At 72.2% G+C, this 46,905-nt stretch carries 36 protein-coding genes; 22 read left to right on the top strand and 14 right to left on the bottom strand.

All coding sequences use genetic code 11. The features are described 5' to 3' along the window. Positions 1-376: 376 nt before the first annotated feature. The 11 genes from BFF77_RS01590 to BFF77_RS01540 all read left to right on the top strand — a co-directional run bounded on the left by BFF77_RS01590 (position 377) and on the right by BFF77_RS01540 (position 13,848). A complete protein-coding gene (locus BFF77_RS01590; RefSeq protein WP_066942980.1) occupies positions 377-901 on the top strand; it encodes a DUF6234 family protein in 525 nt (174 codons plus the stop codon). A gap of 304 nt (positions 902-1,205) precedes the next feature. Next, a complete protein-coding gene (locus BFF77_RS01585) occupies positions 1,206-1,502 on the top strand; it encodes a hypothetical protein (RefSeq protein ID WP_066942978.1) in 297 nt (98 codons plus the stop codon). Positions 1,503-1,851: 349 nt separating this feature from the next. Continuing rightward, positions 1,852-3,339: a Y4yA family PLP-dependent enzyme gene (locus BFF77_RS01580; protein ID WP_066942976.1), complete on the top strand. Its 1,488-nt coding sequence runs from the start codon at positions 1,852-1,854 to the stop codon at positions 3,337-3,339. After that, entirely contained in the window at positions 3,336-4,664 is a 1,329-nt protein-coding gene (locus tag BFF77_RS01575) for a pyridoxal-phosphate dependent enzyme (protein WP_066942974.1), read from the top strand. Before BFF77_RS01580 ends, BFF77_RS01575 begins: the two co-directional genes overlap by 4 nt. A gap of 4 nt (positions 4,665-4,668) precedes the next feature. Further along, positions 4,669-5,889 (top strand): aminotransferase class V-fold PLP-dependent enzyme, encoded by a 1,221-nt coding sequence (locus tag BFF77_RS01570; protein WP_066942972.1) that lies wholly within the window; start codon positions 4,669-4,671, stop codon positions 5,887-5,889. A 101-nt stretch (positions 5,890-5,990) separates the two neighbouring features. Then, a complete protein-coding gene (locus tag BFF77_RS01565) occupies positions 5,991-6,746 on the top strand; it encodes a class I SAM-dependent methyltransferase (RefSeq protein ID WP_066942970.1) in 756 nt (251 codons plus the stop codon). Positions 6,747-7,369: 623 nt separating this feature from the next. Continuing rightward, positions 7,370-8,773, top strand: a complete 1,404-nt coding sequence (locus BFF77_RS01560) for an aldehyde dehydrogenase family protein (protein WP_066942968.1) — start codon at positions 7,370-7,372, stop codon at positions 8,771-8,773. After that, on the top strand, positions 8,770-10,341 hold the full coding sequence (locus BFF77_RS01555) for a sugar ABC transporter ATP-binding protein (protein WP_066942966.1): 1,572 nt from the start codon (positions 8,770-8,772) through the stop codon (positions 10,339-10,341). The genes BFF77_RS01560 and BFF77_RS01555 overlap by 4 nt, the downstream gene beginning before the upstream one ends. Further along, positions 10,338-11,420 carry an ABC transporter permease gene (locus tag BFF77_RS01550; RefSeq protein ID WP_079124724.1) on the top strand — a complete coding sequence of 361 codons (1,083 nt, stop codon included), beginning with the start codon at positions 10,338-10,340 and terminating at the stop codon, positions 11,418-11,420. Before BFF77_RS01555 ends, BFF77_RS01550 begins: the two co-directional genes overlap by 4 nt. Before the next feature lie 2 nt (positions 11,421-11,422). Then, positions 11,423-12,382 carry a substrate-binding domain-containing protein gene (locus BFF77_RS01545; RefSeq protein WP_245703044.1) on the top strand — a complete coding sequence of 320 codons (960 nt, stop codon included), beginning with the start codon at positions 11,423-11,425 and terminating at the stop codon, positions 12,380-12,382. Beyond that, complete coding sequence (locus tag BFF77_RS01540) at positions 12,382-13,848, top strand: mucin-5B (protein WP_066942962.1); 1,467 nt, start codon at positions 12,382-12,384, stop codon at positions 13,846-13,848. Before BFF77_RS01545 ends, BFF77_RS01540 begins: the two co-directional genes overlap by 1 nt. A gap of 434 nt (positions 13,849-14,282) precedes the next feature. Here BFF77_RS01540 and BFF77_RS01535 read toward each other — a convergent pair whose 3' ends face one another. From BFF77_RS01535 to oxc, 3 genes are all read right to left on the bottom strand, one after another. After that, positions 14,283-15,611 (bottom strand): NAD(P)/FAD-dependent oxidoreductase, encoded by a 1,329-nt coding sequence (locus BFF77_RS01535; RefSeq protein WP_245703042.1) that lies wholly within the window; start codon positions 15,609-15,611, stop codon positions 14,283-14,285. Positions 15,612-15,741: 130 nt separating this feature from the next. Next, the gene (gene frc, locus BFF77_RS01530) at positions 15,742-16,998 is read right to left on the bottom strand and encodes a formyl-CoA transferase (protein WP_066942960.1); all 1,257 of its coding nucleotides are present in this window, start codon (positions 16,996-16,998) and stop codon (positions 15,742-15,744) included. 121 nt (positions 16,999-17,119) lie between these two features. Next, positions 17,120-18,877, bottom strand: coding sequence for an oxalyl-CoA decarboxylase (gene oxc, locus BFF77_RS01525; RefSeq protein WP_066942958.1), 1,758 nt, complete (start codon positions 18,875-18,877; stop codon positions 17,120-17,122). Between the two features lie 288 nt (positions 18,878-19,165). On the opposite strand from oxc, the gene BFF77_RS01520 reads away from it, so the two are divergent. Then, complete coding sequence (locus BFF77_RS01520) at positions 19,166-20,806, top strand: FadD7 family fatty acid--CoA ligase (RefSeq protein ID WP_066942990.1); 1,641 nt, start codon at positions 19,166-19,168, stop codon at positions 20,804-20,806. Positions 20,807-20,953: 147 nt separating this feature from the next. On the opposite strand, the gene BFF77_RS01515 is transcribed toward BFF77_RS01520, so the two are convergent. Further along, the gene (locus BFF77_RS01515) at positions 20,954-21,886 is read right to left on the bottom strand and encodes a LysR family transcriptional regulator (protein WP_066942956.1); all 933 of its coding nucleotides are present in this window, start codon (positions 21,884-21,886) and stop codon (positions 20,954-20,956) included. Positions 21,887-22,494: 608 nt separating this feature from the next. Between BFF77_RS01515 and BFF77_RS01510 the strand changes: the two genes are divergently transcribed. Then, complete coding sequence (locus BFF77_RS01510; protein WP_169922594.1) at positions 22,495-23,580, top strand: ATP-grasp domain-containing protein; 1,086 nt, start codon at positions 22,495-22,497, stop codon at positions 23,578-23,580. A gap of 275 nt (positions 23,581-23,855) precedes the next feature. Further along, positions 23,856-25,085 carry an MFS transporter gene (locus tag BFF77_RS01505; protein ID WP_169922593.1) on the top strand — a complete coding sequence of 410 codons (1,230 nt, stop codon included), beginning with the start codon at positions 23,856-23,858 and terminating at the stop codon, positions 25,083-25,085. Here BFF77_RS01505 and BFF77_RS01500 read toward each other — a convergent pair. The 7 genes from BFF77_RS01500 to BFF77_RS01470 form a co-directional block, all read right to left on the bottom strand. Continuing rightward, positions 25,073-25,954: a helix-turn-helix domain-containing protein gene (locus tag BFF77_RS01500; RefSeq protein WP_066942955.1), complete on the bottom strand. Its 882-nt coding sequence runs from the start codon at positions 25,952-25,954 to the stop codon at positions 25,073-25,075. The two genes, BFF77_RS01505 and BFF77_RS01500, sit on opposite strands and share 13 nt — an antisense overlap. 80 nt (positions 25,955-26,034) lie before the next feature. Further along, positions 26,035-26,889, bottom strand: coding sequence for a class I SAM-dependent methyltransferase (locus tag BFF77_RS01495; RefSeq protein WP_066942953.1), 855 nt, complete (start codon positions 26,887-26,889; stop codon positions 26,035-26,037). Continuing rightward, on the bottom strand, positions 26,886-28,388 hold the full coding sequence (locus tag BFF77_RS01490; protein ID WP_066942951.1) for a 4-hydroxyphenylacetate 3-hydroxylase family protein: 1,503 nt from the start codon (positions 28,386-28,388) through the stop codon (positions 26,886-26,888). The genes BFF77_RS01495 and BFF77_RS01490 overlap by 4 nt, the downstream gene beginning before the upstream one ends. Continuing rightward, on the bottom strand, positions 28,385-28,921 hold the full coding sequence (locus tag BFF77_RS01485; protein WP_169922592.1) for a flavin reductase family protein: 537 nt from the start codon (positions 28,919-28,921) through the stop codon (positions 28,385-28,387). The genes BFF77_RS01490 and BFF77_RS01485 overlap by 4 nt, the downstream gene beginning before the upstream one ends. Then, positions 28,918-30,753 (bottom strand): asparagine synthase (glutamine-hydrolyzing), encoded by a 1,836-nt coding sequence (gene asnB / locus BFF77_RS01480; protein WP_066942949.1) that lies wholly within the window; start codon positions 30,751-30,753, stop codon positions 28,918-28,920. Before asnB ends, BFF77_RS01485 begins: the two co-directional genes overlap by 4 nt. Next, positions 30,753-31,616: a hypothetical protein gene (locus BFF77_RS01475; RefSeq protein WP_066942947.1), complete on the bottom strand. Its 864-nt coding sequence runs from the start codon at positions 31,614-31,616 to the stop codon at positions 30,753-30,755. The genes asnB and BFF77_RS01475 overlap by 1 nt, the downstream gene beginning before the upstream one ends. A gap of 352 nt (positions 31,617-31,968) precedes the next feature. Next, positions 31,969-32,892: a response regulator transcription factor gene (locus BFF77_RS01470; protein ID WP_079124721.1), complete on the bottom strand. Its 924-nt coding sequence runs from the start codon at positions 32,890-32,892 to the stop codon at positions 31,969-31,971. 803 nt (positions 32,893-33,695) lie between these two features. Here BFF77_RS01470 and BFF77_RS01465 point away from each other — a divergent pair. From BFF77_RS01465 to BFF77_RS01430, 8 genes are all read left to right on the top strand, one after another. Then, positions 33,696-34,646: an ABC transporter permease gene (locus tag BFF77_RS01465; protein ID WP_107422038.1), complete on the top strand. Its 951-nt coding sequence runs from the start codon at positions 33,696-33,698 to the stop codon at positions 34,644-34,646. Next, on the top strand, positions 34,643-35,578 hold the full coding sequence (locus tag BFF77_RS01460) for an ABC transporter permease (protein WP_079124720.1): 936 nt from the start codon (positions 34,643-34,645) through the stop codon (positions 35,576-35,578). The genes BFF77_RS01465 and BFF77_RS01460 overlap by 4 nt, the downstream gene beginning before the upstream one ends. Beyond that, on the top strand, positions 35,575-36,429 hold the full coding sequence (locus BFF77_RS36135) for an ABC transporter ATP-binding protein (protein WP_066942943.1): 855 nt from the start codon (positions 35,575-35,577) through the stop codon (positions 36,427-36,429). The genes BFF77_RS01460 and BFF77_RS36135 overlap by 4 nt, the downstream gene beginning before the upstream one ends. Further along, positions 36,426-37,310, top strand: a complete 885-nt coding sequence (locus BFF77_RS36130; protein WP_066942941.1) for an ABC transporter ATP-binding protein — start codon at positions 36,426-36,428, stop codon at positions 37,308-37,310. Before BFF77_RS36135 ends, BFF77_RS36130 begins: the two co-directional genes overlap by 4 nt. Positions 37,311-37,463: 153 nt before the next feature. Then, positions 37,464-39,101 (top strand): ABC transporter substrate-binding protein, encoded by a 1,638-nt coding sequence (locus tag BFF77_RS01445; protein ID WP_066942939.1) that lies wholly within the window; start codon positions 37,464-37,466, stop codon positions 39,099-39,101. Positions 39,102-39,152: 51 nt separating this feature from the next. Beyond that, a complete protein-coding gene (locus BFF77_RS01440; RefSeq protein ID WP_066942937.1) occupies positions 39,153-40,181 on the top strand; it encodes an LLM class F420-dependent oxidoreductase in 1,029 nt (342 codons plus the stop codon). A 92-nt stretch (positions 40,182-40,273) separates the two neighbouring features. Continuing rightward, positions 40,274-41,386, top strand: a complete 1,113-nt coding sequence (locus BFF77_RS01435) for an LLM class flavin-dependent oxidoreductase (RefSeq protein ID WP_066942936.1) — start codon at positions 40,274-40,276, stop codon at positions 41,384-41,386. Positions 41,387-41,526: 140 nt separating this feature from the next. Continuing rightward, a complete protein-coding gene (locus BFF77_RS01430) occupies positions 41,527-42,468 on the top strand; it encodes a helix-turn-helix transcriptional regulator (protein ID WP_079124718.1) in 942 nt (313 codons plus the stop codon). A 16-nt stretch (positions 42,469-42,484) separates the two neighbouring features. On the opposite strand, the gene BFF77_RS01425 is transcribed toward BFF77_RS01430, so the two are convergent. The 3 genes from BFF77_RS01425 to BFF77_RS01415 form a co-directional block, all read right to left on the bottom strand. Continuing rightward, complete coding sequence (locus tag BFF77_RS01425) at positions 42,485-45,391, bottom strand: helix-turn-helix transcriptional regulator (protein WP_066942934.1); 2,907 nt, start codon at positions 45,389-45,391, stop codon at positions 42,485-42,487. Between the two features lie 73 nt (positions 45,392-45,464). Continuing rightward, positions 45,465-45,686 carry a hypothetical protein gene (locus BFF77_RS01420; protein ID WP_066942932.1) on the bottom strand — a complete coding sequence of 74 codons (222 nt, stop codon included), beginning with the start codon at positions 45,684-45,686 and terminating at the stop codon, positions 45,465-45,467. 40 nt (positions 45,687-45,726) lie between these two features. Further along, the coding region (locus tag BFF77_RS01415) for a lanthionine synthetase LanC family protein (RefSeq protein WP_281196217.1) at positions 45,727-46,905 on the bottom strand (1,179 nt) is incomplete at its 5' end.

The raw sequence follows: 46,905 nt of genomic DNA, 5'->3' as shown, positions 1-46,905 counted from the left end.
GTCCGAGGGGGGTGCGGGTCCAAGGTCGGGGTGAGGGGGAAGTCTTCCGTCTCGCGTCCGGCCCGCTACGGGGCCGACGGCCTGCGCTGCTCCTCTCACCGATTCGCACGGGCGGGCTCCCGGGCCGGCCGGTCCGGCTGCCGCACAGGGCGGCTCAGCCGTGTACTCCCGCCACTCGACCAACTGGTTTGCTCAGTACGCGTGTTCCATCACTCGTGTCCCTCGCGTCATTCCGCTTCACGCTGTTGATGATGATTGGACAACTCTTCAACGCTGTCAATGGCGGCTCGAAGTGAGGCAGTTGGCCGAACACGGCGGGTGATGCCCGGACGGCGCGGGAGCGGCACGGCTTGATCTCGGTTCGGAGAAGGGCGGCATGGAACCCGCCGTTCCGTACGAACGTACGACCATGGCCTGGCCTCCTGGTTCCCGTATGCCGCGTCCGCCGAAGGACGAGCGGCGCCGGTACCCTTCGGACACCCGGGGTGACGGGTTCGAGGGCGGCTGTCTGACGCTGCTGGCGCTGCTTCTGGAGATCCCCGGCGCACTGATGCTGGGCGTGGCGCTGGGCCTGCGCGACTGGGCCGGGTCGGACGAGTACGCGAGTTCCGGGGTGCGCGCGGCGGCGCCGCCGATGGACTGGGTGCCGACCCTCTGGACCGGCGGATTCACGCTGGCCGTGCTGGGGGTGGCCATCATCTTCTTCCGCTCGGCGCATCCGTTCGCCGCGTCGGTCCAGCTTCTGATCGCGGCGCTCGCACTGTGTGTCACGGTCGTCACCTGGCACGACTCGTATGAGCGCGCGTATCCGGCCCCGGATCCCGTGCCCTCCTACGATCCCGGGCATACGGGACAGCAGTGCCGCAGCGGCGGCGACAGTCACGAGTGTCTGGGCGGGTAGCGGCGCGGTCGCCGTCCTCCCGCGCTTCCGGGCCCCCGGCGCGACGGTCCTCCGCCTGGTGACACTCCTCGAAGATCGACCGGACAGGCCCTAGGCCATTCGATACCGCCCCGGCCTCGGCCCCGGCGGGGCCGGACCGGCCTGTCCTGGCACGGGCGGCGGACCCGTGGCCCGCGCGGCGCGTTCGTCCGCGCGTAACGGAGACTGCGGGACCGTGCCCGGAAGAGCACTATGGAGCCACTGGCGCGAAACACCACCATCGCGCGGCCCGTATCCGAGGACCACGGGAGAAAGGCAGGGAGCCATGACCACCGCGCACGCTCCTCACACCGACCACCCGCACCATCACGGTGAGGGCTGCGGGCATGTCGCCGTGCCGCACGAGAGCCATGTCGACTACGAGCACGACGGCCATCTGCATCGCGTCCACGCGGACCATGTGGACGAGTGCGAGCCCACCGGGCACACCGCCCACCGCGAGCACCCGCACCGCCATGGTGAGGGCTGCGGGCATGTCGCCGTGCCGCACGACGGCCATGTCGACTACGTTCACGACGGCCACCGGCACGCCGGCCACGACGGGCACTGGGACGACCACTGAGCCTGTGCCCCACCCGCCCCCGGGCCGCCCCTGGTCCTGACCACGCGTCCCGGACCAGGCCCGTGCCCAGGCCCGTGCCCAGGCCCGGGCCTCGGACCGGGCCTCGGCTCGTGCTCCGGACCGGGCCTCGGCCCCTGTCCCGGCGCAGGCCCTGGCCCCGGCCCCTGCCCCGGCTTCCCGAGCGAGTCGCTCCCACCTGAGGAGCGGCTCGCTTCATGTGTGCGCCTTCTCGCGCCCGCCGACCTCCCGGCCTTCCTCGCCGACACGGCGCGTAAGGGCTCCCGAAAAGGGAAATGAATGTCGCTTGTAATGAGGACGGCGGGCCGGCATGTCCGTATGAGGAGGTCTCATGAGCGCTCTGCCTCAGTATCCGGAGCCTCTGTATCTGGAGCCGCGCACCGAACCACGTCTGGCCGCGCTGCTCCGGGCGGGAGACTTCACACGCTCGCTCGTCGACGCGCTCGGGTCGCCGCTGGGGGTGGTGCTCCCCGATCAGATGGCCGACAACGCCGAACGCTTCCGCGCCATGTACCGGAAACACCGTCTGGGCGGCCAGATCTGGTTCGCCCACAAGGCGAATCGTTCCTGCGCGCTGATGCGCCGGCTCGCCGTCACCGACGCGGCCGTGGACGTCGCCTCGGTGGGCGAGTTGCAGCAGGCGCTCGGATCGGGGTTCACCCCGGACCGGATCATGGCCACCGGTCCCAAGAGCCCGGAGTTCCTGTGGCTCGCCGCCCGCACGGGAGTGACCGTCCATGTCGACGGACGCACCGAGCTGGACGACCTGGCCGAGCTCGTCCGCTCGTACGCGCTGCCGCGGGTGCGGATCCTGCTGCGGCTGTCCGCGTTCGGGACGTCCGGGGTGAAGGTGCTGAGCAGAACGAGCCGCTTCGGCACTCCGGTCGCCGAGCTCGGCGGTCTTGTGCGGGCTGTCGAACGGCACGGCGACGCCGTCGAACTCCTGGGCGTCGGCTTCCACTTGGACACCACCAGTGTGGCCGAGAAGGCCGTGGCGCTCGAAGGCTGCGTCAGGGCGCTGGACACGCTGCGCGAACGGGGCCTGAGACCACGGGTCGTGGACATCGGAGGCGGCTACGGCGTCAACTACCTGGCCCATCAGGAGCAGTGGGAACGGTACACGACCGAACTCACCAGGGCGGTCCTCGGCCGGCGCCCGCCCTTGACCTGGCGCGGCCACGGATACGGCCTGCGTGACGAGGCGGGCACCCTGCGCGGTTCGCTCGCGCTCTATCCGGGATACCGTCCGGTCGCGGCCGAGCGCTATCTCGACGAACTGCTGTCGGTCCCCGCCCCGTCGTTCGGCGGCCGGACGCTGTCCACGGTGCTCCTGGAGAATCTGTACGACCTCTACACCGAACCCGGCCGGGCCCTCGCCGACCAGTGCGGGCTGACGCTCGCCAGGGTCCTCGACGTACGGCGTACCGAGGCCGGGGAGCACCTCGTACGTCTCGCGGCCAAGGCCGACGACATAGGTCTTGAGGACCACGGAATCGTCATGGACCCTGTTGTCATCGGGCGTGACGGGGGCAGCGTGACCGACAGCGGCGACGCGGTAGGGGTCTATCTCGCGGGCAGCCTGTGCCTGGAAGCCGATCTGATCTCGCGCAGGATGGTCTTCCTGCCGCGCCTCCCGAGCCCCGGCGATCTGCTGGGTTTTGTGAACACCGCCGGTTACTGCATGGACTTCCAGGCCAGCCGGGCACAACTCCTCCCCGTCGGACGGAAAGTGGCCGCGTGGCGGGACGGCGACGGCAGCTGGCGATGGAGCCTGGACGAGCAGTACTGGCCGACGCTGTGCCAGGAGGGCAGGGCATGAGGTACGACAGCATCACCCAGGTCATCGGCAACACCCCGCTGGTTCGCATCGATCCGGAGGTGCACGGCCTGCGGCACATCGACCTCTACGCCAAACTGGAGATGCTCAATCCCTTCGGCTCGGTCAAGGACCGGGCCGCGTGGAACATGGCCCGGCCCGGTCTGCCCGCCGCCGTGGAGCGCGGCAGTCAGCTCGTGGAACTGTCCAGCGGGAACACGGCGAAGGCGCTGGCGGTGATCGCCGGGATGCACGGACTGTCGTTCAAGAGCGTCACCAACCGGATGCGGATCCCGGAGATCAAGGAACTGCTGCTTCTGCTGGGCGCCGAGATCGAGGAACTGCCGGGGCGGAGCGAATGTCTCGACCCGACCGACACCGAGGACCCGCTGACGCTCTTCCACCGTGCCCTCTCCGGCCCGGACAGCGCCTATCTGCACACGGACCAGTACTTCAACGCCCGCAACACCGAGGCACACGCCCTCGGTACCGGTCCGGAGATCGTGAAGGACCTGGACGGACGCGTGCCGGACTGGTTCGTCGCGTGTGTGGGCACCGCCGGCTCCTCCACCGGTGTCGCCAGGGCGCTGCGCGAGCACGACTCCCGGGTCCGGGTCGTCGGGCTGGTCGCGGACAAGTCGGACTTCATACCGGGCATCCGTACCCTCGACGAGGTGCACGAGGTCGGTCTCTTCGATCCGGCGACCTACGACACGGTGGAGCCGGTCACCGCCGACGAGGCCATCGACGGAATGCTCACACTGGCCCGCCGCTGCGGCATCCTCGCCGGACCCACCGGAGGAGCCGCCTATTTCGGGACGGTGCGCCGACTGCGCGAGACCGACGCCGGGTTGACCGACGGCGACGAGCGCCAGGCGGCCGTCTTCATCGTCTGCGACCGTATCGAGAGCTATCTCAGCTATGTGAAGCAGCGCCGTCCCGAGCTGATAGGTCTCGCCGCCCGCAAGAACTCGCTTCTCGACGTGTCCGCCGACGAGCTCGCCGCCGTCGTGACCGTCGGAGCGCGGGAGGCACGGGAGTGGATCGCACGGGAGCAGCCCCTGGTGATCGATCTGCGCGGTCCGTCCGCGTACGCCGCGCTGCACATCGAGCACGCCGTCAACATCACCGACGAGCTGTTCGCCGAGCTCGTCCGTGGCGGACTTCCGTTCAGCAGGCGCAAACCGGTCCTGCTGACCTGTCCCGTCGGTGACAGATCGGCCCGGTACGCGGCGCTGCTGACCCGGATGGGTCACACCGACGCGCGCAGCCTGGACGGTGGCATCATCGCCTGGCGCGACGCCGGCGCTCCGCTGGTCAGGGAGTGACGCGATGACCGGGACGATCCCGCGCGATCACGACGAGGCCGCGTTCCCGGACGATCTGATCCCCTGGCAGCGTCCGCTGCGTGCCATGTTCCCGATCATCACCGGACATCCCGATCTGGTCTATCTCGACAGCGCCGCGACGGCCCAGAAGCCGAAGGCCGTGCTGGAGGCCGTCGAGACCTATCTGACCACCGCCAACGCCAACGCCGGGCGCGGAACGTATCCCTGGGCCAATGCCTCCACCGACCTGGTGGAGCGGACGCGTGAGCGGATCAAGTCCTTCCTCTCCGACCCGGACCCGGAACGGTCCACCGTCCACTTCACCAGTGGCACCACCGAGGGGCTGCGCACCGTCGCCCAGGACTGGCTGCCCGCCTTCCTCGCCGACGGGGACGAGATCGTCGTACCGTTCGCGGACCATCAGGCCAATCTGGTCCCGTGGCTGGACGCCCGGAGACTGCTGGAGGCGCGGGGGATCGGGATACGGATACGCGAGATGCCGTACCAGAGGTCCTCGGGCGACTACGACCCGGACGCGCTCGCCGGGGTGGTCGGTCCCAGGACCCGCTTCGTCGCGGCGACCCATGTGCACCATGTGTACGGCGCGGACATGAATGTCCAGCGCATCCGCGCGGCCGTCGGGCCGGACGCGGTGATCTGTCTCGACGCCGCGCAGAGCATGGGCCATCTGCCGGTCTCGGTCACCGGCCTCGACGTCGACTTCGTCGCCTTCTCCGGGCACAAGGCCCTGGCGCTGCCCGGTTCCGGTGCCGTGTGGGCCCGTCAGGCGCGCGGGCCGCGGTTCGTCCCGGGCGGCTGGAGCGGCACACCCAACACCACGGGCATCGCCGCGCTGGCGGCGGCACTCGACTGGCTGCGGGAGGCCGGTACGGACCGGATCGAGCGCTGGACGACCGCGCTCGCGCTCCGGCTGACCGACGGGCTGCGGCACCTCGGCGCCTACGAGATCCTCGGCTGTCAGCGGAGTCTGGCGCTGGACAGCCGTGTCCAGCACCGCTGCGGCATCGTGACGTTCCGGCACCGCGGCATCGGTGCGAGCGATCTGGGATTCATCCTCTTCAGCCATGGCTTCATGGTGCGCACCGACGGCCACTGCCAGGGCAGTGCGGGGGAGAAGAGCAGTTCCGTGCGGGTGAGCGCGCATGTGTACAACACGCCCGAGGAAATCGACCGGCTGCTCGACGTACTCGCCACGCTGGAGTGAAGCTCACCCATTGGAGGAGAATGGGAACCGTTTTCAGATGTAGATTCGGCGGTGTCGGTCGGACGCGGGACGGGTGAGACGAGTGAGGGCGGCACGGTCACATGGGTCTGAGCATGGCGACAGCCGAGTCGTGGGTGCGGCGATGGGAGCGTCAGCAGCAGCGGTACGCGGTCGATCGCGAGGAGCGGTTCACGGTGATCGCCGATGTGGTCGAGCATGTGACGGAGGGGCAGCCGCGCCCGCGGGTCCTCGATCTCGGCTGCGGTCCGGGCTCGCTGGCCGCCCGGCTGGCCGCCCGGCTGCGGCGGGCGGAGATCGTGGCGGTGGACATGGACCCGCTTCTGCTGGAGCTGGCCCGTACCCACCACGCGGACGCCGCCCGCTATGTCGACGCGGAGATCGGGGCGGACGGCTGGACCGAGGCCCTGGCGCTGGAACAGCCCCTGGACGCGGCCGTCTCGACCACCGCGCTCCACTATCTCTCCGAGGACGCACTGCGCCGGACCTATACGGAGCTCGCCCGGCTGACGCGTCCGGGCGGAGTCCTCGTCAACGCCGACCATCTGCTCCACCACGGGGCCGGGCACTCCCGGATCGCCGCGCACGTCGGCCGCTGCCGGGCCCTGCGCCAGCAGGCGTTCGCCCATGAGGACTGGGAGTCCTGGTGGGCGGCGGCGGCCGAGGAGCCGGAATTCGCGGACCTGCTGGACGAACGCGCGCGGCGGGGGCCGATCGCCGGGGCCGGCGAGGAGCTGCCGCTGTCCCGGCACCGGGAACTGCTCCTCCGGGCCGGCTTCGAACACGTCGCTCCCGTCTGGCAGTTCGGCCACAGCCATGTGCTGGTCGCGATCCGGTAGCGGGGAGACCCCCCTGGCCCCGGCCGGCCTCCTCGCCGGTCCCCGGACCCGTGTTCATGAGTACGGTGGTCGCTCCGCGCGCCAGTCCTGATCGCGCCGAAATGCCGAGGGCGCCGGTCGCGGCGTACAGGGACCGGCGGGCCGGACGTGGCGGCTGCGGAGCGTACAGGGGGCGGGGAGCCGCATGCCCGCGTGCCGACGCCTCGGCGCGCGTACCGGTGGACGGCCGCCCGGCTTCCTTCCGATGGCGCGCACCGGGCCGATGCCTGCCGATGAATGACGTGTCACCGGGCGGCACCCGTCACGGCACAGGTGTCACTCGCGAGGGCCGGTCACCGGTGGAGTGCGCGCCGGCCCGGCGGTGACGGTCACTCACCGTGCGTCTTCCCGGGAAGAATCCGCGCCCCCGCCGCCGCCCGCCCCGTAGGCGTCGCACGGGCTCCCGCCTGCGGGGCGATGCCCTTGAGCCAGGCGTGGAGCGGTTTTGTTAAAGGTGTTGACGAATTGCTTACGGCGGGCCACCATCGCAGCACTTTCCGCAGTGCCCGACCCGCACCTGCCAGCCCGACCCGCACAGCCCGCCAAGCCCGCGGCTGCCACAGCCCGTACAGGGAGAGCGACGCATGTCGACCCGTACCGCACCGCTGTCCGTGCACAACCCAGGAACCGGTGAGCATCTCGGCGATATCGAGGACATCACCTCCGACGGTATCGACGCCGCCCTCGCCGCCGCGGCGCGCGGACAGCGCGCCATGGCCGCCATGCCCGCCCACGAACGCGCCCGGCTCCTGCTGCGCACGGCCGATCTGATCGAGGCCGAGGCCGGGGAACTGGCCACGCTCCTCGCCGCCGAGAACGGCAAGCCGCTCTTCCAGACGACCGAGGAGGTCCGGGCGGCGATACGGATTTTCCGGGGCTTCGCCGGAGAGGCGACCCGGCTGTTCGGACGGCAGATCCCGCTCGGCGCCGTTCCCGGCCTGGAGCGGCATCTCGCCGTCACGCTCCGGGAGCCGCTGGGCCCGGTCGCCGCGCTGGTGCCCTTCAACTACCCCGTCGAGCTCTACGCCCACAAGGCCGCCGCCGCGCTCGCCGCGGGCAACGCCGTCCTCGTCCACCCGCCGGTACGCTGCCCGCTCACCCTGTTACGGATCGGTGCGCTGGTGGAGCGGGCCGGTGCCCCGGAGGGCGCCCACCAGATGCTCACCGGTGGCGTCCATGTCTCCCAGGAACTGGCCACCCGCCCCGGCACGGCCGCCGTCAGCCTCACCGGCAGCACCCTCGCGGGACGTGAGATCGCCCGCCGCGCCGCCGACACCCTGAAGAAGGTCCATCTCGAACTCGGCGGCAACGACGCGCTGATCGTCTGCGACGACGCCGATGTCGAGGAGGCCGCCAACGCCGTCGTCCTCGGCCGGCTCGCGCGCGGCAACGGGCAGATCTGCTGCGCGGTGAAGCGGGTGTACGTCCAGGACGGCGTCCACGACGCCTTTGTGGACGCCCTGCTCGCGGGCGCAGCCAAGCTCACCGTCGGCGATCAGCTCGCCGACGGCACCGATGTCGGACCGCTGATCAGCGAACAGGCCGCCGAGCGCGTCGAGGCCGCGGTCGCCGCCCTTGTCTCGGACGGCGCGCGTCAGCTGGCCGGTGGCCCTCGCAGGGGTGCCTTCAGCGACCCGGCCGTCCTCGTGGACGTACCGCAGGACAGCGCCGCGTTCGCCGAGGAGATCTTCGGCCCGGTCGCGCCGGTCGCCCGGTTCACCGATCCGCTGGACGCCGTACGGATGGCCAACGCGTCCCCGTACGGACTCCAGGCGGCCGTCTTCACCCGGGACATCCAGCGCGCCTTCACCCTCGCCCACCGGCTCGACGTCGGCGGGGTGATCATCAACGGCTCCACCGCGCTGCGCGCCGAGAACCTGCCCTTCGGCGGGCCCAGGGACACCGGCGGCTCCGCCGAGGGGCTCCACGACACGGCCCTGGAGTTCACCCGGCAGAAGACCGTCGTGGTGATGGAGGCCCTCGGGTGAGCAGCACCGCCCGGACAGCCCTGGAGATCCGCGGGGTGCGCAAGGCGTACGGCTCCACCGAGGTACTGCACGGCGTGGACCTGACCGGACGGGCCGGTGACGTGCTCGCCGTGGTCGGCGCCAACGGCGCGGGCAAGTCCACGCTGATCAAGATCCTGGCGGGCGCGGAGCGGATGAGCGCCGGTGAACTCCGGCTCGACGGGGAGCGCGTCGAGCTGCGCTCCCCGCACGACGCGCACGCGCACGGCATCCGCACCGTCCATCAGGAACTGACGCTCGTACCGCAGCTGTCGGTCACCGAGAACCTCCTCATGGGCCACTTCCCACGGCGGTTCGGCGGTCTCATCGACTGGCGGGCGGCCCATGCGCGCGCCCGTGAACTGCTGGAGTCCATCGGTTACGGCGCGATCGACCCGCGCACCAGGGCGGGCCGGCTCACCGTGGCCAGACAGCAGATGGTGGAGATCGCCAAGGCGCTGGTGAGCGAGGGCGGTCGGGCGGGGCCCCGGGTCCTGGTGCTCGACGAGCCGTCGGCGGTGCTCGCGGGCGGCGATCTGGAGTCGCTCTTCACCCTGATCCGACGGCTCCAGCGGCGCGGTGTGCTGATCGTGTACGTCTCGCACCGCCTCGCCGAGGTGACGGAACTGGCCACCACCATCGTGGTGATCAAGGACGGCCGGATCGTCGCCGAGACCGCGCCCGAGCGCACCGACGAGAACGAGCTCATCCGGCTGATGGCGGGCCGAGGGCCCGGCCGGCTCTACCCCGCCCGCCGGCCCGACGCCGGAGAGCCGCTGCTCACGGTCTCCGGACTGCACCGCCCCGGCGAGTTCCGGGACATCTCGTTCACCCTGCGGGCGGGCGAGATCACCGGGCTGTTCGGACTGGTCGGCTCGGGCCGCAGCGAACTGGCGCGCTGTGTCTTCGGCGCCGAGCCCGCGCACGCGGGGAGCGTCACCGCGTCCGCGGTTGGCACGGCGCCCGGAAGCACGTCCGAGGCCGCCGGCGCCTCCGGCGGCCACCGGCTCTTCCGCTCCCCGCGCGAGGCGATCGCCGCCGGGCTCGCCCTGGTCACCGAGGACCGCAAGCGCACCGGTCTGGTGCTCGGCCTGAGCACCGCGGAGAACATCGGCCTCACCACGCTCCGTACCACCACCCGTGGGCCGCTGCTGGACACGGGCAGACGGCGGCGCGAGGTCACCGCCATGGTCGAGCGGCTGGACATCCGGCCCGCGCACTGCGCCGGGCTGCCCGTACGCACCCTCAGCGGCGGCAACCAGCAGAAGGCCGTGCTCGCCAAATGGCTGCTCACCGGGCCGCGTGTGCTGCTGCTCGACGAGCCCACCCGAGGTGTGGACATGGCCACCCGCGCCGAGATCTACCGGATGCTCGACGAACTGGCCCGCGCCGGGATGGCCGTTCTGCTGATCTCCTCCGATCTGACGGAGGTGCTGGGCGCCACCGACCGGGTGCTGGTGATGCGTGAGGGGCGCCTCACCGCGGAGCTGCCCTCTGACCGTACGACCGAGGACACCGTCCTCGCCCACGCGATCGGACACACCGCATGACCGACCAACTGACCACCTCCGCCCAGCCCGCCGAGCCGGCCGACTCCGACGGGTCCGCTCCGCCCGGCCGCCGGCCGTCCCGACGCCCCGGACCGCCCCGGCTGGTCGTGGCCGGACGCGATCTCACCCTGGAGGCCGGGTTCGCCGTCCTGCTCGTGGCGTTCGTCGCGATCGCGGGCTCCACCACGGACGCCTTTCTCACCGAGGGCAATCTCACCAATCTGCTCAAGCAGATGGTCACCACGGGACTGCTGGCCTTCGGCATGCTCACCGTGATCCTCACCGGGGGCATCGACCTCTCGGTCGGCTCGGTGGTCGCCTTCTCCGGCATCGTCGCCGCGGGGCTCTCGGCCGGACTGCCGGTCCCGCTCGCGATGCTGGTCGGTCTGGCCGCCGGGACGGGCTTCGGCCTGGTGAACGGCGTGCTGGTGGCCCGGTTCCAACTGGCGCCGTTCGTGGTGACACTGGCGGCGCTCACCACCATCAGAGGTCTGGCCTTCGTCTACTCGGAGACGCCCGTCGCGCCCGAGAAGGAAGGCTTCTTCGAACTGGGCTCGGCGGTGCTCGGCCCGCTGCCCGTCTCCACCCTGATCATGCTGGCGGTCTTCCTGGTGGGCGGGATCTTCCTGAGCCGCACTCCGGCGGGCCGCTCGCTGGTCGCCATCGGCGGCAGCGCGGAGACCGTACGGCTGGCCGGTATCGGTGTCCGCCGCCATGTCGTGCTCGCCTATACGATCAGCGGCGCCTGCGCCGGGCTCGCGGGCGTCATCCTCGCCAGCCGGGTCGGTATCGCCCAGCCCAGCGTCGGCACCGCCTTCGAACTCGACGCGATCGCCGCCTGTGTGATCGGCGGTGCCAGTCTGGCCGGCGGCAAGGGATCGGTACGGGCCACCTTCGCCGGAGTGCTCGTCCTGGCGCTGATCAACAATCTGCTCAACCTGTACGACGTGCAGAGCTTCTGGCAGCAGGTGCTCAAGGGCCTGATCATCGTCGCCGTCATTCTCGTGCAGCGCACCGGACGGTTCCGTACGGCAGGCGCACCGAACCCCGCGGATCCCGGAAAGGCAAGACTGTCATGATCATGAGGAAAATATCCGGCGTGCTGGTGACCGGAGCCCTCGCCGCCGCGCTGGCCGGCTGCTCCTCCGGCGGCGCCGGAGGCGCGGGGGACGGTTCGTACACCATCGGCGTCGCCAACTTCACTCTCAGCGGGCCCTACTTCAACGGTATGGACCGGGCCATCAAGGCGCGGGCGGAGAAGAAGGACGTCGAGATCGTCAGCACCGACGCGGGCGGTGACGCGGCCAAACTCGCCTCCAACGTCGAGGACCTGCTGAGCAAGAACGTCGACGCGGTGATCGTCTCGGGCGGCCCGCTGGAGTCGGCGCCCGCCGTTCTCAACTCGCTCAAGGCGGCCGGCAAACCCGCCGTCCTGGTCGACCGCAAGTTCCAGACCGGTACGTACAGCAGCTGGATCGGCCCGGACAACGAGGCGATCGGCAAGCAGAACGGGGAGTTCCTGGCGCAGCGGCTGCCCAACGGCGGCAAGGTCGCCCTGGTCAAGGGCGGTCCCGCGGACAACAGCATCGGCCGGGCCCGTACGGACGGGGTGAAGGCGGCTCTGGAGAACGCGCCCGGTATCGAGCTGGTCGAGGCGCCCGACTTCGGCAACTGGAGCTCCGACGGCGGACTGAACGTGATGGAGAGCCTGCTCGCCTCGCACGCGGACATCGACGCCGTCTTCTGCGAGAACGACGCCATGTGCCTGGGCGCGCAGCGCGCGATCAAGGACGCGGGCCGCGACGACAAGATCGTGCTGGCGGGCGTCGACGGGCAGGCGGAGGCGCTCAAGGCGATCCTCGACGGTACCAACTACCTCGTCACGGGCCTCAACGACGCCGATGTGATCGGCAGTCTCGGTCTGGACAGGGCCGTGGACATTCTCGACGGCAAGAAGACCGAGAAGGACACGGTCGTTCCCTCACCACGTGTCACCAAGGAGAACGCGCGGAAGTACTACGACCCGAAGGGCAACTTCTGATGAGCCGCACTCCCACGAGCAACACTCGTGTCCGTGTCCTTGCGCGGTTACGGCCGCGACGGAAGCACCACTACGCGCTGACGGGCCTCGTCTGCGGCGCGCTCGTCCTGCCGCTCTCGCTCGGCACCGCGTCCGCGGCGCCGGAGCCGCAGGGCAGGGATTCCAAGGTGGCCTGGCGGCTGCTGCACTCCGAGGACTTCTCGAAGAGGCTCGACCCCGGCGGCGCTCCGTGGACGCGCGAGACCTACGCCGAGCCGTTCGACACGATCATGGAGGACAACGGCCGGTGGTACGCCAATGACTACGGCCCCGCCTGGAACACCGCGTTCAACTCCTTCGACACCTACCGCAAGGAGTTCCCGGTGGGCGACGGCGGCTGGCTGACCGCCTCGCTCTCCGCCCGCGACTGGAACAAGGACGGCCGGATCGAGAAGGCGCCGTCCATCACGAACGGCAGGGCGGCCGGAAAGACGGTCGCCCAGCTCAAGGTGCCCGATCACACCGGGGGCGCCATCTTCCGCCCCACCGAGCAGCTTCCCGACCAGTACCGTGTCGAGTACCGGCTGAAGACCATCGACTTCGGCGGGAAACGGAACGGCACGATCGACTACGACAACCGGATCAACGGATACAGCAAGGACGGCTGCAAGACACAGCACCCGTGGGGCGAGGGCTCCAACAGCCCGGGCTGGGAGGGCGACGCGTCGGCGCCGTACTGCGAGTGGCAGGACGTCCGTCAGGGCAACTACGGCTACAACGGCTTCCACTATCTGTCGATCGTCGACTTCGCGGATCCCGCGCCGCGGAACAATCACTTCTGGCACTACCGCCGCAAGGTGCTGATGGACTCCTTCTCCCAGCACCCCGACCGGGTCGGCAGCGGCACCGGCGGCCGGGTCTGCAACTCCTCCACCAACACGTACTACAACTACCGGGACAGCAGCTTCAACACCGTCAACATGTGGATCAGCGGGCTCCCCAACTGGACGCCGGGCAAGGGCGGCCTCGCGGGTAACTCGCAGTGGTTCATGTCCAGTTGCTCGGGCGGGGTGGCCGAGCAGCAGCTCACCTCGGCGGCGGAGCTCCAGCCGGAACTGATGCCCAACCAGGACTACGTCTTCGCCATCGAGCGCGACGCCACCGGCTACACCCTGGAGGCCAGCGGCAACTTCGCCCGGGTCGGGCAGAAGACACTGCGCTTCCACCGGAACTTCATCGTCAACAACCAGCCGATCTGGCACTACAACGTCAAGCCGGGCGAGTACGACGGCCGCTTCAACAACACGCTCGTGCAGAACGACAACAACGGCAGCGCGCGGTGGCCCGACCAGTGGCCGGCCGGTTCCGCGTACCCGGACTCCTTCGTCATCGGTGACCTGTACACCAATGTGTACGAGGGAAGCGCGAGCCTGACCGACATCAAGCTGTACGTGCCCCAGACGGCCGCGAAGCAGAAGAAGGACTAGGCCCTGTCCGACCGATCTTCTCGGGCCCGGAACGCCTGGCACGGCACCTCGCCGCGTTGTCGGAGTCGCCCGGGTACGTCCAGTACACGGGCGATCCTCCGCCTTGCGATGCTCCCCCGTGGCCTGAACGGCACGGGAGGNNATCGACCGGACAGGGCCTAGGAGGCGGAAGGAAGGGGAACCAGGACGGACGCCTGGCCGGGGGTCGCCAGGCATACGTCGTCCGAACCGGGGCAGGGGACTGATGAGCCGAGCTCGCGGCCTACCCTCCCGGCCGGACGGGCTCCCCGGCCCCACCGGCGCACCCCCTCGCCGGTGGGGCCGCTTCTCATCGACCGGGTGTCATGGACCGGGCGCGGAGCGGCGGCCCCGGCGTGGGGCCCTGCGCCTCGGAGGGTCTGCCGCTCCCGCCCGGGAGCGGGCCGCGCCGGTGGTCAGCCCATCACGCTGAAGCTGCTGTCGCGGTTGACGGTACGCAGCCGGCTGTAGTGCGACAGGTCCACACGGTGGCCGGTGCGGGGCAGATCCACCTCGACCGGGTCGGTGTCGTGGTCGCGGCCGTCCTCGCAGGCGGAGATGATCGCGGCGAGATACCGGCCGACCACGGGCGCGTTCTTGAACTGGTTGCCGCTGCTGCCGATCGCCACGTAGTAGCCGGGCAGATCGGTTCTGTCGTAGACCGGGATCCAGTCGTCGGACACGTCGTACACCCCGGCTGTCCCGCGTGGTGTGCCCGGGACGGTCAGGGTGGGCAGACGGCGGGCCGCGCGGTAGAGCTGGGCGTCGTGGACCGCTCTGCTCGGGTGGACGCCGTAGTCGTCGGGATCGTCCAGCCATTGCAGGACGTCGCACTCCGGCTCGGTCCCGCCGACGATGATCCCGCCGCTGGGCGTGCCGCGGAAGTAGGTGCCCAGATCCAGATCGGCCACCAGCGGGCCCGCGCCGTCCGGGCCGTAGCCCTCGGGCGCGCGCACTTCGTGGACCTCCTGGCGCAGGGGACGGGTACGGACACGGAAACCGTCCGTCACCCCGGCCAGTCCATTGACGGCGCCCGAGTGCGGTCCGGCGACATTCACCACGACCGGCGCCGACAGGACCGTACCGTCGGCCAGGCCGATGCCCGCCACACGGCCGGTGCCGTCGGCGCCGTGGGTGCGGTCGACACGGACGACGGGCGAACGGAACCGGAAACGGGCGCCGTGGCGCACCGCGGCGTCCATCAGATTGCGGGCCGCGAGCTGCGGATCGTCGATGAAACCGCTGTCCGGGGTCCAGTAGCCGGTGAGCGAGCCGGTGGGGTCGTCCCAGAAGGCGTCGTCGGTGATCGCCTTGGGCGGATGGTGGCGCCCGGTGTCCAGCAGCGGCATCCGCTCGCGCAACCGGGCCTCGTCCCAGACCTCGTACGGCACGCCGACACGGTCGAAGAGGCCGAGCACCTTTTGCCGGTCCTGGCCGGGAGCGTCCAGGGAGAGCCCGCCCGTTTTGATGAAGCGGGCCAGACCCGTCCCCTCGCCGGTGCCGAGATGATGTGCCCAGTCCCGCCAGATGTGCGCGGACTCCCAGGCACTGGCCACGCCGGCGAAGGTCGAGTAGTTGTAGCGCACGATCGCCGAGGAGGCGCTCGTGGATCCGCTGCCGGCCGAGGCGTTGCGGTCGACCACACAGACGCGCCGTCCGTCCCGGGCCAGCGCGTAGGCCACCGAACAGCCCAGGACTCCGGCGCCGATCACGACGGAGTCGTACGTTTCCTGTGTCACAGTCACGGACACAGCTTAGGAACGGTCCCGGCGCCGGGCAGCCCCTTCGTGCGGACCGCGCACGCAGACGGGTGCCCTGCACGCGGATCGCGCGCGGGGCACCCGGGAAGCGGTCGTCGGGACGCGTCTCACCGCGTCAGGCGACGACCTTGTCCTCGTGCAGCTTGCGGATGTCGTTCGCGTCGTAGCCGAGGTCCGCGAGAACCTCGTCCGTGTGCTCGCCGAGCAGCGGCGCGCCCTTGATGTCGGGCTTGAAGGCGGAGAACTTGACCGGGCTGCCCACGGTCAGGTACGTACCGCGCTCCTTCTGCTCGACCTCGACGATCGTGCCGCTCTTGCGCATGTCGGGGTCCTCGGCGAGCTCCTTCATGCTGAGCACGGGGGCGCAGGGCACCTCCCACTCGCGCAGGATGTCGACCGCCTCGTACTTGGTCTTGTCGGCCAGCCACTTCTCGATCTCGCCGAAGATCTCCATGATGCGCGGCTGGCGGGCCCGGGCGGTCGTGTAGTCCGGGTCCTCGACCCACTCGGGGTGGCCGATGGCCTCAGCGGTGCGCTTCCAGTTCTGCTCCTGGATCGTGAAGTAGATGTAGGCGTTGGGGTCGGTCTCCCAGCCCTTGCACTTCAGGATCCAGCCGGGCTGGCCACCGCCGCCGGCGTTGCCGCCGCGGGGCACCGCCTCGCCGAACTCGCCGTGCGGGTACTGGGGGTACTCCTCCAGGAAGCCGATCTTGTCCAGGCGCTGCTGGTCGCGGAGCTTGACGCGGGTCAGGTTCAGCACGGCGTCCTGCATGGACACCGACACCTTCTGTCCCAGGCCGGTCGCGTTGCGCTGGATGATCGCGGTCAGCAGGCCGATCAGCAGGTGCATGCCGGTGTTGCTGTCACCGAGGGCCGAGCCGCTGATGGTCGGCGGGCCGTCCCAGAATCCCGTGGTGGACGCGGCGCCACCGGCGGCCTGGGCGACGTTCTCGTACACCTTGAGGTCGTTCCACGACGAGTCGTCGTTGAAGCCCTTGACCGAGCCGAAGATCAGACGCGGGTTGAGCGCGTGGATGTGCTCCCAGCTCAGACCCATACGGTCCATGGCGCCCGGCGCGAAGTTCTCGACCAGGATGTCCGACTCGCGGATCAGCTTCTCCATGACCTCCTTGCCCTCGGCGGTCTTGGTGTTGATGGCCAGCGAGCGCTTGTTGCTGTTCAGCATGGTGAAGTAGAGCGCGTCGAGGTCGGGGATGTCCCGGAGCTGGTTGCGGGTCACGTCGCCGCCCTGGGGGCGCTCGACCTTGATGACGTCGGCGCCGAACCAGGCGAGCATCTGGGTACACGCCGGACCGGCCTGGACCCCGGTGAAGTCGATCACCTTGATTCCGGCGAGCGGCTTTTCACTCATGTTGGCTTCCTTCTCGTGAATGATCTCGGTGCGAGGGTGGAGTGTGCGGTGTGCTGAGTACGCGCGGGGTTCAGGAGAGCGCGCGGGGTTCGGGGGAGGGCGGAACGTCCGCGCGCGACGGCTACTTCTTCGCCGGCGTGATGTTGCCGACGGTGATGCCCTTCGGGTTGAGATGCGCGATGTGGCCGCTCTCGGTACCGGCCGAGGGGTCGATGGCGCAGTCGATGAGCGCCGGGCCGCCCGAGGCCAGCGCCTCGGTGAGGGCGGCGGTGACCTCGGCGGGCGTGGTCGCGCGGTAGCCCTTGCCGCCGAACGCCTCGATCATCAGGTCGTGGCGCGCCTGGAGCATCAGGGTCGTCGGCGACGGGTCGGTCTCCAGCGGGTTGATGTCGTCGCCGCGGTAGACACCGCCGTTGTTCATGATGACGGTGACGACGGGCAGCTTGTAGCGGCAGATCGTCTCCAGCTCCATGCCGCTGAAGCCGAAGGCGCTGTCGCCCTCCACGGCCACGACCGGCGCGCCGGTCTCGACGGCCGCGGCGATCGCGTAGCCCATGCCGATGCCCATGACACCCCAGGTACCGCTGTCGAGGCGGTGGCGCGGCACCTGCATGTCGATCACGTTGCGCGCGATGTCCAGCGCGTTGGCGCCCTCGTTGACGATGTACGTCTCGGGGCGCTCGTGGACGACGTCCCGTACGGCCTTGAGGGCGCCCATGAACTGCATCGGGTGCGGGTCGGCCTTGAGACGCTCCGCCATCTTGGCGACGTTCTGCGCCGAGCGCGCCGCCAGCTCCTCACGCCAGGCGGTGGGAGCGGTGATCTGGCCGGGCTTGGTCCGCTCGGCGAGCACTTCGAGCACCGACTCGATGTCTCCGACGAGCGGGGCGGCGATGGGCTGGTTGCTGTCCAGCTCCTTGGGCTCGATGTCCACCTGGATGAACTTGGCGTCCGGGTTCCACTGCGGTGCCTCGCCGTGGTTGAGCAGCCAGTTCAGCCGGGCGCCGAGGAGCACCACGACATCGGCCTTGCGCAGCGCGAGCGAGCGGGCGGTGGCGGCCGACTGGGGGTGGTTGTCGGGCAGCAGGCCCTTCGCCATCGACATCGGTACGTACGGGATTCCCGTGGACTCGATGAACTCACGGATCCGCTCGTCGGCCTGCGCGTACGCGGCGCCCTTGCCGAGCACCACCAGCGGGCGCCGGGCGCCCGCCAGGATCTCGATCGCGCGGTCCACGGCCTCGGGGGCCGGAAGCTGGCGCGGCGCCGGGTCGACAAGACGGCTCAGCGTCTTGGCACCCTCCTCCGCGTCCATGATCGAGCCGAGCACCGCGGCCGGGATGTCGAGATACACACCGCCGGGCCGGCCCGAGATCGCGGTGCGCAGCGCGCGGGCGATACCGCGGCCGATATCCTCGACGCGGCTCACGCGGTACGCGGCCTTCACGAACGGCTGAGCGGCGGCGAGCTGGTCCATCTCCTCGTAGTCGCCCTGCTTGAGGTCGACGAGGTGCCGCTCGCTGGAGCCGGATATCTGCACCATCGGGAAACAGTTCGTGGTGGCGTTCGCGAGTGCGACCAGTCCGTTGAGGAAGCCCGGCGCGGACACCGTCAGGGCGACGCCCGGCCGTTTCGTGAGGTAACCGGCCGCCGCCGCCGCGTGACCGGCGTTGCTCTCGTGGCGGAAGCCGATGTAGCGGATGCCCTGGGCCTGGGCGAGGCGGGCCAGGTCGGTGATCGGGATGCCGACCACCCCGTAGATGGTGTCGACGTCGTTCAGCTTCAGCGCGTCGACGACCAGGTGGTACCCGTCGGTGAGCTCGGCCTCGGCCGGAACGTCGGCGGTCGACGCGGTCTCCAGTGCGGAAGGGGCGGTCATGGCTCCGAGGTCCTCCTTGGGCGGTCATGCCTGTGCGGCTTCTTGTCCCACCTTGTTCGGCGCGCGTTCGCCCGTCCAAGACCTATCGGCGACCAACCGATAAACAGCATTTATTGATGCTGGTCGCGGGAGCGCGGGAAGCGCGGCAACTCGCTTGATAAACGTTTGCTATCAACTGTTCACCAGTGCGTATTGGACGCACACTTCTCGCCAGCGCAGGCTCACAGATGACGGTTTCCTCAGATTCCTCAGATCCGGTATGAGTTCCAGAGCGAGGAGATGGTGGTCATGGCCGTTCCCACTACGGCGTCCGTGTGCGACACGAACCGGTACCGGCCCCCGGCGGTCACGGGCCTCGTGGATCTTCTGGACCGCCAGGTACGCGACTGTCCGGGCGCCCGGGCGCTCGTCGTCACCGTCACCGGCAACCGGGCGGACCTGTCCTACGGCACCCTCGCGGCCCTGGCCGACGACATGGCCGAGCGCCTCGGCGGCGCGGGGCTGCGGCGCGGTGACGCGGTGGGTCTCGTCTGCGCCAACACCGCCGAGTTCGTGGTCGCACTGCTGGGCGCGGCCCGGGCCGGGCTGGTGGTCGCGCCGGTCGATCCCGCCCTGTCGCGGCCGGAGACGTCCGCAAGGCTCGACGCGCTGGGCACGCGGGCGGTCCTCACCGGCCCGCTCGCGGCCGGCGCAGGGACGGCCTCGGAGGCCGACGGAACGCCGTCGTGGACGGTGCGCGTGGACGTCTCCCGCGACGGGAGCGCGACGGTCACGCTCGGTACGGGGGAGGGCGGGCCCGGCGACGGGGCGCGTGGCGTGCGGGACGGGGAGCGGGACGTACGAGGCGCGGCCGGCGAGCTGACCGGCGACGACGCCCTCGTGCTGTTCACCTCGGGAACCACCGACCGGGCCAAGATGGTCCCGCTGACCCATGCCAATGTGGCGGCCTCCGTACGGGGCATCTGCGCCACCTACGAACTCGGACCCGGCGACGCGACGGTCGCGGTGATGCCGTTCTTCCACGGTCACGGGCTCTTCGCGGCCCTGCTGGCCTCGCTGGCCAGCGGGGGCTGCGTCCTGCTCCCCGAGCGCGGACGGTTCTCGGCGCACACGTTCTGGGACGACGTGCAGGCCGTGGGCGCGAGCTGGTTCACCGCGGTCCCCACCATCCACGAGATCCTCCTGGACCGGTCGGCGACGGAGTATCCGGGCCCGGAGCTCGCGCCGCTGAGATTCGTACGCAGTTGCAGCGCCCCGCTCAACGCGGCCACGCAGCGCGCGCTGGAACGCACGCTCGGGGCGCCGCTGCTGTCCGCGTACGGGATGACCGAGACCACGCACCAGACGACCAGCGAACCGCTGCCGGAGTGGGGGCCGCTGAAACAGGGGTCCGTCGGCCGGACCAGCGGAGTGGACCTGCGGGTCGTCGACCGCGGCGGGCGCATGTGCCCGGTCGGCGCCCAGGGCGAGGTGTGGGTGCAGGGTCCCACCGTCATGCGCGGCTATCTCGGCGACCCGGACGGGACGGCGGGGAGCTTCGCCGACGGCTGGTTCCGCACGGGTGATCTGGGCTCACTGGACGAGGACGGATATCTGTTCCTCACCGGGCACATCAAGAACCTCATCAACCGCGGCGGCGAGAAGATCTCACCCGAGCATGTGGAGGACGTGCTCGCCGGCTGTCCCGGGGTGTCCGAGGCGGCCGTGTTCCCGGTGCCGGACGCGCACTACGGGCAGCGGGTCGGGGCCGTCGTGGTCGTACGCGACGACGAGATCCTCGGCTCCGGGCAGATCCTCCAGTACTGCCGCGACCGGCTGTCCCCCGCCGAGGTGCCCGACCGGCTGGAGATCGTCGCGGCGCTGCCCCACACGGCGAAGGGCGGACTGGACCGGCGCGCGGTGGAGAAGCGGTACGCGGAATCGAAGTGACACCCGGGGACGGCGCCGCGGGGCCCGGCCCCGACACTGCCGGGTCCCGATCCTCCCGGGTCCCGACGCTGCCGGGCCCCGACCTCCTCCGGAACCCCGGGCCCCGACCTCCCCGCGGGGCCCGGCCGGCCGGGGCCGCGTCCGGCCCTATCTGACGCGGTGCTCGGCCGGGAGCGGCTGGTCGAAGAACTCGTCCAGTGACAGACCCGTCGCCGCGTTCACGAACGCCCGCGCCGCGATCGATCCCGGGGTCGCCGCGTGGATCGCGACCGAGACCTGTGCCCTGGCGTCCGGGGCGACCAGCCGGACGGCCCTCGGCCTGCCGATCACCGGCATCGCGCGCAGCCAGGTGTGCGGCACGATGCTGGCCCAGTCGCCGACGCCCACATGGGCGTAGAGGGAGGCCACCGAGTCCGTCTCCACCTGCGGAGTCACCACGACACCGCTGTCCGCGAACACGTTGTCGATGAGCTGACGGATACGCATGTCGGGCGTCAGCAGGGCGAGCGGCAACTGGGCCGCGTCCGCCCAGGTCATGGTGTTGGTCTGGGGCATCAGCTGGTCGCCCGACGCGAGGAGTACGTACCTCTCCTGGTACAGCGGCACCACTTGCAGGCTCTCCCGGTCCTCGGGGGCGAAGTGCGCGATCGCCGCGTCCAGCTCGAACTCCCTGAGCTGGCGGTGGAGTTCCCGGGCCGAGAGCCGGGAACGCACCTGGACCTTGGCCAGCGGGTGCGCGCCGCAGAAGGCGGCGACGGGCAGTGCCAGGGTCGTCGACGCCGTGGGTTCCGTGCCCAGCCGCAACGTCCCGGTGATGCCCGACTGCACGGCGGCCACCTCGGCCTTGAACGCGTCCTGCTCGGCGAGGATCCGCTTGGCCCAGACGACGAGCCGCTCGCCCTCCGGGGTGAGGCCCTCGTAGTTGTGCCCCCGGTTGATCAGCGTGACGTTGAGCTCGCGTTCGAGCTTGGCGATCGCCGCCGAGAGCGCGGGCTGCGACACGTAACAGGATTCCGCCGCCCGCGCGAAGTGCCTCTCCCTGGCCACCGCCACGAAATACTCCAACTGACGGAACAGCATCAGCGACTCCTCCCTGCCTCGGCACACGGCACCGCACCGAAACCGGAGCGCGGGCTTCCGTCGCTCCGGTGACACCCGGAATCATCCCACTGATCCACGGTCGAACGGCCGTCCCGTGCCGCGCCGCCCCGCTGACCTGCGGCCACGGACACCGCATCCGGCCGAGCCCCCGGTCACCACCGCCCGCCGCGCACCCGATCGTCTCCGGCCGCGCGCGCCGCGGGGCGGACGCCGGGGCGAGGGGACCGGGGCCGGTTCTCCCGGGGACGGGGGGCCGGAGGGGTTTCGGCACGGGCAGGCCCGGGCAGGTCCGGCGGGCGGTGCGCCGTCGTCGCGGACGCCCGTCCGCGCGGGGGGCGACCGCCGTCGCGCGGACCGGGAGGGCCTGCCGCCGAACGTACAAAACCGCAGCCCATCCGGGCTATCATCCGCTCTACACACCCGATTGCGCACCGCCGCGCAGGCCGTGGTTTTCCGGCACCGGAGGGTTCCCCCGGGCTGATTTCCCGTGCCGCGCGGCCATGTCGCCCTGTCCGAGGGGAGCGTTCCCGATAGCACTTCGCATCTGGCTCAGCAGCGCGGGGGTCGCCGCCACCGAGGTGGCCCGGATGTTGCGTGAGAACCCCGACGCCACCGATGTCCGTATCTACGGCTCCAACATCAGCCGGCACGCTCCCGCGCTCGCGGCCTGTGACGTGGGCGAAGTCGAACCACACCGGGTGAGCAACGCGGCCTACGCCGAGTTCGCCCTCGACTTCTGCCGCCGGCACGCCATCGACGTCCTGATACCGCCCCGGCGACTGGACGCGCTCGCGCCCTACGCCGACGCCTTCGCCGCGGACGGCACGAAGCTCATGTGCTCACCGGCCGCCGCGGTCTCCACACTGACCAGCAAGAGTCTGACCTACGAGGCCGCCCAGGCGATCGGTGTCCCCGTACCGCCCTGGTGGATCGTCTCCGACGGCGAGCAACTCCGCGCGGCGGCACGGCAGATAGCCGACGCGGGCAGCACCGCCTGTATCAAACCCGCCGGAGAGTTCTCGGCGTTCGGCTTCCGTATCCTCGACGACGAACCCCTGCGCATGCAGGATCTGCTCGCACCGGCGCGGCCGATCGCCTCCGTCGGCGCGGTGGCCGACGCGCTGGACCGGGCGGCGGACCAGGGCGAGAAGGTCCCCGAGTTCATCGTGATGCCCTATCTGGACGACCCGGAGGTGAGCATCGACTGCCTCTCGGCCCCGGGCGGCGAGATGGTCACCTGTGTCGCCCGCTCCAAGGACGGGCGCTACCGCCATCTACTCGACGCCCCCGCCCTGACCGCCATAGCCCAGCGCCTGGTGAGCCATTTCCGGCTCGCCTATCTCTCCAACGTCCAGCTGCGCCACTGGCACGGCCGGCCGATCCTGCTGGAGGCCAACCCACGGGCCTCCGCCGGAATCTTCCAGACCGCCTTCGCCGGAGTGAACCTCCCGTGGGCCGCGGTACGTCTGCTGCTGACGGGCGATCCCGGTCGGCTGGCACCCCGGCTGGGCGGCCGTGTCGCCGTCACCGAGTCCGTCATGGCCATCGGCCCGTCCGAGTCCGTCCTTGCGCCCGGGCCTCTTCTCCCGCCGAGGCCCGTCATGTCGCCCGAGCCTCTTGCCCCGCCCGTGCCCGTCGGGGCAACTGCCGTCAGTGCGGCGCCACTTGTCTAGAAGCTGAGTTCCCGGCCGGTCGCCGGGACATGAGAAGAACGGTGGGGGGCACCGCCCTCCACCGCCCTCAGCTCCACCGGACCGATCACGCCCTCTCCTGGGGTGACTGTGACCTGGGGTCACAGGATGAACGCCTGCCTGGTTGCGTCCGCGCGTCCCGAGCAGCATGGCGGGGCCGGACGGTCCCTGCCGCCGCCGGAGCCGCACGTGGCTTCTCCCGTACGGCCCCCGTCGCCGCCGGGACTCCCCACGACGCCCGAAAGGCAGTGATCCCCTTGAGCGGTCCCCCGGACGCGCACGCCCCCGACACCGCATCCGAGACCTTCGACCGACTGCGGTACGCCGGCGTCTTCGCCCTGCTCTTCCTCTTCGGCACGGAGACCTTCCTGGTCTCTCCGCTCCTGCCGACCATCGCGGAGGACATCGACGTCAGCGAGGCCGCCGCGGCCTCCAGTGTGACCGCGTACGTCCTCGTGTACGCGATCTGCGCGCCGTTCCTCGGTCTGCTCAGCGACCGGTTCGGACGGCGGCGGACCCTGTTGGCCGGTGCCGCGCTCTTCCTCGTGTCCAACGCCATCGCCGCGCTCTCCACCGGACTGGCGCTGCTGGTCGTCTCGCGCGCCGTCGCCGGTCTCGCCGCCGCCGCCGCGGGCCCCGCGATCTGGGCCCATATCGCCGAGACCGCGCCCGACCGGGTGCGTGGCCGGGCCCTCGGCCTCGGCATGGCGCTCTTCTCCTGCGGCCAGGTGATCGGCGTACCGCTCGGCGCGGTGCTCGCCGGCCGGGCCGGCTGGCGCTCCGCGTTCCTCGCCATGGCCGTGGCCACCGCCCTCGCGCTGCCTCTGCTGCTGCGCCAGCTCCCCGCGAGCACCGGCCGGCCGGCCCAGGTCGGCGCGGTCAGGGCCGTGCTCGCCGGATGGAGCGATCCGACGCTGCGCAAGGCGCTCACCGTCAACACGGTCTTCCACGCGGCCAATCTCGGTGCCTACACCTTCCTGGGCGCCCTGCTCGTCGACCGCTTCGACCTGTCCGTCTCGGAACTCGGACTCGTCGGCATCCTGGTCGGCGCGGGCAGTGTGGCCGGCTCCCTGCTCGGCGGCCGGCTGGGCGACCGGGCCCGCGCGGCCGGAGGCAACCAGGTGCCGCTGCTGCCCGTGTGGGGAGTCGTGATGGCGGCGGGCATCACCCTGTCGGCCTGGGGCCCGGGACCGGTGCTCGCGCTCGCCGGCGTGGTCGTGTGGTTCGTGGCCAGCGGCGGCTTCGTCACCGACCAGCAGACGCTGGCGGGCACCGTCGATCCGGAGCTGCGCGCGACCTCCAGCGCCTGGCTGACCTCGACCATGTACGCGGGCACCGGCATCGGCGCCTGGGCGGTGGGATCCTTCGCCGAGGTCACCACCGGCACCCTGGTCATCGGTACCGGTCTGGCGGTCCTCGCGGCGCTGGGCGCGCTCACGGTCGGCGCGGGCCCGAAGAAGGCCGTACGGCAGGATCAGCCGGCCTGACGTCCCGCGCCCGCGCCCGGATCGACGGACCGCAGAGGCCGCTCGGTGAGGGCTCCCATCCGGGCGCGGTCCGTGGCGGACACCGGTGTGAAGAGCAGCACCAGCGCGCTCGGGTCGTCCACCGGGTGGAAGGACGAGAGCGACAGCTCGGTCCTGCCGATCCCGGCCGGCTCCACGACGACCGTACGGGCCGTCAGCTCCGCCACCGAGTGGCATCCCCACCAGTGGCGGAGCTCCGGCGCGTCCTCGTCCAGACGCCGGTAGACCTCGTCGGTACGGGGATCCTCCAGCGCCGGGCCCGCCTGCGCGCGGAAGTGCTGGAACACGTTCATGGCCAGCGGCTCCCAGTCCCGCAGCACCGTCCGCAGCCGCTGGTCGGCCACCATCAGCCACATCAGATTGCGGCGGTCCTCGGGAACGGTGTCCGGGCTGCCCCACAGGGCTCCCCACGCGGTGTTCCAGCCCAGCAGATCGAAGTACCGGTCCAGCAGGACGGCCGGACTGGCGGTCCAGGAGTCCAGCACCGGCTGGACGGCGGCGGCCAGTCCACCGCCGCCGCCGTCCTCCTCCGCCGGGAGCGCGGGATCGTGGTAGCCGGCCAGCCGCATCGCGTGCCGCTGCCCGGCCGCGTCGAGCCGCAGCGCCCGGGTGACCGCGCCCAGCACCTGCCGGGAAGCGGTCACCCGGCCCTGCTCCAGCCAGGTGTACCAGGCCAGTCCCACGCCCGAGAGCGAGGCCACCTCCTCCCGGCGCAGCCCGGGGGTGCGCCGGCGCGCGGTGGCCACCAGCCCGACGTCGGCGGGCTTGAGCAGCTCTCGGTGGGCTCGGAGGAACGCGCCGAGTTTCGCGCTGGGGAGGGGAGTTGACATCGTGGCTCCTCGGCCGGACAGGACGGGTGTCGGCGGGCCCGCCGGGTCCGGGTGCCCGCCCTCTCAGCGTAGTCGGACGCTCACCGGCGCGGGGTGAGCCGCCAGAGCCGTACGGGCATCTCGCTGACCCGGCCCCGCTCGCGCTGGCGCCGCCAGGCGCTCTCGCCGACCGCGGTGAAGAAGGCCGCGCGCCCGGCCGGTTCGAGGAGCCGGGCGTAGTAGTCGCCGAAGGTCGCCGCGTGGAAGTGCTCGTACTGGCTCCCGCTCTCGACGGTGACCACCGCGTCGCGCTCCAGGGAGGAGTCGACGTGGAAGAACCGCTCCAGCAGCGCGCCCAGTTCGCTCTCCGTACGGGTCCTGGTCGCGATGGGCAGGACGCCGCCGTCGGAGAACACCGAGGGCACCGCGCTCCGTTCGGTGCCGAGGGCCACCAGCGCGTCACGGACGAGGTCGTCCTCGCCGCCCAGCCCGTGCGCGTCCCGGTCCGGATGGTAGGTCGTCAGCAGGAAGACCCCGTCCGGGGCGAGTTGACGGCTGATCCAGTCGAGCGTCCGCTCCTCGTCCGGATAGAGCCAGTGCAGCACCGACGTCATGGTCACCACGTCGGCGCCGTCGGGCAGTTCCGGCAGTTCGGGCGGCGCCGTCAGATCGGCCCGGTGCAGCCGGACCCGGTCGCCCCGGGCGCTCAGCAGCTCGGCGGCCTCGGCGATCCGGTGCTCGGAGCGCTCCAGGCCGACGGCCAGCCGCAGGGACGGGTGCCGCTCAAGTGCCTCGTGCAGCAACTGGCCGATGCCGCTGCCGAGATCGAGCAGCACCTCGGGCTCGCCGGTCACCCGGTCGAGCACCCAGTCGCGGTCGTGGATCTGCCGCAGCGCGCTGGCGTGCGCGTAGCCGGCGAGCGTACGGGCCTGGATCTCGGTGGCGGACGCGGTCACGGACTGACCTCCTGAGGAGCGGCGGGCGGGGCGGGTACGTCGATGAGCCGTTGGAGCCGTTCCCGGACGGCGCTCTGGTCGTACCGCTTGTAGAGGTTGATGCGGTTGCGGGCCAGATCGCCGCGGTGGACGTACTCGTACAGATGCTGGCGCTGTCCGAAGGCGTCGCCGGTGAGTTCCCAGGCGAGCCGGAACAGCCGGGACTTGCGCTCGGCGTCGATGCCCCGTCCGCGCATGTACCGGTCGAGATGCGGGCGCAGCCGGGGATGTGCGAGATCGTTCTCGGTGGGCTGCATCAGCAGCCCCGAGGCGCCGATCCCGCGCACGATGGCGACGGCGCTCTCGGCGACCTCCGCGGACCAGACACGGCTGGCGGCGGTGTCGCCCGGGGCCAGCAGACCGCTGTCGGTGACGGTGGCCCTGGCCTCGGCGGCGTCCAGGAAGAGTTCGGTCAGTTCGGCGTAGCCGGCCAGCCGGCCGAGGTCCTCCTGGATGTTGCGGAAGCCGTCCACACCGATGCTCTCGGCGACAAGGGTGGCCGTGGCCAGCAGCGTCCGCAGCCGCTCCCGGTAGCGGACATGGCCGATGTACGCGCTCCAGGCGTTGATCCGGCCCAGTCCGCGCCGGGCCAGCTCACCGTCGCGCAGCAGGAACACCCGGTCCCAGGGCACCGTCACGTCGTCGAAGAACAGCATGGCGTCCTGCTCGTCGAAGCGCGCGCCCAGCGGATGGGCATGGCCCCAGGGACTGCTGCCGAGCGGCTCGCGGCACAGCGTCACCAGACCGGGAGTGTTGAGCGGCAGCGCGAACCAGACCACGAACTGCTCGCCGCGGCGCTGGGTGAAGGACGCCGAGAGATAGACGAGCACCTCATGGGCGAGGGGCGCGAGCGTGGTGAGCTGCTTGGCGCCGCGTACGACGATGCCGCGGTCGTTCTCCTCCAGCACCCGCAGGGCGAGATCGGGATCGTCGACCGGATCGGTGGAGCGGTCGATCTGGGGGTCGCCGAGGGCGTGCGAGAGCACCAGGTCGTTGGCCGCGCAATGGCGGTACCACGCCTCGGCGTTGGCGCCGAAGCCCGGACGCGCCCGCTCCAGCTGATGGCGGAAGTCGTGCACACCGACGGCGATGGACGCCATGAAGGCGGGCGAACGGCCGTGCTGGCCGAGGGACTCGGCGTGCCAGAACTCGGCGCTGCGCCGCTGTACGCGCAGCTCCTCCAGGGTGCGCGGCGGCTGGTAGCCACGGGCCAGCCGCGCTCCGGTGTCCGGGTCCTTCCAGGTGAGCAGCTCGTGATGGGCGGGATCGTGCTGGAGGTCGAGCAGCCGGGCCAGCTCGTCGACGGCGGGCCGGAAGGCCGGGTGCGCCGCGGTGTCGGTGACACGCGCGCCGTCCAGGTACAGTTCGCGGCCGTCGTTCAGCTCGGCCCGGTAGCGGTCGCCGGTGAGCAGGCCCCTCCCCGGCCCCTTCCCCGGTGCCGAGGTGTCCAGTCGGGTCATGCGCGGGCTCCTGTCGACGTCATCGGTTGGTGGTGGAGAGTGCGGTAGCGGCCGTCGTGGTACAGCAGCGGCTCGCCCTGACCGACGTCCGCCTCGACCACCCGGCCGACGAGAACGGCGTGGTCGCCGCCCGGCAGGACGCTGTGCAGCCGGCAGTCGAACCAGGCGAGGCTGTCCTCCAGGACGGGCGCTCCGGTGTCCTCGCGCATCGGGGCGTGGGTGAAGAAGCCGAGGGCGTGACCGGCCCCGGGAGAGGCGAACCGCCGGGCGAGCGGCTCCTGGGCCGCGCCCAGTACGGACACGGCGTACCGGGCGCTGGCGCGTACCGCCGCCGCCAGCGGACTGCGGGCGTCGACCGCCACACTGATCAGCAGCGGCTCCAGGGAGAGGGTGCACAGCGAGGAGACCGTCTTGGCGAAGACGTCCTCGCCGGAGCGCGCGGTGAGCACGGCGACACCGGTGGTCCAGCGCCGCGCGGCACCTCGGTACGCCTCCGCCTCGGCGCCGCGGACGGGCCGGCGGGCCGCGCTCACCGCAGCCTCACCCGGTACGCGCGCAGCCACTCGTCGACCTGCACGAGATGGTCGAGCCCGCCGACCGGGTTGGGCGCGGTGCGCGGGCTGGGCAGCGGACGGCCCTCGGCGAGCGCGCGGCGTACGGTCTCCCGGTCGACCAGGTCGAACACCGGCGCCTGGGAGTCGGCGAGCAGTTCGTGCGCGCGGGCCGTGAGCACCTCCGTGTAGCGCACGGCGGGCGTGGAGGGGTAGCCGCTCTTGGGCCGGTCGGCGACCTGCGGGGGCAGCAGATCGCGTACGGCGTCGCGCAGCAGGCCCTTGGACCGGCCGCCGGGCGTCTTGACCGCCCAGGGCACGTTCGCCACGTACTCCACCAGCCGGTGGTCGCAGAACGGCACCCGGACCTCCAGACCGACGGACATGCTGACCCGGTCCACCCGTTCCAGGAGCGGCGGCAGCCAGCGGGTGAGCGCGAGATGGAAGATCTCGCGGATACGGCGGTCGGCGCCCTCCTCGCCCTCCAGCCGCGGTACGCCGGCCAGCGAGCGGCGGTACTGCTCGGCGGTGTACTCCCCGGGCCTGACCTCGGCGGCCACCTCGGGACGCAGCAGCGCGGCCGGAGTGGTGCGGCCGTGCAGCCAAGGGAAGGTGTCCGCGGCGAGCGCCGCGGGATCGTGGAAGTAGGGGTAGCCGCCGAAGATCTCGTCGGCGGCCTCCCCGGACAGGGCCACCGTGGAACGTCTGCGCACCTCGCGGAAGAGGAGGTGCAGCGACGCGTCCATCTCGCCCCAGCCGGGCCGGTCCCGGGCGCGCAGCACCGCGTCACGGGCCTCCAGCAGGTCGTCGTCCGGGATGAGCACGGAGGTGTGGAGGGTGCCGATGTGCTCGGCGGCGGCCCGGACGAAGGGCGCGTCCGCGCCGGTGCGCCAGGCGTCGGGCGCGCGGTCGGCGCTGCCGGGGAAGTCCACCGAGAAGCTGGTCACCTTGGAGTGGCCCGCGCGCTCCCGCGCCGCCGCCGCGAGGGCGGTGACGGCGCTGGAGTCGACACCGCCGGAGAGCAGTGTGCAGAGCGGGACATCGCTGAGGAGCTGGCGTTCGACGGTGTCGGCGAGCAGCGCCCGCACCCTCTCGCGGGTGGTCGCGGGATCGTCGGGGTGGGCACGGGCGGTGGGCCGCCAGTAGAGGGCGGTCCGGGTCCCGCCGCGCCGTACGGTGACGGTCTGGCCGGGGAGCACCTCGTGCAGCCCGCGGAAGACGCCGTGGCCCGCGGTCGGCGCGGCGGGCAGGGCGAACAGTTCGGCCACGCCCTCGGCGTCGAGTTCGGCGTGGAAGAGGGGATGGGCGAGTACGGCCTTGGGCTCGGAGCCGAAGAGCACCCCGGAGGCGTGCGGATGCCAGTACAGCGGTTTGACGCCCAAGTGGTCGCGCACCAGCAGGAGTTCCCGCGCGCGGTCGTCCCACAGCGCGTACGCGAAGATCCCGTTGAAGCGGCGGGGCGCGTCGGCGCCCCACTGGAGATGGGCACGGAGGACGACCTCCGTGTCGGAGCGGGTACGGAACTCGTGGCCGAGCGAGCGCAGCTCCTCGCGCAGCTCCGGGTAGTTGTACAGCTCGCCGTTGTAGGTCAGCACCGTGCGCGGCCCGTCACCGGTGACGGTGCCCATGGGCTGGGCGCCGTCGTCGGGAGCGATGACGGCGAGTCTGCGGTGGCCGAGGGCGGCGTGCCGGGAGAGCAGGACGCCGGAGTCGTCCGGACCGCGGCAGGCGAGCGTCGCGGTCATGGCCCGGAGCGTCGCCTCCTCGTTCCGGAGATCGGTTTCCCAGTCGATCCAGCCGGTGACTCCGCACATCAGGGCTCCTGGAGTTCGTCGGTGGGGGAGGGCGCGGCGCCCGGGACGGGAGGCGCGGTGGCCTCCCAGCGGCAGCCGTGCCCGGTGGGGCCGGTGCGCAACTGGTGCGCGGGCACATAGCCCTTGGCGCGGATATTGGCGCTCAGGGCCTCGGTGCAGTACGTGCAGGGCGAGGCGAGGGTGAGCCGTACGCCGTTGCGGCGGGCCTGCTCGCGGTAGTCCCAGATGGCGCAGTGGGTGATGGTGAGCGCGGCGTGCGTGAGGCCCGCCGGCGCGGTGTCGTCGTCCTCGAACTCGTCGTCGAACTCGTAGTCGGAACCGTAGAGTTCGGCCTGACGGGCGATCCGGTGGACGGGATCGCCGGCGCCCCGGCCGTGGTCGGGTTCCACCTGGCGGTGCACCCCGGCGTTGGCGCGTGCCCAGTCGGCGAGTATCGCCTCGCCGTAACGGGCCACGAGGAAACGTTCCATCAGTGCTTGGTCCCGGAAGAAGACCCGCTGCCATTCGGCGGCCGGAGCGGTGCGCGGATCCGGCAGATCGGCGAACAGCTCGGCCTGGAGGGCGAACCAGTCGGTCAGATGGACCTCGTCGCCGAGCGAGGCGAGCAGCCCGGTGAGACCGGCCTCGGCCTCGTGGAGCCGCTGCCGCCACAGGGCGGAGCGCTCCGCGTCCGGCATCGAGCGGTACGGGTTGCGGGACTTCTCGGGTCGTACGGCGCCGCCGGCCGTGCCGTCGTCCGGCAGGACCGTCGTCCGGGCGCGTCCGCTGTCGGCGGATTCCGTCTCGGGCGGTGTACCGGTACCGTCCGCGACGGTGTCGCGCGAACCGGCGCGGGCGATGCCTCCTTCGGCCGCATCGCTCATCGGGATCTCCTTGGCCAGGCGTGGATGAGGACCGGGCGACTCCTGGTCCGCCCGTAACGCTAGGTACGCCGCCATGGCCCCCAGAAGCCCCGAACGGAGTCGGTAACGGCGACGATGGGCCCACGCGGGATGCTCCAAAGGTCGCCCCGCAAAGGACGGGCCGCCGGCGGGCACGCCGAAGGGCGGGCACCCGTCAGGGGCCCGCCCTTGAGCCTGTCCTGAACGCGGGAGGCCGCTGTTCACCGGAGCCGGGCCTCCGCCGCGCGCCGGTGGGACGGGTCCGGCGCGGCGCGCGGCGCCGGACCCCCGTCGTCGCCCCGGTGGGCGTGCGCGCCGTGCGCCCCGGGCCGGGTCAGCCCGCCAGGCCGTGGCGGTGGGCGTAGAGCGCTGCCCGCAGGCGGTCCGACTGGCCCGTCTTGCGCATCGCCTGGGTGAGGTGCTTCTTCACCGTCGCTTCCGCGAGGGCGAGTTCGCGGCCGATCTCCGCGTTGCTCAGACCCCGGGCGAGCTGCGCGAGCACCTGGCGTTCACGGCCCGTCAGCCCGCAGTGCTGCGGCAGTGGTTCGCCCGCGTGGCCGGCCAGGCTGGCGGGATGGACCTGGACCGGAGGCGGCGCCGGCAGGAAGACCGTCGCGCCGGCCGCCGCCATCGACACCGTACTGATGATCCGGTCCTCCGCCAGTTCGAGCGGGAAGCAGCCGCTCGCCCCGGCGAGCAGCATCCTGCTCGCCTCCGTGGTGCTCTCGGCCCGCCGCAGCAGCAGCACCCGCGCGCCCGGGAAGCCCTCCGGGCCGCGCAGCCGGACCACGGCGGACAGGTCGTCGCCCAGCGTGTCGCCGCCGCCGAGCAGGACGACATCGGGACGGATCCTGCGTACGGCCTCCAGCGCCCGGTCCGGATCGCCCGAGCTGCCGACCACCGCCATGTCCGGCACGGGCCCGAGCACACTGCGCAGTCCTGCGCACGCCACCGGATGGCGCTCCACCAGGAACACCCGGGTGGGCAGCCGCTCGCGGTGGGCGGACTCCGTGCACAGCGGATGGCCGCAGGCGCAGCCCACGGGTGCCGGGTTGAGCCGCGGCGAGGCCGTCAGGCCCGGTGCGCGGTCCTCCTGCTCGGCGAGCATCTGATGGCCCGCGATCAGATCGAGCGGGTTGTCGATCTCGGTGTGCAGCGCCTCGGGGCCCGTACGCCCGAGCAGCGCGCGCGGCGCGCGGCGCGCCGGCTGCCGCCGTCCACGCCCGGCGCCCGGGTCCGCCCCGGTCAGGAGTTCCATGGCCGGCCACCCCTCCGGCGGAGGGCGACGGCCGTTCTGGGAGCACGTTCTCGGAAGTGGTATGGCATCGCGCTGCGTTCCCCTCGGATACGACGGTGACGCCGGAGTTCTCCCGCGTACCCCTGGCCTGCCATCAGGTCGGCGGTGACCTGGGCCGGGGTACGGAAAGTGCCGGCAGAGGAGGAGAGGGCGCCGCTGTTCGGGGAAGAGCCGAAGGTCAGCGCCGCGTGAGGGCGCTACACAGCTCGTCGAAGCACCTGCGGTGCCACGAGCCGCCGATACCGACCAAGGTGAAGTCGGTGCACGGAATAGCCATATTTACAGCCTAGTAAGGGGCTTGCTGTGGGTCAATGTCGGCCAGGGCAGCACCGGTCACACCCACCCCCCTGCCGGGTCCGCCCGATCCTATGACCTCGGGTATCAGCATGAACTGTTGCCTGGCTGAGGGGTGTTGGCATCCCCCATTCTTCGACACGGCGGCCCGGTCCGGTCTCACCGGGCCCGACGGCGCCGCGCCGGTCCGTCCCCGCGACCGAACCCCACGACCGAGGGCTCCGACGACCGTGGCCGCACCGTGGCCGCACCGTGGCCGTTTCGCGCGGACGGCCCTGCGAATCGACCTTCCGAACGGGCGCCGGGCGGTGGCGCCGTACCGGCCCCGGCCGCGGTCCCCACCGGCCACCCCGAGACCGTGCCACCACACCGCGCCGCCACCCCGAACTCCCGGAAGGACCGCTCATGTTCCGCCGCCCATGCCCGCCCGCCGCCGGTCGCCCCGGTCTCCTCGCCCGGCGGGCCGAAGGGTGAGGCGCTTCCTGCTGCGCCGGCTGCTGCTGGCCGTGCCCACCCTGCTCGGCGTCACGGTCGTGGTCTTCCTGACGGTCGCCCTGATCCCGGGCGATCCGGTCGGCGCCCTGCTCGGTCCCGGCGCGCCCCCGGAGTCCCGGCGGGAGCTGACCGAGCGGCTCGGCCTCGGTGAGCCGGTGCCGGTCCAGTACGGCAACTGGCTCTGGCACGCGCTCCACCTCGACCTGGGTGTCTCCATCTCCGCGCAGCGCCCGGTGACGGAAACGCTGCTGCCCGCGCTCGGCCAGACCCTGCTGCTCACCGCGGTCGCGTTCGCCCTGGTCGTCACCGGCGGGACCGCGCTCGGCACGCTCGGCGCCCTGCGTCCCCGGGGAGTGCCGGGACGGCTGTCCGGCGCGCTGAACACGCTCGCCGTCTCCGCTCCCCAGTACTCGGTGGCGCTGCTGCTGATCGCCGTCTTCGCCGTATGGCTGCGCTGGCTGCCCGCGGGCGGTACGCACGACGTGTTCGGCGGCGGTGGCCCCTTCGACCTGGTACGCCATCTCGTGCTGCCCGCGACCGCCGCCGCGCTCGTACCACTGGGCCTGACCGCCCGGGTGTTCCGTACCGCCCTCGGTTCCGTGCTCACCTCGGACCTCGCGGACAGCCTGCGGGCCCGAGGGCTGAGCCGGACCGCCGTACTGCGGCACTGTGTCCACAACGCCTCGCCCGCCCTCCTCACCATCGGCGGGCTCCAGCTCGCCTATCTGCTGGAGGGGGTCGTCTTCGTGGAAACCCTCTTCGCCTGGCCGGGTGTCGGACGGCTGCTGTACGACGCGCTCACCGCACGCGACCTTCCGCTCGTCCAGGGCGGAGTACTGCTGGTCGCGGTCGCGTTCGTGGGCATCAACATCCTGGTGGACGCGGCGCACGCGCTCGTCGATCCCCGGGTCAGGAGCGCGCGATGACCCGGCCGGCCGCCATGACACAGGCTCGGAACGCCCAGGACACCCGGAATGCCCAGGAGGAGCGGCGGGCCCGGAAGGGACGGAGGGCACGCCTTGCACGGGGCCGGTACGGGCCCGGGCTGCTGGTGCCCGCCGGGCTGGCCGCCCTCCTCCTGCTGCTGGCCGTCGCCGGTCCCTGGATCGCTCCGCAGGACCCGGCCGCCGGAAGCCTGGACGACCGGCTGCTCGGCCTCTGGACACCGGGCCATCCACTCGGCACCGACACCCAGGGCCGGGACATGCTGAGCCGGCTGGTCGTGGCCGTGCGGCCGTCCTTGACCGGCGGGCTGCTGCCGGTGGCCGTCGCGGCGGTGGCGGGCACACTGCTGGGCGCGGTCGCCGCCCTCGCCGGACGGATCACCGAGCAGGCCCTCCTCCGTACGCTGGACGTGCTCTACGCCTTCCCCGGCGTACTGCTCGCCATCGCCGTCGCCTCCCTGCTGCGACCGGGGCTGACCACCACCGTGATCTCCCTGTCCTTCGTGCTCACCCCGGCGGTGGCCCGCGTCTGCTTCACCGAGGTGCAGCGCATCCGCACCGCCGAGTTTCTGGAGGCCGCGCGGGTGAGCGGCGCGGGCCGGGCCGCCGTGGTGGTCCGCCAGGTCGCCCCGGTCGTGGCCCCCGTCGTCCTGGTCTACTGCTCGTCGCTCGTCGGCCTGGCCATCGTCTACGCGGCCGGACTCTCCTTCCTCGGGCTGGGCGTGGCACCGCCCGACCCCGAATGGGGCGCGATGCTGGACGAGTCGCGGCCCGCCCTGCTGACCCACCCGTCCGTCGCCGTCCTGCCCGCGCTCACCATCCTGGCTGTCTCGGTGGTCTTCAACACCCTCGGCGACGCCCTGCGCGCACGCGCCGGCGACAGCGGGGCGCTGCTTGCGGAGGCCGTCCGATGAGCCGTCCCGCGCCGAGCACGTCGTCGAGCCGTCCCGCGCCGGCGAGCCGTTCCGTACCGAGCACGTCGGCGCTGGCCGTCACGGAACTGACCGTCCGCTATCCGGGAGCGGCCGGTCCGCTCCTCGCCGTCGACCAGGTGACCCTCACCGTCGAACCCGGCGGCGCGCTGGTCCTCGTCGGTGAATCGGGCAGCGGCAAGACCACCGTGGCCAGGACGGTCCTCGGACTGCCCGGCCACGGCGCCGAGGTCACCGGGCGCGTACAGGTCGACGGCACCGATCTGCGTCCGCCGGACGAGCGCGCGCTGTCCCGGATACGGGGCCGGCGCATCGGCTATGTGCCGCAGGACCCGACGGGATCGCTGGATCCGCTGCGCCGGATCGGCTCCCAGCTCACCGAGGTTCTGCTGCGCCACGGCATCGCCACCGGGCGCGGGGCGGCGCGGGCGGCCGTGCCCGGTCTGCTCGAACGGGCCGGGATCGACGAACCGGACCGGATCGCCCGCAGCTATCCGCATGAACTGTCCGGCGGACTGCGCCAGCGGGCGGCGATCGCCCTGGCCGTGTCCTGCGTTCCCGGACTTCTGGTGGCCGACGAGCCCACCACCGCCCTGGACGCCGTGGTCCGCTCGCAGATCCTCGATCTGTTCGCGTCCCTGCGCGCCGTACACGGGATCGCCCTGCTGATGGTCACCCACGATCTCATCGCGGCCCGGCGGATCGGTGGCCGGGTCGCGGTCATGCGCGGCGGCCGGATCGTCGAGTCGGGAGACGCGGAACAGGTGCTCACCCGCCCCCGGCATCCTTACGCGGCCGAACTGGTGGCCGCCGGAGCGGGAGGCCACCGGTGACCGAGGCCCTGCTCTCCCTCACCGGGGTGACCAAGCGCTACCCGGGCGGCGCTGCGACCGGGCGCGACGCGGACGGCGGCGGCAGGCCCGCCCTGGACCGGGTCACGATGACCGTCGCCGCGGGCGAGACGGTCGGACTGGTCGGCGAGTCCGGCTCCGGGAAGTCGACACTCGCCCGGCTGAGCCTCGGTCTGCTCGCGCCGACGCTGGGCACCGTACGGTTCGCCGGGCACGATCCGTACCGGCTGCGCGGCCGGTCCGCCCGGCCCGTACGCGCCCGGTTGCAGTTCGTGCCGCAGCATCCGCGCGGCTCTCTGAACCCGGCTCTGAGAGCGGGTGAGGCCGTGGCCCTCGCCCTGCGGACACACGGCACGCCCCGACGCGAACGGGCCGACCGTACCGCCGAGTTGTTCCGTCAGGTCGGACTCGATCCGGCGCTGGCTCGGCGCTATCCGCGCGAGCTGTCCGGAGGGCAGCTCCAGCGGGTGGCCGTGGCCCGCGCGCTGGCCACCGGTCCCGAGCTGGTGGTCTGCGACGAACCGACCTCGGCGCTCGATCTCCGGGTCCAGGCGCAGGTGCTGGATCTGCTGGTCGGGCTCCAGGAGAGCCGGGGACTCGCGTATCTCTTCATCTCCCACGACCTGGCCGTGGTCCGCCGGCTGGCCCACCGGGTGGTGGTGCTGCGGCAGGGCCGGGTGGTGGAGGAGGGCCCGGCGGCGGACCTCTGGGCGGCGCCGGCCCATCCGTACACCCGGGCCCTGCTCGCCGCCGCGGAGGCACCGTCCCGTACGGCCGCCGCCGCGTCGGCCCCGGCGGACACGGCCGCCGTCCCCGCCGCCTCCTTCGACGCCACCACCGTCGAGCCCTCCGCACCGCTCTGACCGGCCCACGCCGACCGCCGGCCCAGCCCACGCCGACCGTCCACCCCACGCCGACCGTCCACCCCACGCCGACCGTCCACCCCACGCCGACCGCCTGCCGATCGCCGAACGTCCGCCGACCGACCCATGGAATCCCGCACACAGAGGACCGATATGACGCACCGCCCTCCTCACCACCACCGCGGCCGAGCGAGAACCGCCTTCTCCGCCCTGGCCCCGCTCTGCGCCGGAGCCCTGCTGATCACCGTCTCCGGCTGCGCGCCCGGCTCCGGGGACGGCGGCCCCACGGGAGCCTCCGGGCCGGGCGGCACCCTGGTCATCGGCGCGACCGGAAAGCTGCCCAACACCGACACCGTGATCGGCGGCGCCGGGTTCGAGGGCAAGCGGCTGGTCAGCTTCCAGCTCTACGAGGGCCTCACCCGCTACGACCTGTCCGTGACGGACGGCCCGCCGCCCGTCACCGGCGCGCTCGCCACCTCCTGGAAGGTCGCCGCCGACAAGAAGACCTGGACCTTCACCCTGCGCCAGGGTGTCACCTTCCAGGACGGCACACCGTTCGACGCCGACGCGGTCCTCTTCAACCTCGACCGCTATCTCGACAAGAAGAGCGCGTACTACACCGACGCACTGGGCGCCGCGGCGGGCGAGTACGCGGGCGGGATCACCGCCTACCGCAAACTCGGCGCCGACCGGGTGGAACTGGTCACCAAGGAGCCCAACGGCCACTTCCCCGAGGACCTCGCCCATGTGCTGATCGCCAGCCCCGCCGCCGTACGCGCCACCGGATCGGCCGACTTCTCCCGGCACCCCGTCGGAACAGGTCCGTTCGCCTTCAAGTCCCAGAAGCCGGGCGAGGAGATCGAACTGGTCGCCAACACGTCGTACTGGCGCGGCGCCCCCAAGCTCGACAAGCTGGTCGTCAAGGCGCTGCCGGACGCCGCCGCCCGTACCGCCGCGCTGCGCTCCGGCTCCGTCAACTGGATCGAGTACCCGAACCCGGACGACATCGAGAGCCTGAAGGCCGACGGCGCGAAGGTGGTCACCAACAGCTACGACCACCTCTGGTACTGGATCCTCGACACGGAGAAGGGCCCCTGGAAGGACGCCAGGGTCCGGCGGGCGGCCAACTACGCCGTCAACCGCGAGGCGATCGCGGAGAAACTGCTGCACGGCACCGCCGACCCGGCCTACCAGGCCGCTCCCCGGGCGACACTCGCGTACGACAAGTCCGGTGACCTGTACGGGTACGACCCGGCGAAGGCCAGGGAACTGCTCGCGGACGCCGGATACGCGGACGGGTTCAGCACCTCCGTGACCGTGCCCACCGGAGGATCGGGAAATCTGCTGCCGGTGCCGATCGCCGAGGCGCTGCAACGCGACCTGTCCGCCGTGGGCATCGAGGTGGAGATCCGTACCACCGACTGGTCCACCCTGATCGGCGCGGAGGCGAAGGGCGAGGTGGCCCTCGGCTCCGACGCCGTCGCCCAGTCCACCACGCTCTTCCAGTCCGAGGCGCTCCTCCCGCTGTTCATCGGCAGCAGGAGCCCGTTCTGGACCGGCCACTACAGCAACCCCGAGGTGGACGCGCTGCTCGCCTCGGCGGCCGGTTCACCCGACCAGGCCGGGCGGCAGGCCGACTACCGGCGGGCCCTCGCCGAGGTGACCGAGGACGCGCCCTGGCTCTTCGTCGTCAACGACCGCAATCCGCGGGCGCTCGCCCCCACCGTCCACGGACTGGTACAGCCGCAGTCCTGGTTCCTGGACCTCACCACGGTACGGGTCGGCAAGTAACCCCGTACACGGCACGCAATCCCCGTACGGCATGAAAGGACGGCCGGTTCCATGACCGCCGAGCAGCCACCGCACCACCATCCCGTTGTGACCCCGCCGGCCAAGTGGGGCGTCACCCTGCCACTGCCGGGACTGACCATCGACCGGCACCGCTTTCTGGTGGAGCGGCTGCCCGACCTCGGCTACACGGACGTGTGGAGCGCGGAGGGCGGCGGCACCGACGCGTTCACCCCGCTGGCGGCGACCGCCGCGTGGTCGCCGTCCCTGCGGATCGCGACGGGGATCGTACCGGTGCACACCCGCGGACCGGCCGTCCTCGCCCAGACCGCGGCGACCCTGGCCCAGCTCGCCCCGGGCCGGCTGCTGCTGGGACTCGGCGCCTCGGTGCCCGCCCATGTCACCGACATCAACGGCATCCCGTTCGACGAGCCGTTCAAACGCACCAGGGACGTGCTGCGCTTCGTCACCAGGGCACTGCGCGGAGAATATGTCTCCGGGGACTTCGACACCTTCTCCATCACCGGCTACCGGCTGCCGCATCCGCCGACGGAACCGGTGAAGGTGATCCTCGGAGCGCTCAGGCCCGGCATGCTGCGGCTGGGGTTCACCGAGGGCGACGGGGCCATCTCCAACCTGCTCTTCCCGGAGGACGTCCCGAAGGTGCTGGACGCGGTCGGCCCGCAGCCGCCCGGCAAGGAGCTGGTGGTGAAGGTGTTCGTGTGTCCCACCGAGGACACCGACTACGCGCACCGCGCGACCCGGCCCTTCCTCGCCTGGATCCTCAACCGCGAGCCCTACCGGAAGTTCCACGAATGGCTGGGCCACGGCGAACTGCTGCGCGCGTCGCACGAGGCGTGGGCGGCGGGAGACCCGGAGGCGGCACAGAAGGCGCTCCCGGACGAGGTGGTCGACGGGCTGTTCATCAGCGGGTCCCCCGAGGAGTGCCGTGAACGCATCCTGCGCTACAGCCGGCCCGGTGTGACGACGATCCAGCTCTATGTGTCGCTGCCGCCCGAGGTGTTCGTGAGCAGGGCGCGGCTGCTGGACACACTGGCCCGGCTGGGGCCGGCGGGCCGCTGACGGCGCCGCCCCGCGCCCCGGGCCGGCGGTCCGCGGCGGGCCCCGGACCGGGGCGCTTCCGGTCCGGCCGACGAGACGGTTGAGGAGTGCGTATGGAACTCGATCTGCGGGGCGGTGTCAGGGCCGCGCCGGTCCTCGGCAGTACGCCGCGTGAGCGGCAGGCGCTGCGCTTCGCACCGGATCCGCCGGAGCGCGACGCCGATCCGGACCATGTGGCGCGTACCGCGCGCGAGAACGAGGAGGACGGACTCGACAGCGCCCTGGTGACCCAGTCGAGCTCCTGGCCCGATCCCTGGCTGGTGGCCGCCTGGGCGCTGGCGGCCACCACCAGATTGCGGATAGCCGTGGCGCACCGGGCCGGTACGACGGCTCCCACCGTGGCGGCCCGGGCGCTCGCCACGCTGGACCGGCTCTCCGGCGGACGCGCCTCGGCCCATGTGATCGTCGGGTCCAGCGACGCGGATGTCGCCCGGGACGGCGACGGCCTGGGGAAGGCGGAGCGCTACCGGCGGGCGGGCGAGTATCTGGAGCTGTTCACCAAGAACCTGACGGAGCGTCAGAGATTCGACTTCGAGGGCGAGTTCTACTCGGTGCGCGACGGCGGACCGGGCCTCTGGCCGCGCCCGCGCGCCGAACTGCTGTCCTTCGGCGGCTCGTCGCCCGAGGGCGTGGAACTCGCCGCGCGGTTCGCCGAGGTGTACGCGGTCGCTCCCGGCCCGCTGTCCGTGACCCGGCGGCGGATCGCGGCGGCGCGGGCGGCGGCGGCAGCGCACGGGCGGACCCTGCGGATCTGGCGCCACCTCACCCTGGTGCTGGCCGCGACGGACGAGGAGGCGGCGGAACGGGCGCGATCCATCGGCCGGGACGCCGTCCGGCTGACCACGGGCCCGGACGGCGGCCCCTGGCACCGCGCGGTCCAGCTGGACCGGGACCGCGAGCGCGGCCGTGCGGATCCCGCCCCGGGCGCGGAGCAGCTCACCGCGTACGTCCGCCGCTCACTCGCCGGCGCGTTCGTCGGTTCACCGCAGAGCGTGGCGGAGCGCGTCGGCTGGCTCCGGGCGGCCGGTGTGGACATCGTCCAGCTGGACATGTCCGTGGAAACGGACGAGGACCGCGACCTCCGGAGAGACCTGGTGGCGCGCCTGCGCAACGACTACGTCCCGCCACCGGTCCGCACGACCCCGCACTACCGCCGGGGCTGGTGACCCGCCGCGCCGCCCGGCCCGAATACATCCCGTACCCGAAGACGTCCCGTACGCGGGCGCTTGTCCGCCTCACGAGGCACCGCGTCCGATGCCGCCGGCCGATCCGCCGGGGACGACGGGACACCCCTTAGCCTGGGAGCATGAGTGACTTCTCCACCGGTTCCTCCGAGGGCGGGGGCAATACGGAACTGCGGGAGTTCCTGCGCTCGCGGCGGGCCAGGATCACACCCGAGCAGGCCGGGCTGTCCCCGCAGGGCGGTACCCGGCGGGTGCCCGGGCTGCGGCGTGAGGAGGTCGCCCGGCTCGCCGGGGTGAGCGTCGACTACTACGTACGCCTGGAGCGCGGGCGTACGGCGAGCGTCTCCGAGAACGTGCTCGACGCCGTGGCCCGAGCGCTGCGGCTGGACGACACCGAGCGCGGTCATCTCCTCGCCGTCGCCCGGCGCACCCGCGCGCACCGGACCCCGACGGCGCCGCAGCGGGTACGGCCCGGGCTGTACCGGGTGCTGGAGACCGTCGGTGACGCTCCCGCCATGGTCCTCGGCCGCCGTATGGACGTCCTGGCCGCCAACCGGCTCGCACGGGCCCTGTTCACCGACTTCGAGGCGCTGCCGCACCGGGAGCGGAACATGGTCCGCTTCATCTTCCTGGACGAGGCCGCCCGCGAGCTCTACATCGACTGGGAGTCCTCCGCCCGGGGCTCCGTCGCCGCCCTGCACCTGTACGCCGGACGCCATCCAGACGATCCGCTCCTCGCCGAGCTGATCGGTGAACTCTCCCTCCGTGACGAGGACTTCCGACGCTGGTGGGCCGACCACGACGTCCTGCGCCGTACCCATGGCACCAAGCGCTACCACCATCCCGTGGTCGGCGATCTCGACCTGGAGTACGAGGCCCTCACACCCGCCGCGGACCCCGAGCAGACACTCGGCCTGCACACCGCCGAACCCGGCTCACCCTCCGAGCGGGCCCTCCGGCTGCTCGCGGGCCGGCCGGCGCCTGCGGAGCGCGAGCGGCACGAGCCGGGGCGTCCTGGCCGGTCGGGGCCCGCCGCGGACCCAGGGAGGCCCTCGGCCGTCTGAGGGACCGCCCGCGCGGCTACTGCGCCGCGGACAGCTCGCAGAGCGCCGACCGGTTCGGCTGGTCGGTCTTGGTGATCAGGCTGGCGATGTGCTTCTCGACCGTGCGCGGCGAGATGTAGAGACGGGTCGCGATGGCCTTGTTGCTCAGCCGCTCCGCCAGGAGCAGGAAGACCTCGTACTCCCTGACCGTGACACCCCGGGTACGCAGCGAGGCCGGGATCCGGTTGCTGCCGACCCGTCGCTGGCGGACCGGGGCCCCGATACCGCGCAGCAGCGCGCGGCACGCGCCCGCGACCGCCGGTACCGAGGCCCGCTGGAAGTGGTGCTCCGCCTCGCGCAGCCACGCCTCCGGCTCGCCCCAGCCGTCGGTGTGTGCCGTCTCCGCGACCAGGCGGTGTCCGAGATGGCGCGCGGTGGGATGGGCGGCGGCGGTGTCGTGTGCCTCGTGGGCGGCCTCCGTCGCCGCCGAGGGTTTTCCCTCCCGGCCGAGGAGCACGGCGTCCGCGAGCAGGACGAAGTGACGGTTCCAGCGCATCTGCGCGGCCGAGGCGCCCGCGACCTCGCGGAACCGCTCCCGGCCCGCCGTCCCCGCCAGTACGTCCAGCAGCAGCCCGACGCCGTGCCGGCCGTCCAGATGGAAGGTGGTCGGATTCTCCGCCGTCAGTGTGCGCACCTCGTCCAGCTCCCGGACGGCCCGGGGCCGGTCCTCCTCCAGCAGCGCGCAGAACACCCCGGCGAGACCGAGGAGCAGCGGTTCCTCCTGGGAGCCGGTGCCGCCCATCCGCCGGAACTCGGCCACGGCCCGGTCCATGGCCGCCCGGTCGCCCTGGTGGGCGGCGCTCGCCGCCCTGGCCATCAGCACATAGCGGGCCACCGGTGTCAGCCGGAGCCGGGTCGCCATGGTCAGGCACTCCTCGCTCAGCTCCCGGGCCCCCGCGAACTCGCCGAGCAGCACACGGTTGAGGACGAGGATCCCGTCGATCGAGTAGACGACCGGCACGGCGCCGAGCCGCTGGGCCTCCTCCCGGGCCTCGGTCAGCGTTCTGGTGTCGCCCGCGGCCAGCCAGTGGATACCGCCGAGCCGGGTGAGCGCGTACATCCGCTGGAGCGGCAGGCCGTGCCGGTCGGCCGTCTCCAGGACCTGCTGCAGACAGGCCGAGGCCTCGCTCAGATCCCGCTCCCTGGCCAGCACTCCGAGCAGCTCCCAGGCCTGGCAGGCGACCAGCGGCAGACCGTGCCGCTCCGCCGCGTCGATCGCCCGGCTGACCAGCCTTCCCGCGCGCTGCGTACGGTTGGGTCCCGGCGTGTCGAGAGTGAGATGCGCCGCCACCACGTCGATCTGCGCGGCGTACACCTCGTCGGGCTCCGGGCCGAGGAGCGAACGGGCCCTGGCGATCTGGTCGTTGCCGTCGGCCCAGCGGCCCGCCACATGCGCGACCTGGGCCAGCCTGGTGTGCAGGGCCGCGAGCCTGTGCGCGCCGAGCCCGCCGCCCACCAGTTCCCGCAGACTGTCCGCGAGACTCAGTGCCCGCTCCACGTCACCGGTCTCCGCCAGTGCGGGCAGCAGTGCCTCCAGCGCCTCCGCGCGGGCCGGTGTGTCGGGCCCGGTGGCCAGCAGCCGCTCGGCCCGGCCGAGCAGTGCCACCGCGGAGCCGACCGCGCCGTCCGCGAGCGCGCGGCGCCCCGCCTCGGTGAAGAGCCGCCCGGCGCGCCGCGCGTCCCCGGCGTCCGAGCGGAGCGACGCGGCCAGCGGACACCAGTCGCCCTCGAGACCCGGGTGCAGGGACTCGACCGCGTCCGCCGCGCGCTCGCACAGGCCGGCCCGTGCGGTGGGGGTGAGCTGGGTGAGCAGCGCCTCCGCGGTCAGCGGATGGCGGAACGCGTACCAGTCGGGCGCGGGCTCGTCCGGTACGACCAACTGCGCGGCCACGCCCGCGTGCAGATGGCTGAGCAGACTCCGGTCGTCGGTGCCCGTCATCCGCTGGAGCACCGAGAGCGGGAAGCGCCGGCCCAGTACGGCCGCGGCGGACATCAGCATCCGGCCCTCGGTGCCCAGCCGGTCCGTACGGTGGATGACGCCCTGGACCAGGGCGCTCGGTACGGTACGGCGCAGATCACCGGTCAGCCGCCAGTCGTCGCCGTCCCGTACCAGCGAGCCGTCGCCGATGATCCCCTGGAGCAGCTCCTCGACGAGAAAGGGATTGCCCGCGCTGTCCCGCCAGACCAGCTCCAGCACATCGGCGGGCACGTGCTCGGGGGTGGTGTCCAGGCACGAGGCGACCAGCCGGGTGACATCGGGCCCGGACAGCGGCGGCAGCCGGAGCAAGGTCCCGGTCCCGCGCCGCTCCGCCGAGTTGGCCAGCCCCAGCGCGTCGCTCGGCTCGGCCCGGACGGTGGCCAGCAGCACGACCGGCAACTGCTCCAGATTGTCGATCAGATACTCCACGACGGCCAGGGTCTCGGTGTCGGCGTCGTGGAGGTCCTCCAGGATCAGCACACTGCCGCTGTCCCGGCCGACGGCCACGAGCAGCCGCAGCACCGCCTCGCCGAGGACGACCATCGAGCTCTGGTCGGGCTGGGCGTCGCCGCGCCAGTCGGGGATGAGCCGGCCGAGCACCGCCCGGTACGGGCCGAGGGCCGCCCCGTCCAGCGGCTCACCGCCCCGGGACAGGGGCATCAGCGCCTCGGTGAGCGGGCGGAGCGGCACCATCGGCCCGATGGTGCCGCTCCGCCCGCGAAGCACCCGCATGGTGGCGCCGAGTGCCGCGCCCGTCGCCTCGGCGACCAGCCGCGACTTCCCGATTCCTCCCTCACCGACGAGGAACAAGGCGCGGCCGTGCCCTTGCCGACAGCCGAGCAACGACTCCTCGATGAGGGCGAGCTCACTGTCACGACCCACAACTTCGGCTGCACGCGCATGCATGGACAGGGATCGTAGCGGTCGGACCGGTTCTGCCAGAGGGCGCCTGAGGACGGGATTCCGCTGTGAGGTCCGGTCAGCCGGGGCTGGAGACCGTGGTGTGCATCGCGCTGAGCGTGATGACGATGCCGCTGCCGAGGGTCAGTCCGGCGAGGACCCGGACGCGGGCGCAGGCCAGGTTCCGGCGTGCCAGGCTGATGGTGTCCGCGCCGACGGTGCCGGCCGGCTCCGGGGCGAGCGGGGATTCCTGGGCGGCGGTGTCCTCGGCGGAGTGCCGGGTGTTCTGCGATGTGGACATGATGGGTGATCCCTTCTGTGGGGGAAGACGGGGGAAGTGGTCACTGAGCCGTGGTGGGCGGACACGGGGCCGGGGCGGTGTCCCAGCTCGACGCGGCCCGGAGCCGGGGCGGTGTGGGATCGAGCAGCAGCACCGAGGGCACACGGTCGGCGAACCCCAGGCGGAGCAGGGCGTATCCGATGCCGGACAGCCCGGTGAGCAGCCCGGGGGAGTGCACGCGGCCGGGCGTGCCGCACAGATGGCCGCCGTACTGGAAGGCGCCGACGGTCAGTCCCGCACGCCGCGTCAGGGCGGTCCTGGCGTCCTGGTGGCCCCGCGCGGCGAGCACGGCGAGGGGCTCGACCGTGCCCAGATCGCCGTGGCAGAGGCTGTGGTCGGTCAGCGGCACCTGCGCGCCGAGCACCCGCACCGCCGCGTCGAGACGGGCGAGTGAGGTGTCCGGGACAGCGGTCCGGGTGACGGCGCCGGCCGAGGCCGGTCCCGCGGCGCCCTGGGCGGCCGGTCGGCCGAGGCGGTCGGCGGCGGCGAGGACCGCACCCGAGAGCCCCGAGCACCAGCTCAGATCCTCAGGCGCGTTGCGTTCCGCGGCGGCCAGCGCGGAATCCAGCAGGCGCCGCCCGGCCTCGGCGTACGGCACGCGGTCGCCGTCGGCGGCGTAGCGCAGCAGGGACCAGCCGATGCCCGCGTCTCCGAAGGCGAATCCCGGGGTGCCCGTGCCGCGGTGTCCGTGGTCCGTGCGCAGGAGCAGCAGCTCCGCGATCCGGTCGGCGTGGGCGGCGGCCTCCGGCGTCCCGCGTTCCCGATGTACGGCGAGCAGCGCGGCCAGCGCGCCCGCGAGACCGGCCGAGACATCGAGGGACACCTCGGCGCCGGGGGCGTCGTCGACCGACAGGGCGAGCGCGGTGACGGCGGTACGCAGGGTGTCGTCCGTGGCCCCCTCGGCCGATCCTCCCCGCTCCCTTTCCCCGGCCCCGGCCCCGGCCCCGGCCCCGCCCGTGCCCGCACTCCCGGCCTCGGCCTCACCGAGCAGGGTGGTCAGCCGCGCGACGGCGTAACAGATCCCGCCCAGACCGTGGAACGCGCCCGGTCCCACCGTCCTGCTGAGCCCGGGATCCGAGGCGAGCGCGGCGACCAGCGCGGACACCGGGGCCAGCGCCTCGCGCGCCAGGTCGGTGTAGCGGGACGAGCCGGTCAGCCGGCCGAGCTGCGCGAGGAACAG

The organism is Streptomyces lushanensis, assembly GCF_001700515.1.
Classification (GTDB): Bacteria; Actinomycetota; Actinomycetes; order Streptomycetales; family Streptomycetaceae; genus Streptomyces; species Streptomyces lushanensis.
Note: the sequence above shows the minus strand (reverse complement) of the source record. Positions and strands in the feature narration are given on the sequence as shown.

Coding starts and splice junctions, on each gene's coding strand:
- BFF77_RS01515 (WP_066942956.1), bottom strand. CDS start 21,886: ATGCTGTTCCGTCAGTTGGAGTATTTCGTGGCGGTGGCCAGGGAGAGG.
- BFF77_RS01575 (WP_066942974.1), top strand. CDS start 3,336: ATGAGGTACGACAGCATCACCCAGGTCATCGGCAACACCCCGCTGGTT.
- BFF77_RS01510 (WP_169922594.1), top strand. CDS start 22,495: ATGTTGCGTGAGAACCCCGACGCCACCGATGTCCGTATCTACGGCTCC.
- BFF77_RS01460 (WP_079124720.1), top strand. CDS start 34,643: ATGACCCGGCCGGCCGCCATGACACAGGCTCGGAACGCCCAGGACACC.
- BFF77_RS01520 (WP_066942990.1), top strand. CDS start 19,166: ATGGCCGTTCCCACTACGGCGTCCGTGTGCGACACGAACCGGTACCGG.
- BFF77_RS01445 (WP_066942939.1), top strand. CDS start 37,464: ATGACGCACCGCCCTCCTCACCACCACCGCGGCCGAGCGAGAACCGCC.
- BFF77_RS01430 (WP_079124718.1), top strand. CDS start 41,527: ATGAGTGACTTCTCCACCGGTTCCTCCGAGGGCGGGGGCAATACGGAA.
- BFF77_RS01580 (WP_066942976.1), top strand. CDS start 1,852: ATGAGCGCTCTGCCTCAGTATCCGGAGCCTCTGTATCTGGAGCCGCGC.
- BFF77_RS01540 (WP_066942962.1), top strand. CDS start 12,382: ATGAGCCGCACTCCCACGAGCAACACTCGTGTCCGTGTCCTTGCGCGG.
- BFF77_RS01475 (WP_066942947.1), bottom strand. CDS start 31,616: ATGAGCGATGCGGCCGAAGGAGGCATCGCCCGCGCCGGTTCGCGCGAC.
- BFF77_RS36135 (WP_066942943.1), top strand. CDS start 35,575: ATGAGCCGTCCCGCGCCGAGCACGTCGTCGAGCCGTCCCGCGCCGGCG.
- BFF77_RS01550 (WP_079124724.1), top strand. CDS start 10,338: ATGACCGACCAACTGACCACCTCCGCCCAGCCCGCCGAGCCGGCCGAC.
- BFF77_RS01440 (WP_066942937.1), top strand. CDS start 39,153: ATGACCGCCGAGCAGCCACCGCACCACCATCCCGTTGTGACCCCGCCG.
- BFF77_RS01565 (WP_066942970.1), top strand. CDS start 5,991: ATGGGTCTGAGCATGGCGACAGCCGAGTCGTGGGTGCGGCGATGGGAG.
- BFF77_RS01545 (WP_245703044.1), top strand. CDS start 11,423: ATGAGGAAAATATCCGGCGTGCTGGTGACCGGAGCCCTCGCCGCCGCG.
- BFF77_RS01560 (WP_066942968.1), top strand. CDS start 7,370: ATGTCGACCCGTACCGCACCGCTGTCCGTGCACAACCCAGGAACCGGT.
- BFF77_RS01500 (WP_066942955.1), bottom strand. CDS start 25,954: ATGTCAACTCCCCTCCCCAGCGCGAAACTCGGCGCGTTCCTCCGAGCC.
- BFF77_RS01585 (WP_066942978.1), top strand. CDS start 1,206: ATGACCACCGCGCACGCTCCTCACACCGACCACCCGCACCATCACGGT.
- BFF77_RS01570 (WP_066942972.1), top strand. CDS start 4,669: ATGACCGGGACGATCCCGCGCGATCACGACGAGGCCGCGTTCCCGGAC.
- oxc (WP_066942958.1), bottom strand. CDS start 18,877: ATGACCGCCCCTTCCGCACTGGAGACCGCGTCGACCGCCGACGTTCCG.
- BFF77_RS01425 (WP_066942934.1), bottom strand. CDS start 45,391: ATGCATGCGCGTGCAGCCGAAGTTGTGGGTCGTGACAGTGAGCTCGCC.
- BFF77_RS01490 (WP_066942951.1), bottom strand. CDS start 28,388: ATGACCCGACTGGACACCTCGGCACCGGGGAAGGGGCCGGGGAGGGGC.
- asnB (WP_066942949.1), bottom strand. CDS start 30,753: ATGTGCGGAGTCACCGGCTGGATCGACTGGGAAACCGATCTCCGGAAC.
- BFF77_RS01590 (WP_066942980.1), top strand. CDS start 377: ATGGAACCCGCCGTTCCGTACGAACGTACGACCATGGCCTGGCCTCCT.
- BFF77_RS01470 (WP_079124721.1), bottom strand. CDS start 32,892: ATGGAACTCCTGACCGGGGCGGACCCGGGCGCCGGGCGTGGACGGCGG.
- frc (WP_066942960.1), bottom strand. CDS start 16,998: ATGAGTGAAAAGCCGCTCGCCGGAATCAAGGTGATCGACTTCACCGGG.
- BFF77_RS01435 (WP_066942936.1), top strand. CDS start 40,274: ATGGAACTCGATCTGCGGGGCGGTGTCAGGGCCGCGCCGGTCCTCGGC.
- BFF77_RS01420 (WP_066942932.1), bottom strand. CDS start 45,686: ATGTCCACATCGCAGAACACCCGGCACTCCGCCGAGGACACCGCCGCC.